This is a genomic window from Marinobacter fonticola (assembly GCF_008122265.1).
GTDB lineage: Bacteria > Pseudomonadota > Gammaproteobacteria > Pseudomonadales > Oleiphilaceae > Marinobacter_A > Marinobacter_A fonticola.
On sequence record NZ_CP043042.1, the window covers coordinates 2,759,538 to 2,817,208 of the forward strand.

Genomic DNA, 57,671 nt, shown 5'->3' on the forward strand with positions numbered 1-57,671 from the left:
GACGCCCTACTCCCGCTTTGGCGATGGGCGCGCGGTTCTACGCTCAACCCTGCGGGAATATCTGTGCAGCGAAGCCATGCATTACCTGGGCATCCCCACCACCCGCGCACTGTTCATGGTGAGCGCCAAGGATCCGGTGATGCGCGAATCGATCGAAACCGCCGCCGCCTTGATGCGTGTGGCCCAAACCCATATTCGTTTCGGGCATTTCGAGTACGCCGCCTATCACAAAGGACCCGAAGCGGTTCGAACGCTGCTCGATCACACAATTGAGATGCACTTTCCGGAATTACTGGAATTACCCCAGGCCGAACGCTACCTGCGCTGGCTAGAGGAGGTCGTCAGCCGAACGGCGCGCATGGTAGCCCAATGGCAGGCAGTGGGTTTCTGCCACGGTGTGATGAACTCGGACAACATGTCGATCGCCGGCGATACCTTCGATTACGGGCCTTACGCCTTTCTCGATGACTTCGACGCAGGCTACATCTGCAACCACACCGACCAGGGCGGGCGCTACGCCTACAACCAGCAACCGCAGATCGGGTTTATCAATTGCCAATTCCTGGCGCAGACGCTCACCAACGTTATGGATGAGGACGATTTACGGCGTGGTTTGCGGCGCTACGAAACTGTTTACAACAGCCGTTTCCAACAGCTGATGAAGCAAAAACTCGGGCTCGAGCAGGAAAGCGAACAAGATATGAGTCTGATCATGGACCTGTTCGGCATGCTCCATGAGCACCACATCGACTACACCCTGTTTTTCCGCGGCCTGTCGACACGTCACGCGCGGGGTAACGCGCCGGTGCGGGACCTGTTCGTCGACCGCAGCGTCGCCGATAGCTGGCTGGCGCGCTACGACGAGCGCCTGGCATCGGAAACCCGCTCCCCGGAAGAACGCGACACCGCCATGCGTGCCGTCAATCCGAAGTACATCCTGCGCAACTATCTCGCTCAGGAGGCTATTCAAGATGCTCAGCAAGGCATCTATACGACAGTTCACAAGTTACTGGACATACTCAAGCGGCCGTACGACGAACAACCGGAGAATGAGCGCTATGCAGCGCTGCCGCCCGATTGGGGTAAGCATATGGAGATAAGCTGCTCGTCATAGCGGTTCCGATATCCAGCGCCAATTCCATAACTCAACGACAGGAAGGTTCGCCATGGCGACGGAATACGTGGAGTACCCGGACGACAAAACCGTCGAAATCCAGGTCGAAGGTAAAGTGTCTGCCGAGGATTTCGAGAACATTGCCGGACGGATGGAAGCGTTCATCCGCCAGCATGGCAAGGTCAAGATTATCGAAGTGGTGCAGGATTTCGACGGCTTCGATATGTCAATCCTGAAGGATGCCTTCAAGTTCGACCGGGAGCATATGCAGGACTTCACCCACTGCGCCGTGGTGACCGATTCCGGTTGGATCGGCCCGTTTGCACGGTTTATGTCGAGGTTTCTGGATATGGAGCTGAGAGTATTCCGGCTAGGAGAGATTGAGCAAGCGCGTGAGTGGCTGACCGGAGCGAAATCGATGTAGCGGAAGCGGGGCGCTAAGCCCCGTTGCTCGGTACTGCGTTTTTGATTAAAGTCTGGCGCTGGGCGGTGATCCCCGCCCGATTAAGGAGAGCGCCCGCTTTTATCAGCACCTTTGCGGGCCTCATAGCTTTAGGCCGCAAAGGAACGCAGCCCGTGAAAGTAAAATCCTATACGGAGCTTGCCCTCCGTGACCTGCCCTATATTGAGAACCCCTTTTTTGCCGCCTCGTATGCAAGCAGGCTGCTTGACGACCGTTTTGCCAACGTTCCCCGGGACCCCCTGGGCCGCACCATAAGCTGCGAGGGACTTAAACGTGCACTCAAGAACGGCCACTTGTTTTTGGTCTTCAGTAGTGTGGAAGGCAAGCCCTTTTCGCCGGTTGTCGCCTGGAAAGCGGATAGCGCTCACCCCAAAGGTGGCCTCTGGCATCTCGAATGCGACGGCGTCGGGTCGGGGCTTGCCCACGACGTTGAGTCTCTTAATAAATGGGAAGTCACCCCGCAAACCGTCGTTCATTCGGGGCCAGGTGGTATCGGCCATCTGAGGGCCTCCGGGTTTGATGGCGCCATGATCGAGCGCCGCACCGATGAGCGCTACCGGGCACAACAGGAAACGGACCGGAAATTATCCCTACCCCTTGGCGCGTCGGCCTCGATTGCGCCTCTCGCCTCGGCGGCCACTCCGCCGCCTGCAACGTATGAGAAACCACCGGAAAAGAAAAACAAGCAAAGAAAGCCGGTGCATCTGGAAGTGGGCATCTTCACCGACGGCACCCTCAATAACGCAGGCAATATTGACGTTTTCCGGCAGCGGGTTGAGAACGAGTGCCTGGCGCCTCACCAGAACGGCGATATTGGCGCGGCAGAGTGTGAACGACGGCTGGCTTTGTTGTTGGGGAACAGTTATGCCAACGGGACCAGTAATGTGGCGAAATTGCGAGATCTGTACCCTGAGACTGACGAGGAAACAGAAGCGGCAATCACGTTCCGTCGTCGTGTGTATGCGCCTGGTCCTGGTTCAAAAACGGGGGCACCGGACTCCCTGGAGGGCTCCATGACAGGCCTTGGCAAGACAGGGGTTATTGCTCAAGTAAATAATGCATTTGCTGGCTTGGCGCTAGTTGCGAGTAACTTGCTTAAGGATGATGTCATTGACGTCCTGACCATCGACCTGTTCGGTTTCAGTCGGGGAGCCGCAGCCGCCCGCCATGCCGCGAATGAGATTGCCAGCGGTTCCGGGGGCGGATTGGGGCATGCATTCGCCGCCATGGACATGCAATGGCCAAAGACAGTTGCTATCCGCTTTCTCGGCTTGTTCGATACCGTCGCTGGCATTGTCAATATCCCGGATGGTGACTTTATTCCGAGCAACGACCTTAACGCACCCGTGAAGCTTGATTTGGACCCGGGCTCTGTCTCTACTGCCGTACAGTTCACGGCCATTGACGAATGTCGCGAGAATTTTGCTCTAAACAGCCTCTGCAATCCAGATGGCACGCTTCCCGACAACTTCCGGGAAATCGCATTGCCCGGCGCGCACTCCGATATTGGCGGCGGCTATCACGAAAGCCAGACCGAACAGCTTCTGCTTTCCCCCACGCTCTCCATTGAAGGCAGCGCCACGGCTTGGCCGGAACAAACCCCGCAATGGGACAACCTCGCTACCCTAGAGGCGTTGACGGAAGCCGAGGGCTGGATCGGATCCCATTGCCTGCCGTTGGCAACGGGCGAGCCAGCCGCCCTCCGGATTTACAAAACGGTGCGTGAGCATCCTGTGCCGGACGGCCAAGTGGACCTAGACCTGAAGCTGCACCGGCAGGTGCGCGGCGAGCTTTCGCAGGTCTATCTTCACTGCATGTATCATTTGGCCAAAAGGGCGGGCATCCCGCTCGACAAGATGGACCCGACTGATAGCGCCACTACGATTCCAAAAGAACTCGACTTGGCATACCGGATACTATGGGAGCATATCTCGCAGGGAAATGATCAGCCTAAACTACCACCGGCACAAAACGATCTTCTGAAGCAGCGGTATGTGCATCATTCGGATCATTACAACCTGCTTGAGTTTCTGATTGGAGATACCATCGCACGCTCCGAACTTCCGTTCTCGAACGCCAGATTCCTCTCGCCATTCCGTCCAACATCTGATCGTAAGCGCATCGTCTATGCAAATCAGCCGGAGACGTGACATGCACCTCAAAAAAATAATGATTGCCCTGCTTATTGGATTGATTCTTTCCGGATGTGCCTCTCAGCCTGATAACAGTCTTAAGGCATACGTGGGTGTTGCGGCGCCTCAACACTATAAAGTCTGGGTTGAACATCTTGAACTTGAAGCCTCGGGCGTCAGGCACTGGCGTATGCCGATGGGGAATGTTGGGTGTTGCTGGCGAGGTCCCCGTGGACCGTCGGGATCAGGTGGTTTCATGGAGCCTTTCCCGAACTATATCGCTATCCAATGGTTCTCGTTTGCCGAGCAGAAATTTTATCAGAGGCTGTTTTCTTTACCGGAAGGGCTGGAAGACAGAATGCGCGAGCACGCGACCTACACCACCAGCATGGGAACATTCAGCCGTCCACGGGACATTCTTACTATCGGGCTAGCCCCGGGCGGCCAGATTGTTCTCTGGATTCAGAACCAGATCGGCAACGAAATTGAAGTGGGGCGATTACAAGCCAATGAGATTGAAGGTGACGCATCGCGGTATCAGGTACGCACAGAAGAATATCTTCAGCGCAGCGGGGAGTACATCGAGGAACACGGCGTTCCGACTGAGGGATGGTAGACCAAGCTGACCATATGCAGCGCGAGACTTCGACTTCAGCTTTATCAAATCATTTAACGTCAAGAGTTCAGAGATACGAAGGGGCCGACAAAGGCCCCCTCTTCTGCTATGTAGCCAGAATCACACCGCCTTGGCCGCAATGATCTTCTCGTGCCATTCCACCGGGCCGGTCTGGTGCACCGACGTCCCCTTAGAGTCCACCGCCACGGTTACCGGCATGTCTTCTACTTCGAACTCGTAGATGGCTTCCATCCCCAGTTCTTCGAAGGCGACGACCTCGGCTTTCTTGATGGCCTTGGACACCAGGTAGGCCGAACCGCCGACAGCCATGAGATAGACTGCGCCGAATTCTCTAATGGCGTCGATCGCGACCTGGCCACGTTCCGCCTTACCGATCATGCCGGTGAGGCCGGTCTGCTCCAATAGGGTTTTCGTGAACTTGTCCATGCGCGTTGCGGTGGTCGGGCCCGCGGGACCTACCACCTCTTCGCGTACCGGGTCGACCGGACCCACGTAATAGATGAATCGGCCTTTCAGGTCCACCGGCAGTTCTTCTCCCCGAGACAGCATATCGACCATCTTCTTATGGGCGGCGTCGCGGCCTGTCAGCATCTTGCCGGAGAGCAGGACGGTTTCGCCCGGCTTCCAGTCCTTGACGTCTTCCGGTGTTACCGTATCCAGATTCACCCGGCGAACATCGTCACCCACTTCCCAGGTGATCTCCGGCCAGTCATCCAGGCTCGGCGGCGTCTGGAGGGACGGGCCCGAGCCATCCAAGACGAAATGAGCGTGGCGGGTGGCAGCGCAGTTGGGAATTATCGCCACGGGCTTGTTGGCCGCGTGGGTCGGATAATCCTTAACCTTCACATCCAGCACCGTGGTTAGGCCACCGAGACCCTGGGCGCCGATACCCAACTCGTTCACCTTGTCGAAAAGCTCAAGACGCAGCTCTTCGGCCCGGTTGGTCGCGCCGCGTTCTTTCAGGTCGTGGATGTCGATCGGGTCCAGCAGTGACTCCTTCGCCAGCTCCATCGCTTTTTCGGCCGTGCCACCAATGCCGATGCCGAGCATCCCCGGCGGGCACCAGCCCGCGCCCATCTGCGGAACCATTTTCAGCACCCAATCCACCACGGAATCGGACGGGTTAAGCATGGCAAACTTGGACTTGGCTTCGGAACCACCGCCCTTGGCGGCGACATGGACGTCAACGGTGTTGCCGGGTACCAGCTTGTAGTGGATAACGGCTGGCGTATTGTCCTTGGTGTTCTGGCGCTTACCATCCGGATCCGCCAGCACCGAGGCGCGCAAAACATTGTCCGGGTGGGTATAGGCGCGGCGAACGCCCTCGTTGATGATGTCATCCAGCGGCATATCCGCATCCCAGCTGACATCCATACCGACGGTGACGAAAACCGTCACGATACCGGTGTCCTGGCAGATCGGACGCTTGCCCTGGGCGCACATCCGCGAATTGATCAGGATTTGGGCCATGGCATCCTTGGCGGCCTGGGACTCTTCCTTTTGATAGGCCTCGTACACACCCTGAATAAAATCCTTCGGGTGATAGTAGGAAATGAACTGCAGTGCATCGGCAACGCTTTCGATCAGGTCGTCCTGGCGAATCACTGTGGTCATGTCGGCTCTCATCAGTTGGGAGACTGTCTAGTCTTGGAAATACGGCCAGTCATTACGAACGGCTGGCCCGGCAATGGCACCTTGAAATTGCGCGGTAGTTTACCCGATTCGCCGGATTGAATCAGCGTATGGTGACCGTAAGCGTCGCCTATGAATGATCCCGACAACTGAGAAGCGCTAGGATGGTGCGCAATCAAATGACTCTTTGCCCGATATCTTTTGCTTAATATCTTTGCAATTGACTGGCAAGTTTGGCTTTAATCCCACGACAGACCAACAATGAGCCCAGGAGCTGAGTGTGAGCGAGCTGATCCAGACCGAACGCCAGGACCGCGTACTGATCGTCCGAATTAATCGCCCCGAGCGCAAGAACGCCCTCAACCACGCGATGTACACGGCGCTGGCCGAGGCCGTGGAAACCGCCGAGCACGACATCAATATCCGTTGCACCTTGTTCACCGGCAGTAGTGACTGCTTTACTGCTGGCAACGACTTGGGCGATTTCGCCGAGGGCCTGCCGGGCGAATTCGAATCCAGCCCCGTTGGCCGCTTCCTGTTCGGCCTCGCGAACGCCACCAAGCCGGTGGTAGCCGCCGTCAATGGCCCCGCAGTAGGCATTGGCACCACCATGCTATTACATTGCGATCTGGTGTTTGCCGGTAACAACACCCGTTTTCAGATGCCCTTTGCCAACCTGGGCTTGTGCCCGGAGGGCGGCTCCAGTTTGTTGCTGCCCATGTGGTTAGGCCGCGCCCGTGCCAGCGAGCTACTCATGCTCGGAGGCGCCTTTACCGCCGAGCAGGCCGATCGTCTGGGCCTGATTAATCATATCTGCACTCCGGAAACCACCGAGCAAACGGCTTTGGACGCCTGTCAGGCCCTGGCTGCCCAACCTCCGGCCGCAATCCGCGCCACCAAGGCTCTCATCAGTCGACCTAACAAAGACACACTCCGTGCGACGCTGTTGGCCGAAGGCGAACTGTTCGGTGAACGCCTCAAATCGGCGGAAGCGACCGAGGCCTTTGCCGCCTTCAAAGAGAAACGTAAACCGGACTTCAGTCCGTTCGACTAAGGGCTCATTCCAACGAACCGAGGGCGTGCCCTATTAAGGGTTCGGGCTATCGCAAACACGGGTTGAGGATGCGACAGAAGCCGTCTCGTCACTCGACAAACCCGCAGGTGCGATCTATTTTTTCAAACAGGCCCGCTTCACTGCACAGAGCATGGAAACCTCTGATCGAGTCTATTGGCGAGCGAGAATCGCCGGCAGACTCCATCAGAGGTTCCAAAAATCACACTTTAGAGCGATCAACAGGTTTCTCTCTCTTTCGTTATAGTCAGAGTGATAGAAACCAGCGCTGGCCGGGGACACTGGACGAAAAGGTTACCCCACAGGTTTTCAGACAGTTTTTCAGACAACTTTTCAGACAATACAGGCGACTGACAAAAGGCTTACGGGCAAACCGAACCGGTCAGTGCCGACAATAACGACACAACAACAGGAAAAGGTTCCACTTCCATGTTCAAAAAAACGCTAATAAGCCTTGCCGTGGCGTCTTCCGTTGGACTTACCGGCTGTCTTGATGACGGCTCCTCGGGGAAAAATGCGAATCCGGATTATCAGATCAGTAACCCGAACTTTGATGGCAAGACCTGGCCTATTTTCAACCCGCTTCAAAGCAAGTTGCCTATCCCGAACGATCTGATTTTCGATTCCGAGCAAGGCGATGGAACCTTCGGTGTTAGCGATTCGTCCCCGCCTGTTACCACGGCTCTGAACGAGCTTAGTGGCGCGTCCACGGTGGCACCGGCGGTGATCCAGTTCAACGGGCAGATCGATGCATCGACCGTCGTTGCCGGCAAAACCGTTTTTCTACTTGAGTTAACTTACGCCAGTGGCGATCCCGTTCAGGGTCTCGGTAATCAAGAGCCACCTACCGTGGCCGGTCTTGCCAATGTCCGCGCTGATGTCGTCACGCTCGATGGCACTTCGGCTATCCGCGTACTGCCGCTTGAGCCTCTCGATCCTCGTAAGCGCTACGTCGCTGCAGTCACCACCGATATTAAAGATGTAAACGGCGACAATATTGTAGGTTCACCGTCGTATCAGAGCTTGTCGGATGCCGAACAGCCGGTTGGTAACGAGGCGCTTGCGCCCGTCAAAGCCTTGATCACAGGCTTGTGGGAACCTCTGGTGCAAGCGGCCACCCAGCTTCCGGCCAGCAAGATCGCTCTGAGCTACAGCTTTACAACCTCAAATGACGAAAAGGTTCTCCAGTACATTGCAGAACCTGGAGCCTGGTTCTCGGACCAGCTCTCCATCTTTGTTAAAGTTTCTGCGGCCAAGGCGGCTATGCAAGGTGGAGCGTCTGACTACGCTTCAGTCTCAGCCGTCGTCGAAGGTGCCGTATCGACGTTCCCAACGCCCGAGCTGAAGGTCGCTTTGTCACCGATTTTCGATGCGCCTCCACCGTCGGGCTGCAATGGTCTAACCGGCCAAAACGCATTCGATTGCGCTGGCACAGGCTTGGCGGGCAGCTTTGCCTCATTGCTGCCGCCGCTCAAGGCGCGTGGTGCGGACGATTTCAACTTTGATCTCGCCTCTCTCAAGCCGGTGCCTCTGGTATCTGCGGTGACCAGCCCCATTCTCACGAGTTTGGGCGCCGACTCGGATAGCGTCCTGGCTGCACAGGGTACCGTGTCTCTACCGTACTACCTTGGCACGTCGGCTCCCGGAGTGGTTACTGAAAGCTGGGAGGCCGATAGCACCCTGGCGTCTACCTTGAACAAGACGTTTGAAAGCTTGGGCTTAACGATCCCTCAGGCGGATCCGTCGGTGTCGACAGCGGTTAACTACGTCTTTCCGTTCCCGAAGAAGCAAGCGGACGTGGAGGTACCGGTACTGGCGCTGCTGCCGAATCCAGCGGATTTCCCCAGCCCGGTTGGGGTGATCATGTATCAGCATGGTATTACGACAGATCGTAGTTCGGCGCTGACCTTTGGTACTGCGCTTGCAGCGAAAGGTTATGCCGTTATTGCAATTGATCAGCCGTTGCATGGTGTGGCGCCGTTTACAGAAGCTGAACAACGTGAGCTGGGGAACACCTTGCTGCAGTCCGGTCAAAACAACGGCTTGCCTGCCAGTTTGGCGCCCTCGGAAACCAATGTCGATAGTTTGATTGCGGGCCAGCTCAACGTAGGATTCGTTGCCGCTGCTACCGGCCAAACGCCAGAGCAAGCTCAAACAACGATCAATACCGTTTTGGGAGGCGGCACGACCACAGACCCGGGCCTTGATGCAGCAATCAAGTTCCTTGCATCGGCCGAAAACACCGTAGCCAACGCTGGCAGCACCATCCCCGGACTCGCGCCAATGGCTGAGAACGAGCGCCATTTCGGGTTGTACGCGCCTCAGCCCAGCTCTCCAGCTCCGATCAGCTACGAGAACGGCGTGGGTGACTCCGGAAGCCTGTTTATCAACCTGACAAGCTTCCTGACGACTCGAGACAACCTGCGCCAGAGCGTCGTCGATCAGATCAACCTCCGTGCAAGCCTGCAAGAAGCGTTGACTATCGGCCCGGTAAGCATTCCAGCTAATAGCGATGTTTACTTTGCCGGTCATTCACTGGGCACCATCACGGGCACGCCGTTCGTTGCATCGGTGAATGCTAACCAGACCGTCGGCGTTAACCCGAAGGTCGCTGGCAATGACATCATTTCTGCAAGCATGTTGACGCCCGGCGGCGGCATTGTTCGCCTTCTCGAGAACTCGCCCACTTTCGCCCCACGCATCCTGCTCGGCCTGCAACAGTCGGCCGGTCTGGAGCAAGGCGACGCCAACCTGGAATCGTACTTCAATGTCTTCCAGGCGACGGTGGACACAGCGGATCCAATCAACTTCGTCGACAACCTGTCGACCTCAGGCACACCCGTGCTCTACTCCGAAGTTGAGAACGACGCGGTTATCCCGAATGCCGCTGACGAGCAGCGCTGGGGCATCGCCGCGCTCGACAACACGTTTACACCAGCTCAAACGGGCTTGCCTGTTAACGTCACGGTGGATAGCTTCAGTGCACCGCTCGCAGGCACTCGCCCATTGAGCCTGGGACTGGACGGTGGCCTGGAAGATCCGCTCTTCTCCCAGTATGAGCAGGCAACCTACCCGCCGGCCGAAGGTGAGGATCCGCTGAGCCACAGCACGCCGGTATCCGCATCGCCAGCCGCAGCTTTCGCAAATATGGTAGGCGAAACCTGTGTAACCTTTGGTGGTTGCGCAGCTTCCAACTAAAAACCTTCTGAGACCGTTCGTTAAGGCCCTCGCAAAGCGAGGGCCTTTTCTTTTGTCACTCACCCCAAGTCTTATCCTTTGATAATTGAACGTTCCACTACCTCCCGTTTTGACTACACTTCACGTAAGTTAACTCGCTATAAACCTAACAAGAACCCTATCAATGTCTTCCAACCCCGTCGCCGCAGCCGATAGCGCACAACATACGATGAGTACCGACGTCCAGGCCAACCAGCGCCTTCGAAAACGCCGACTGGGCATGTCGTTCATTTCCTACCAAGTTACATTGGCGATAGTCGTGCTCTGTTGGACCCTGGACATGGTGCCGATAAGGGTTGTGCTGGAATTTTGGGTCTTTTCGCTGATCATTAATGCTGGCTTCTTTCTGCTCATCCACTTCAATCTCAACCTGAAATTCAGGGATCCCAGCATGACCGGGCTGCAGATGGTGTTATCGATCCTGCCGCCAATTTGGGTAATGTACTTCCTCGACGCGGGCCAGGCCCGTGCCATATTCCTGATGATTGCTATCGTCCCTGCCCTGTATGGCATTCTCGCCTTGCGTACTCGAGAGTTCCTGCTGGTGGGGTTCTGGTATTTCCTGCTCTATGGGGTCCTGCTCCTAGCCATCGGATTAACCAAGCCCGATGTGCTTGCGCCGACGCTGTCTATCGAGATCATCCAGATGCTGGCCTTTACGCTAGTCATGGCCCAGATTGCCACTATTGGCGGGTTCATCAGTGGCCTCAGAGGGAAGCTGCGCAAGCGGAACCGAGAACTCAACGAAGCTATGGCGCGTATTCAGGAGCTCGTCAACATCGACGAACTTACCGGTGTGTTTAACCGCCGGCGTTTATTCGAGGTGCTCAGCGAAGAGTCGAATCGCCACAGCCGCGCGCAAGGGCCATTCAGCATCTGTATCCTGGATATCGATTATTTCAAGCAGGTCAATGATACCCATGGCCACCAGGCTGGGGATGACATGCTCAAGACGGTAGCTCAAACCGTGAATGAGAGCCTGCGCCAAATAGACTGTTTTGGCCGCTACGGTGGCGAGGAGTTTCTCATGGTTCTGCCGCAGACGCCGCTAACGGGTGCCCGTACCAAGGCGGACCGGGTGCGCCAAACCATTGAGAGCCTTTCATTCGACCAGATTAAAGACGGTCTTCGCATTTCGGTATCGATTGGTGTTGCGCAATACCGTGAGGGGGAGACGATAGAAGATACCATCGCCCGGGCCGATGAGGCCCTTTATAAAGCCAAGCAACAGGGCAGGAACCAAGTCGTTGGTGAAGATGGCTAAAGAAGGAGATTATGACAGCTTTCAACTCGAGTCTAGACCGATACGAAGCGCCTTCCCGCTAAAAATCTACCGGTCGTAGCAATACGCTGGTTCGGTAATTTTCTGTTTCGACCCGCTTGGGGTTCTGAACATAAAAAAGAAAGGCCGGCTTGCCACCGACCTTTCTCCTCGTTACTTTCTTCTCATCACTTTCTTCGTGTCACTTACTCGTCATCGCTTGAGATCGTGATCTCGCCCTGGGGCAGCAGATTCGCCATGATCTCAGCTTCCGTGAACAACAGTTTGCGAGCGTTCTTGTCAGAGTAACGCTGGCTCTGGTCGACGAAATACGGCGATGTGGAATCGGTGGACTGTGAGTAACTCACCAAACCATAAGCCTCGGGTCCATTATCGGTAAACTCGAGGCCAAAGAGCCAGCTTGAGCCTTGGGCCACTTTCCAGCCCTCTCCCGAATTAGCCGAGACGCCTCCCGCGAAACGGTTGCCAGCAGCATCGCGGAATGCAGGCGTATTCATTCGTGGGATCACGGTATCTTCCGCGAATACACTATCGGCTACGCCAATCGCATTGAAAGCACCATCCACATCGCTGTGTCCACCATGCCAGGGAATTTTCGGGCTCTGGGCGACAACGCCAGAAGGATCGCCACCCGGCGGAACACCACCTGTTGGCTGGTAGTACTGTACGTCACCCAGCGCGGCTGCCGGGTCGATGCCCGCAGCATCCAACACCGTTAAACCGGCTGCCAGGGATTGCAGCATCGGATCGTCGGGCGTGCCTGCCTGGGCCGCCGAAGGATCGGCCGGCGTATACACCGGGTTTGCAGGATCGAACGGCGTTTGCAGATCGTTCGGAAAACTGCGGGTGTAGATATCGTTAAACGCACGGAACGTATGAGCCCCGGTGCTATCGAGATCGTAGGTGCCGTTCCAGCCGGCCAGCGCGGCGCAGCCATCGGAAACCACTCTGGAGCCACCATTGAGGTCAGGATCGATAGGCAGGATCTCATCGGGTACGTTCACAGGGTTATCGGCAATGACTTCGCACCGATTCAGGAGTTCGCCGAGATACTGCTCCGAATACCAGGCCCGGTTATTCCAGATCGTACCGGCCAGCTCCTCTGCACTAAACCGTCCGTCCTGTCCCGCAGGCGCCGGAGTGTCCGAATCGAGGCCGTGTTCCATCGGATTCTGCAGCATCTTGATACCAAGACGCGTCCGCGGATTGATCGGGGCATTCTCCGCTCCAAAAAGCGGGGAGTAGCCAGTCAGAAACTCGTCCGGGTTAGTGGCCCAATGGCTGCTATTGGAGTTCTGGACCCAATCGGTTCGCACCAGCTTCGGCTTATCTTTGTACGGAACAAGACCGTCGCACTTGCCTTTTACCCAATCGTCACGAGAGGTACTGCCATCGAGGAGGGTCAACCCAGCCTCGAACAGGGCGTTGTACTCTGGGCTGGCACCACGCTTTGCAGCGATGGTGGCCAAGGCGGCCGGTGAAAGATTCGGCACAGAACTGCTATCGATATAAAACGCGTTGCCCTGGTCGTCCGCGTAGATGGTGTTGGTCCAGAGTGTAGAACCACATTGGCGGAAGACGCCCTGGAACTCTTTTAGCGTCGTGGCGCGGCTCATTTCCAGCCACGTACCCAGCAGGTCACTGGTATCGCCATTGGCGTCCCGATAGCTGTAGGCGACGGTTGCGCCTTGAGCATTAGTCTCGCCCCATTTGGGTAAACCGCCTCCCGTTACGGCATTGGCTGAAAGCATGGGGCCGTATTCGGAGTAGAAGAATTTCCGTTCCAGAACCGTTGGCGTCGATGTGCCGTTGGCCACCTCGATTTGTACAGTCTTGGCCGTGATCGGCTTCTCTTTGCCATCCTTCACGTAAGTCATGTTGTCGCCCGTCTTGAGCCTCAACTCATACAGCGTAAAGCGACGACTAATCGAGTTTGTGTGCGACCAGGCCAAGTTTTCATTGAAGTTGATTAATGGAACGGCTGTCCCCAATAGACCGGCGCCATTAACATTCAGGTAACCCGGAACGGTCATCTGCATCTGGTAAAGCCGACGATGACCCGTGTAGGGGAAATGTGGGTTGGCGAGCAATGCGCCCCGGCCCTGCTCAGTCATGCCTCGACCAACGGCCCAGGCGTTACTGGCCAGCCCGGTTTCATTAAAGTTGGTTCGGCTCGCAGCGAGCAATCTGGCGCTCTCGGCCATACGACTTGGAAGAGAGTCTGGCTCCGCTTCTGTTTGTGCAATCGCGGGCATGGGAGCCGGGGAGACTTCGGGCGGTACTGCGAGGAATACAGCCCCCGTGGAAAACAGTAACCCGCTCGCGTATTGACCGATAATACGGTAGTGAGCGATCAGGTCGGTGGGCTCTATCTGCTTGACCCACGGCTGATTACGACATTCGGGGGGAAAATCCGATGCCGGCGTTTGCTCAACGTATTTGTTGTAACCAGCGGTGAAGCCGTCGATCAGTGCGCGGTTCCTCCAGGACAACTCGGGATAGTCTTCCTGGGCGCCACTGAGGATGCCTTGCGCCTTGAACGAGAAGTCGCTGATGACATTCATATCACCAGCTCCGGGCCCAAAATACTTCGCCCGCTCGCCCCTCGCTTTGACAATAGCCTCAGCAAGCACGCAAATGTTGTCCTTGGCTTGGACGTAGCCCGCACCAAAAGCAGCGGAAGATAGATCATCCGCCTTGATGTGCGGCACACCGTTGGTCGTGTATCGGATGGTGGCCTGAAACCCAGCGTCATCATCCGGGTATAACGGTTCATCGAAACAGCCGCCCAGCAGAAGACTACCTACTAAAGCGACACCTATTTTCAGCTCACGCTTGCCGGGGCGTTGGAGCCCCAATTTGAAATTTTTCATTTTAAATGTCCATTCCTTGGATTGAACAATTGCGAAAGAGTCATTAAAACTGTTTCATCTTTCAGCCTAGCAGAGGTTTTTAAGCCCTACACAAAACATAAGGTACGTTTCTCAGATTTTCAGAATCTGTAGCATAAGCATAAAGGTTCCATGAAATTTTTATGAATATTTACAGTGTTTTACTACAAATTCAGCGCTAAAAAAGGGCCACTCCATGTAGAGCAGCCCTTTTAGCGATGAGTCCAAGGACACTTATAACAGTAAGTCCAAGGACTATTAGCTCAACTTCCGGCCTTTACTCGCAGCAATGCGCAAACGCAACGCATTCAGCTTGATAAAGCCGGCCGCGTCTTTCTGATCGTAGGCCCCCTGATCCTCCTCGAACGTGGCGATTTTTTCGTCGAACAGCGAATCGTCGGACTTGCGGCCAACCACTTCGACGTTGCCCTTATAAAGTTTCAGGCGAACGGTGCCGTTGACGTACGTTTGAGTCTGGTCGATCAGTGCCTGCAGGGCCTGGCGCTCCGGGGACCACCAGTAGCCATTGTAGATCACCTCGGCATAGCGCGGCATCAGGCTATCTTTCAGATGCCCCACTTCGCGGTCCAGCGTGATGGACTCGATGGCTCGGTGCGCGCGGAGCATGATGGTGCCGCCGGGGGTTTCGTAGCAGCCGCGAGACTTCATACCGACGTAACGATTTTCGACGATATCGATACGGCCGATCCCGTTATCCCCGCCGATTTTATTGAGATTGGTGAGAACTTCGTGTGGCCTCAGGGGTTCGCCATCGATGGCGACGATGTCGCCCTTTTCATAGGTCAGCTCGATGTAAGTCGGCTTGTCGGGCGCCGCTTCCGGAGCAACGCTCCAGCGCCACATATCGTCTTCCGCCTCGGCCCAAGGGTCTTCCAGCACCATCCCCTCGTAGGAGATGTGCAGCAGGTTGGCGTCCATGGAGTAAGGCGACTTGCCCTTCTTCTTCTCGACCGGGATGTTGCGTTCTTCGCAGTAAGCCAGAAGCTTCTCACGAGAGTTCAGATCCCACTCGCGCCAGGGGGCGATCACGTGGACACCGGGTTTAAGGGCGTAGGCGCCCAACTCGAAACGAACCTGATCGTTGCCCTTGCCGGTAGCACCGTGAGAAATAGCGTCCGCGCCGGTTTCGTTGGCGATTTCGATCAAGCGCTTGGAAATCAGTGGGCGGGCGATAGACGTACCCAGCAGATACTCGCCCTCGTAAACGGTATTGGCTCGGAACATCGGGTAGACGAAATCACGCACGAATTCCTCACGCAGGTCTTCGATGTAGATTTCCTTAACGCCTAGCGTTTCCGCCTTGGCGCGCGCCGGCTCTACTTCCTCGCCCTGCCCCAGGTCGGCTGTGAAGGTAACGACTTCACAGTTATAGGTATCCTGAAGCCAGCGCACGATGACCGAGGTGTCCAGGCCACCGGAATAGGCTAGCACTACCTTATTGATGTTCGACATGCCGATGCTCCGATCAAAATGAATGAACAGAGGATGACGACACAGGCCAACTGCTGCCGATATCCTCTGAAACTCAACGAGGGGCGACATTGTACGGCAGCGCAGGCCCGCATCCAATTGGATTGACGGAAAAGACACTACATCCACTACATCGCCGGGATTGGCAGGCTAAGATGCCTCGGCATTCAAACCTGATCGACTGCCGGGAGCCAAAACGGGACATTAGCCATTCTTACTGGGATCGAAATCGGCATCGGCACGCTGCAGGCCGCGGCGCTCTCCTTGGCGCTCCAGCCTGACCGTCGTGCGGCGGTTTTCCGCCGGATTGGATGACGCCGGATAACGCTCGCCGTGGTAGCGGGCCACGATCATATCCTGGGCGATGCCGTTGGCTATGAGGTACTCGGCCACTGCGTTGGCGCGCTCTTCGGACAGGGAACGGTTGTGGATGCGGCTACCGCTGTTGTCGGTGTGGCCATCGACATAGATTTGACTGATGGTGCTATCGGCCTGGACAAACTGAATAACCTTATCCAGCCGGTCCAGATCCGCATTATTCAGTTCGGCACTATCCAGTTTGAACTGGATGCGCGAACGCTGAACTTGGTCGTAGTTGACCGGTAGCAGGCTGGCGACACAGGTTCTGTAATCGCCGAATGTCGCGGGAAAGTTGATGTTGGAAACGCTGACCCGAATCGGCTCCGGCGAGTAGCGGGCATGGCTAGTAACCGTCGGCGCCATACCGGACATCAAGCCTTCGACCATCGCCATCGCACGCGCCGTCTCGACCGTCACCGCGCGGCGGTCGTCGCTCACACTTACCGCTCCCAACGGCCGGGGCGTGGCGCCGGGCCGCCAACTCGGGGCCTCGACATTCAGCGACGCACGCCCGGCTTTCATTAGACGGATATCGGATTCGAGAAAAAATATCAGGTTTTCCCCTGCCCGATGCTGGAACACCGCACGCCCATAACCGGGCACCTCGTGGGTCAACGTGCAACTAAAAACAGAAGACGCAAGATACCATTGGCTGTTCTCGATCCCGGCACCAAAGCTGGCGGCCTCACTGCCCAAGGCGGGTATACAGAGCAAGGGCAAAATCAGTAGAGATCGAAAGGGATATCGCATCGCGTGAGCCATCGGTTGAGCGTAAGTTGCCGTCACTCCAAGTATCGGCCACGGGCGAGAAATCTTTAGGGCCATTCAACCGGAAAAAAGACTTCAATCCGAAGCGAGCCTGGCTTCTGGTATACTGCGGCGCATTACAGATTCACCGTTCAGTACGTAGGAACATCCATGACCACAACTTTGACGCTAACCCGCCCCGACGACTGGCACCTGCATGTCCGGGACGGCGAGGTGCTGGCCGACACGGTACCGGCCTCGGCACGCTGCTTTCATCGCGCGATCATCATGCCCAACCTGGTACCGCCGGTGATCAATGCCGAGCAGGCGCTGGGCTACCGGCAGCGGATTCTGGATGCCCTACCCGCCAAGACCCAATTCGATCCGCTGGTTACGCTTTATCTGACCGAGCAAACCACGCCGGAACAAATCCTTGAAGCACGTGATGCCGGCATTGTCGCGGCCAAGCTCTATCCCGCTGGCGCCACGACCAACTCAGCCTCCGGCGTCACCGACATCCGTAACATCGATGCCGCACTCGCGGCCATGAGCGACTGCGGCATGCTCTTGTTGGTGCACGGGGAAGTCACGGATAACGACATCGATATCTTCGACCGCGAGAAAGCTTTTCTGGACCGAGTGCTGGCTCCCACCCGCGAACGCTTTCCGGAACTGAGGATTGTGCTGGAGCACATCACCACCGCCGACTCAGCGGAATTCGTACGTGCCAGCGATCGCAACCTGGGCGCAACGATTACACCGCAGCACTTGCTGTACAATCGTAATCACATGCTGGTCGGAGGCATTCGCCCGCACTTGTATTGCCTGCCCATTCTGAAGCGCCAGCGTCATCAGCAGGCACTGCAAGATGCCGTCGTCAGTGGCGACAACCGTTTCTTTTTGGGCACGGACTCGGCGCCGCACGACACCAGCCGCAAGGAAACCGCCTGCGGCTGCGCCGGCTGCTTCTCGGCGCCGGCGGCCATCGAACTCTACGCGGAGGCCTTTGACGATCTTGGCGTTTTGGAGAAACTAGAGGCCTTTGCCAGCTTTAATGGTGCGGATTTCTATGGACTGCCGCGCAATAGCGATACGATTACACTGGTGCGCGAGCCTTGGACCCAGGCAGCCTCACTGCCACTCGGCTCAGGCTCCATCACGCCTTTGCGGGCGGGCGAAGCGATTCGCTGGCGACTTCAGGAAACGGCATAATCCGGTTCGAAATGGAGCGCGACCAGAGCAACGCGCCGCCAGAGGTGCCGGTCACAAAGTGACTGAACAGTAGCCGCCAAATATCAACAGTCAGACATCAACAGTTCAGACATCAACAGTAAGGGTACGCAGTGATTGAGGAAGATAAGCCGACCTCTCCGATGGCCGCACGGTTCAGGGGTTTCCTCCCTGTAGTCGTCGACGTGGAATCCGGCGGGTTCAACTCCCGGACTGATGCCCTGCTGGAAATCGCCGCGGTGCTAATCGAAATGGACGACGATGGCTGGTTAAAGCGGGGCGAAACCCTGGCTCATCATGTTCATCCTTTCGATAATGCCAACCTGGAGCAGTCGGCGCTGGACTTTACAGGGATTGACCCCTGGGACCCGGACCGGGAAGCCGTCCACGAGAGCGATGCACTCGCCGATATTTTCAGCCCCATCCGCAAGGCCGTTAAGAATAACGGTTGTAAGCGAGCGGTTCTGGTGGGTCACAACGCCACCTTCGACCATAATTTCCTGTTCGCAGCAGCTGATCGCTGCGGCATCAAACGTAATCCGTTCCATCCTTTTTCGACCTTCGACACAGCGACCCTGGCAGGCCTTGCCTATGGCCATACGGTTCTGGCCCGGGCATGTAAATTAGCGGGTATTCCCTTCAGTAATCGCGAAGCGCATTCCGCCGCCTACGATGCCGAAAAAACCGCCGACCTGTTCTGCGGGATCGTCAACCGCTGGAAAGAACTCGGCGGATTCCCGCCACCGCTGAGCGACTTGGCGGACGAAGTCGAATAGATCCGATGACCTACGGCGAGTAAAACGAAAAAGGGGCGCCATCACCGGCGCCCCGTCGTATACCAGTACAGAACGTTACCAGTAAATACCCCGCATGATCGCCGCGAAGGCCACCTGCTCCGAGGATACCTTGGGTCGTCTTGCACCACGCGCGCCGGAGGCAATGGCGGAATCCGGGAACATCCGGTATCCGGTATTCATCACAATTTCCCCCATTTTTGGTGCCAGCGCATTCAGGACCTGGGCAAAGGTCCCCAATCGTGTAGCGATGCGCTTGGGCCGATGGATAATAGCTTCGGCGACCATGTCCGCCGCCTCGTCGGGCGACAGGGTGGGCACCTGATCATAGATCTTGGTCGGTGCAATCATCGGCGTTTTTACCAGCGGCATGTTGATCGTGGTAAACGTGACGTGGCGGTCCGACCACTCCGCTGCCGCACAACGGCTAAAGGCATCGAGGGCTGACTTCGAAGCCACGTACGCAGAGAAGCGCGGGGCATTGGTCAGCACCCCTATCGAGGAAATGTTGACGATGTGTCCACGCCGGTGCTCGAGCATGCTCGGCGCAAAGCCCATGATCAGACGCACAGAACCGAAGTAGTTCAGTTGCATCGTGCGCTCGAAATCGTGGAAGCGATCAAACGACAGGTCCAGCGACCGGCGGATTGAGCGTCCGGCATTGTTGACCAGCACATCCACATGACCGTGGTTGTCCAGCACGGTTTTCACGAACTCGTCGCATTGCGCCATATCGGAAAAGTCGCATTGGTAGGCGTGAACACTCGCCCCCCGCTCCTCAAGCGATTTGGCAACTTCCTTGAGTCGTTCCGGCTTGCGCGCCCCGATTACCAGAATGGCCCCAGCGTCCGCCAGCTTCTGCGCCGTCGCCAAGCCGATACCGGAGGTAGCGCCAGTAATCACGCAGACCCGGCCTTCGACGGTTCCCTTCAGCGTGCGGTCCTTGAACAGATCCGGGTCCAGGTGGCGCTCCCAGTAATCCCAAATCACAGCCGAATAGTCCGTCAGGCGCGGCACTTGGATGTTGGTTCCCTTCAACACCCGTTCGGTTTCCCGGGCGTCAAAACGGGTTGGATAATTGACGAAGGACATCACCGAGGGCGGAATGCCCATATCGTCCAGTATGGCACTGGTGAGCCGGCGAACCGGCGGCAGATTCTTGAGGCTTTGACGGATAAACGGCGGTATGAAACCGAACATGCGGCTGTCCACGCGCATGGCCATCCGCGGTGCATGGCCCGCTTCGCAGAAAATATTGAGGATCTCCCCCATCTTGTAGGGATCCGTATCCACCAAATGGAAACAGTTGCCGTCCTCGCCTTCCAGGTGAGCAATGTGGTCCAACGCATTCGCCACAAAATCCACGGGAACAATATTGAGACGCCCCCCCTCGATACCGACTGTCGGCACCCATTGGGGCAACGCGGAGCGGATCTTCTGGATCATCTTGAAGAAATAATAGGGGCCGTCGACCTTGTCCATTTCCCCGGTTTCGGAATGGCCAATCACCATCCCCGGGCGATAAATACGGAAGGGTATCTTGCACTCGTAACGGACAACCTTTTCCGCGTCATGCTTGGTTTGCAAATAGGGATGATCGAGCTGCTCGGCTTCCTCGAACATGTCCTCGCGGAACGTACCCTTGAACAGCCCAGCCGCGGCAATGGAGGACACATGATGGAAGCAGCCCGCGTTCATAGCCTGCGCTGCAGCGACAGCCTGATGAGTTCCATCGATGTTCGCCGCACGCTGAGAGGCCTCATCGGCCCCCATGTCGTACACGGCTGCCAGGTGGAAGAAGTGGCGGATGTTGCCCTTCAGGGATTCCAGCGTTGCGTCTTCAATACCGAGATTCGGCTGGGTCAGATCGCCGATGACGGCCTTGAGGCGAGACGCGTCAACGCCATAGCGCTCCCTCAAACGATCCACTTTCTCCAGCGATTGCTCGCGAACCAAAACGTGAACCGTACCACCGCGATTAAGCAGTTTTTCTACTAAAAACCGTCCGATAAACCCGGTTCCACCCGTCAGGAAATAATCCATAATCTGCCCCATCCACTTATTGCTATTGTCTGGAATGTCCGGCCCCGCCTCGAGCAACAGCCCATCGACGCCGTGTTCCCGAAAAATTCGGCCGAATTGTACTCAAGTGCAGTATGCACGTATTGTTGTTTTTTAGAGCATTTACTCTTTAACTCGCTGTTTTAAATTAGATTATTTACTCTATTTTTGACAGCTTTTTGATCTGCCTCGTCAGCGAAGCACGCACTACCACCAGACAGAGCGCTCGTAATGCTCCTCAAAGAGACTAGCACAAGCTTTTGGGCACGCACCTGTCACTTGTTCCATGTTGACGCCCACGGTGCTTGATCAACACTATGTTTTCCTAACGAACGCCCTGTTTTCGTATTTGTTTGCATCTGAGCAAATGCATCGGACCATGCGGAGTGCCATAATCCGCCGCCTTTGAACTTTTCGGGAGGACACCATGTCTGAGAGAAGCGCCAATTCCGAGCGTTATATCAAGATCGCACGAGCCTGCCTGCGGGCCATTAACGAGTCAGGAACCAGCGGCGAAAGCCGCGAAGAGAAAATCCAGAAAGTTTATGACGCTATTGATGACGCCTTCCAGGCCGAGTTCAATGACTATCAGCAGTCGTTGGCGGTTATGGGCTCTGTACTCGAGCGTATTGCCTCGGGTCAGTTAAGCGCGGAGGACGCGGCTACCTTGGCGCGTAAGACGCTAGCTAGCTCGGGCCACAACGTGACACAGAAGCCGGTTCACTGAATTGCGTCGTGGCAACTTTCTATATTTTGGTAGCTTTCTATCACGGGTAGCCTTCGATCCTTGGTGACTTTCAATCCTTGGTAACTTTCGATCATTGGTAACAACATTCTGCCCTTGGCAAACGAAAGGCGACCCCTGTTTTTATGTCAGTCTATTGGCCACCACCACAACTGGCGGCCACCATAATCTGCCACCCATGGCCAGCAACACCATGGCCGGCAACACCCTAAAGAGGAGTTACGTGTTGATTCGTCACGCGCGCCCTACCCGTTCCCTGGCTCAGCTCAGCCTGCTCATTCTGTTTGTTCTTACTCTCGGCTCCGCAACGGCCGCCGTCGATCTCGTTAAGAGCCCGAACGATGATGCCCGATACCGCTATTTGACGCTGGAGAACGGGCTGAAGGTATTGCTGATTTCCAATCCCAGCGCGGACAAGGGTGCCGCGTCGATGAACGTGTCGATCGGTAGCGGCGACGATCCCGCCAACCGGGAGGGCCTGGCTCATTTTCTGGAGCACATGCTCTTTCTGGGCACGGAAAAATATCCAGAGCCGGGTGAATACCAGCAGTTCATCGCCAGCCATGGTGGCGGTCACAACGCCTTCACTTCGTTCCAGGACACTAACTACTTTTTCGATGTGCAGGCCAAGCATCTGGAGCCGGCGCTGGATCGTTTTGCCCAGCAGTTTTCAGCGCCTTTGTTCACTGCCGATCTGGTCGAGCGGGAAATGAATGCCGTGCATTCGGAGTACTCTTCAAAACTCAAAGAAGATAGCCGCCGCTATTTTTCCGCGGAGAAGGCCATCTACAATCCAGAGCACGCCTACAGCCAGTTCGCCGTAGGTAATCTGGAGACGCTGGCCAACCGTCCGGATGACCCGATCCGCGAAGATCTGGTTGCGTTCTGGGAAAATCACTATTCTGCCAACGTGATGTCGTTGGCGGTCTACGGCAAGCAAACCCTGAATGAGCTGGAAAAGATGGTTCGCCCCCGCTTCTCCAAAATCGAGAACCGGGAACTTTCAGCCAAAGAACACACCGCACCCCTGTTCAAGCCCGACTTCCTGCCAGCGTTGATGCGCGTTCAATCGGTCAAGGATTTACGCCAGTTGGAGATGGTCTTTCCCTTGCCGTCGCTGCGGGAGGACTATGCCGTTAAACCCGCCGGCTATGTTGCTAATCTTTTGGGTCACGAGGGCCAGGGCAGCCTGCTCAACGTCCTCAAGTCCGCTGGACTGGCGGAAAGTCTGTCTGCCGGCCAAGGGCTGGATACCGGCCAGAGCAGCAGCCTGAACGTCAGCATGTCGCTTACCCCTAAAGGCCTCGAGCAATGGCGCCAGGTGGTCGACCTCACCTTCGATTACATTCGCATGATTCGAGAGGACGGCATCAAGCAGCGCTATTTCGAGGAAATCCAACAGGTTTCGGACATTGCATTCCGCTTCCAAGAAGCCTCCGAGCCCATCCATAAGGTCAGTCGGCTGGCCATGCAGATGCAGCACGTGGCACCCGAGGATATTCTTCAGGCGCCGTGGATGATGGAAACGTACACGCCGGAGAAGTACCGGCAGGTGCTCGACCGCCTGACGCCTGACAGCGTCCTAATCACCCTTCTATCGCCTGAGTCCCTGCCCGAAAGCGCGCCTCGCACTCAATGGTATGACACGCCCTACCAAGTCAAAGTCCTGGAGTCAGGAGACGTGGGCAAGGCCCCTGAATCGCTGGTAGCCCAGCTTGGACTACCGGACCCAAACCCGTTTATTCCTGAAAACTTTGCCATGGTCGAAGGCGAGACCATGCCGCATCCCGTCGCCCTGGACGCTCCGGGCGCGCCCAAGATCTGGTATGCCCGCGATACCCAGTTCAACACCCCAAAGGCCAACGTTTATCTGAGCCTGCGCTCACCTGAGACCCGCGACTCGGCCCGTGGCCAGGTGCTGACCAGCCTGCTGGTGGACAGTATTCGCGACAATCTCAATGCCTATGCCTACCCGGCCCAGCTCGCGGGCTTGGATTACGCGGTCTACAACCACCTGCGGGGCATTACCCTGCGCGTGGGCGGCTACGACGATAAGCTGCATGTATTGCTGCGCCGCATCATGAACCAGGTGGCCGGTCCGGAAATCGATTCGGAGCGGTTCGAGATCAACCGCAAGCAACTCATCGACGATCTACGCAATCAGAGCAAGGGCAAGCCGGTCCAGCAGGCATCTTCTCAGCTGCAAAGTACGCTGATCGAGGGCGCGTGGTCCGCCGAAGACAAGCTGGAACAGGCGGAAACCGTTACCCTCGACGAACTACAGGCCTTTGCCCGTACGTTCCTCGCCGAAGTGGATCCGGTCATGCTGGCCCACGGCAATCTGACCGAGGCCAGCGTCATCAACCTGCAGCGTCAGGCCAACGCGATCCTGTTCCAGAACAGCGAGATTGTGGACGTACCCCGTAGTGGCATACGGAATTTGCCGGAGGGGCAAACCGACATGGCCGTACAAGTGGACCACCCGGATACCGGGTATGTGCTCTACCTGCAGGGCGATTCCACCCGGTTTGAAGAACGGGCCCGTCATGCCGTGCTGGCACAGATTATTAGCGCGCCTTTCTATGAAAGCCTGCGTACCCGGCAGCAGTTGGGATACATCGTTTCAGCATCTTCCTACGAGATACTGGAAGTGCCCGCGCTGGGCTTCATGGTGCAGTCGCCCTCTGCAGACCTAGCCACCATCGACGAGGCAGTGAGCGGCTTTTTCAACACGTTCGGCAAAACCCTGGCGGAATTCAGCGACACGGATCTGGAACGTGAGAAGCAGGCGGTTTTGAGCCAGCTTCTAGCCCAGGACCGCCGCTTGGGTGAGATATCGGAGCGCTACTGGCGAGAAATCGATCGCGGAGAGTTCGCCTTTAACAGCCGTGAAAAACTGGCCGAAGCGATTCGCAACGTCACTCTTGAGGATATTAGAACGACTTACCAGGGCGCCGTTGATCCGCGCAGCCACGCCCTGCGTGTCTATACCGGCACCGACATTAACGAAGAGCAGGAACAGGTGGATGCGCTACGCAGCGTTCCGTTTGTTTACTGACTGACGTGAAGACCGGCAGGCTTTTTTGGGAGCCTGCCGGTCTCTCTGCCGAGCACTCGCTCAACGTGCTATCGGTTTGTTTATCTACAACTAAACCCGCGCAGGGAACATGGCCTTCATGGACTCACGATCAGGCCGTTCGATGACGCCGTTTTCAGTGACGATAGCGTCAATCAGCTCCGCCGGGGTCACATCGAATACCGGGTTATATACCTCCACGCCCTCGGGCGCGATCGCAACCCCTCGTACCGCACGCACTTCAGTGCCATCCCGCTCTTCGATAGGAATATCGCTGCCCGAAGCCAGCGCCATATCCACGGTACTTGACGGCGCGACCACCATAAAACGCACGCCATGATGACGGGCCAATATAGCCAGGCTGTAGGTACCGATCTTGTTGGCCACGTCGCCGTTGGCGGTAATCCGGTCGGCGCCCACAATGACCCAGCGAACGTCGCCCTGACGCAGGATCTGCGCGGCGGCGCTGTCGGCATTCAACGTCACGGGGATACCTTCCTGTTGTAACTCCCAGGCGGTCAGACGACTGCCTTGCAGCCAGGGCCGCGTCTCGTCTGCATAAACACGGGTGAGACGGTTGGCACGCCAAAGACTGCGCACCACGCCCAGCGCCGTGCCGTAACCGCCCGTGGCCAGAGCCCCCGTGTTGCAGTGGGTCAGCACGGCCATAGGCTCTTCGCCCATGATCGCCAACGCATGGCGGCCCATCAGCTGGTTGGCGGCGACATCTTCGGCATGGATAGCCTCGGCCTCGCCGGTCAGGTTGGCGATCGCCTCCGCTGCCGATTGGCATGCTTGCAGGCGCGTCTTCATGCGTTCAAGTGCCCAGAACAGGTTGACCGCAGTGGGGCGCGACTGAGCCAGCATATCGACAGCCGCCTCAATATCGAACTTCCAGTGGCCAGCGTCTTTCGATTGCCGTGCCGCCAGCACCACCCCATAAGCTGCACTGATGCCGATAGCCGGTGCGCCGCGCACCACCATATCCCGTATGGCGTTAGCAACCGTCCGGGCGTCGGTAAAGGTCAACCAGATCTCCTGGTCGGGCAACTGGCGCTGATCCAGCAAGGCCAGGTAGTCGCCGTGCCAGAGTATGGCCAGAGTACCCAGGTTGTCGGAATCTGAATGGTTCGAGCGATTTTCAGTCATGGATAAAAACAGTCCCGGAAAACGGAAGATCAAGGTCCGCAGTATAGCGGTTTAGGCCCGCATCGAAACACTGTTCCCCGCTGCTACGTATACCAGCGCACTCACTGACCCTGCTGGTTCCACAAGGTCTGCGTCGCTATACTGGCGGACATACTCGTTGTATTGGCAAGCACATCGATACTGGATAAAAATGTGTCCTCAAATCCTTTTGAGGTAAATCAGTACATCCCGGAACAATTTCGGTACAAGCCAGGATAAGCATGACCGCAGATACGATTACCGCAGTCGACACCCGCATCAACGCCCGCTGGATGATTCCGGTCGTTCCTGCCGGCACGATCCTTAACCAGCACGCCCTGCTGATCCAGGGCGACCGCATCGAGGCCATTGTGCCCCAGCAGGAGGCCGACCGGCGTTTCCGCGCCCGTGAAACGCTGGATCTCGACGAACACGTGCTACTGCCGGGGCTGGTCAATGCGCACGGTCATGCGGCAATGTCGTTGATGCGCGGTATGGCGGACGATCTGCCGTTAATGACCTGGCTCAACGATCACATCTGGCCGGCGGAAGCGAAATTCGTCAGTCCCGAATTCATCGCCGACGGCACCCGCCTGGCCATCGCGGAGATGCTGCGCACCGGCACCACCTGCTTCTCGGATATGTACTTCTTTCCCGAAGTCGCAGCACAGACCGCATCGGACGTCGGTATCCGCAGCCAGATCTGCTTTCCCGTACTGGACTTTCCTACAGCCTGGGGCGACGGTCCGGAGGACTATTTACGTCAGGGCGCCGACTTGATCGACCAGTGGCAGGGACACAGCCACGTGCGAGTGGGTATTGGCCCTCACGCACCCTACACAGTGTCGGACGGCCCCCTCCGGGACATCGTTAAGCTGGCGGAATCGAAAAGCGTCCCCATCCAGATTCATTTGCACGAAACCGCGTTCGAGGTAGCCGATGCACTGGAGAAGAGCGGTACACGTCCGTCACAGAGGCTTGCAGACCTCGGCCTGCTGACGCCGCATACCCAATGTGTGCATATGACCCAGGTCGATGGGTCTGATCTGACATTACTGGCTCAGACCGGCGCGCACGTGGTGCACTGCCCGGAGTCCAATCTTAAGCTGGCCAGTGGCTACTGCCCCGTCGACCAACTACAAAAAGCCGGCGTGAATGTCGCGATCGGTACCGATGGCGCCGCCAGCAATAACGATCTCGACCTGTTTGGCGAACTGGGCACGGCCGCATTGCTGGCCAAAGCGGTCGCCGAGGATGCGGCCGCCCTATCAGCCCACGAGGCCTTGGCCATGGCCACCATCAATGGTGCTCGGGCATTGGGCCGCGAGGATGAAATCGGCTCGCTGGAAACCGGCAAACTGGCCGACATTATTGCGATCGATTTGAGCGATCCGTTCAACCAGCCGATCTACGACCCGGCTTCGCACCTGATCTACAGCCAGCACGGTCGCCAGTTGAGTCACAGCTGGATCGGCGGCATACCGCAGGTCCAGGACGGTCGCCTGACGCGTATCGATGTGCCAGACCTGGTGCTCAGAGTCTCGCATTGGGCCAAGCGTATTCAGCAAGGCTAGTGCACTAGTGCACTAGATGCTCCATATTCAAGCCGTTAAGCGCCCCGCTTCAAAAGGACAGACACCATGAGTTCGAACAGTTTTGGCGGAAAGAACGTCGACCAGAACGAGATCGCCAAGTTTGAGGCGCTGGCCAGTCGCTGGTGGGATCCCCATAGCGAATTCAAGCCACTTCACGACATCAACCCGTTGCGCCTGAACTATATCGATGAACGTGCGCCCCTGCCTGGCCGCAAGGTTTTGGACGTGGGCTGTGGCGGTGGTCTGCTGAGTGAAGGCATGGCGCAGCGCGGCGCCCACGTGACCGGTATCGACATGGGAGAAGCGCCGTTATCCGTGGCCAAGCTCCACGGACTGGAATCGGGCATCAAGGTGGACTATCGCCAAGTGCCCGTGGAGGAGCTGGCCGAAGACCCGGAACACGCCGGCCAGTACGACGTGATTACCTGCCTGGAAATGCTGGAACACGTGCCCCAACCCGCTTCCATCATCCGCGCCTGCGCCAGGTTGTTGAAGCCGGGCGGCGACCTTTTCGTGTCCACCATTAACCGCAATCCCAAATCGTTCCTGTTTGCCATCGTCGGTGCGGAGTACGTGCTCAACATGCTTCCCAAGGGCACCCATGAATGGCGCAAGTTCATTCGGCCCTCAGAGATGGCCGACTTCCTGCGCCATGCCCAGTTCGACGTGACGGACCTTACCGGCATGACCTACAACCCCATCACCAAGGCGTACAAGTTAGGCCGGGACGTGGACGTTAACTATCTGATGCACGCCAAGCTGAGCGATACCGGGAGCCCTCAGCGGTGAGCAGCTCCGAACGGAAAAAAAGCGCCGAGGGTGTCGGCAGACCTCAGCCGATAAAACGGCCCGACGCCCTCCTCTTCGACCTGGACGGCACGCTGATCGATACCGCGCCGGATTTCGTACGCTGCCTGAACGCGATCCGCAAGCGCTACGAACTACCGCACCTGCCAGAGCCTGAAATCCGGGAAGCGGTTTCCGACGGCGCCCGGGCGATGATCAAGGTGGGTTTTGGGCTATCGCCGGAGGACGACGACTACTTCGACCGCCATAGCGAGTTCCTGGATCTCTACGAAAGCGAGGTCGCCGTGGACACCTGTCTTTTTCCGGGCATGAGCGACCTCCTGACCTGGCTTGAAGAGCACCATATCGCGTGGGGCATCGTCACCAACAAACCCCGGCGTTTCAGCGTTCCCCTTCTGCATGCGCTCGACCTGTACGACCGCTGCGATGCGCTGGTCTGCCCGGACGATGTCTCCGAGCGTAAGCCCCACCCGGAATCACTTTTCCTGGCCAGCCACCTCCTTCGTGTCGATCCCAAGGCGTGTATCTATGTCGGCGACCACATCCGTGACATCGAGGCCGGTCGCCGCGCCGGCATGACCACCATCGCCGCGCGCTACGGCTACATCAAACACCCGGGCACTATTCCAGAGTGGCAAGCGGATTGGGTCATCGATTCGGCGCGCCAGCTGCTCGCGATGTTGCGTGGCGGCTAAGACAGACCTGTCTCACGAACGTCGATGGGCCGGCTTATTTGGTAAAAAATCAAGACTGAATCGACGCCCTTAGCCCGTTACAATAGCTGGATCAAAATGCAGCCTTGGACACGCTACGCCGGTCCATCATGGAGATTGTCGTTATGAATAACGCCGTCGCAATGCATCACTACGAGGCACCGGAAGACCTGCTACGGGACCGGATCATCCTGGTGACGGGGGCCGGCGACGGCATTGGCCGCTGCGCCGCCAAAACCTATGCCGCCTACGGCGCGACAGTCATCCTGCTTGGCCGCACACTGAGCAAGCTGGAATCGGTCTACGACGAGATCGAGGCTGCCGGGCATCCTCAGCCCGCAATCGTCCCGATGAATCTGGAAGGCGCCGCGGTCAAGGATTACGAAGAGGTGGCCATGACCATCGAGGAATCTTTCGGCCGCATTGACGGCATTCTTCATAACGCCGCCCTACTCGGCCAACGTACGCCAGTCGAGTTCTACGATCCGGAAACCTGGGATCAATTGATGCGGGTCAACGTGACTGCCCCCTTTTTACTGACCCGGGCACTGATCCCGGCATTGCGGCAATCTTCGGATGCATCGGTTGTGTTCATGTCTTCGAGTGTCGGTCGCAAATCCAAGGCTTACTGGGGCGCCTACTCGGTATCGAAATTCGCGCTGGAAGGGCTGAGCCAGTTGCTCGCCGACGAGCTGGATGACGAACGCCATAATGTCCGTGTGAACAGCCTGAATCCCGGCGCCACCCGAACCAACATGCGTGCGCATGCCTATCCGGCGGAGAATCCGGCGAGCAATCCGACGCCTGAGGACATCATGCCCGCCTTCCTTTATCTCATGGGGCGCGACAGTCACGGCATTACGGGACAGCAGATCAACGCCCGGAGTTAAGCATGCAGCTGCTTTTCTACACCACCGAGCACTGCCACCTATGCGAATTGGCTGAAGCCCTGCTTGTACAGGCGCCGATCAACACGCCTATTCCTGTGGATGTGGTGGATATCGCCCACTCGGAAACGCTGGTTGCCCGTTATGGCACCCGCATCCCAGTGCTACGCCGTGAAGACAACGGTCAAGAGCTCGATTGGCCGTTCACTCAGGACGAACTACTGGCCTTTCTGGACCGTAAATAACATCGGGCGAGCTTTAACAAGCGGTATTACTCAAGTGGGCGCTACAGAACACACCAATAGCCAAAAACAATAGTTAATCTGTTAAATTATTGCGACTAGTTATCGAGATCGGTTTATGCCCGGCGGCGGCCGGGCCAGAATCCATGAATTGAGGGTACCCACCATGCTAATGGTCATTTCGCCGGCCAAGAATCTGGATTACGAAAGCCCGCTGGCCACCCAATCTTACACCCAGCCGCAATTCCTCGAGGATGCTTGCGAGCTGATTGACCAGCTCAAACCCCTTGAACCGCACCAGGTCAGCAACCTGATGGGCATCAGCGAGAAGTTGGGCACGCTGAACGCCGAGCGCTATCAGGCATGGCATACGCCCTTTTCTCCCGAGAACGCACGCCAGGCGGTGCTCGCTTTCAATGGGGATGTGTATACCGGGCTGGACGCGCCCAGGTTCAGCGAAAACGATTTCAACTTCGCACAAAAACACCTACGGATTCTATCCGGCCTTTACGGTATCCTGCGCCCTCTCGATCTGATGCAGCCCTACCGGTTGGAAATGGGCACCCGATTCGAGAACGCCCGCGGCAAGGATTTATATGCGTTTTGGGGTAACAAACTGACCAACGCCCTGAACGATGAATTGGCCGGTGAAGACGACGTGCTCATCAACCTGGCGTCCAACGAATATTTCAAGAGCGTCAACAAGCGTGCGCTGAACAGTCGAATCATTACGCCGCAATTCAAAGACTGGAAAAACGGCCAGTACAAGATGATCAGTTTCTACGCCAAAAAGGCCCGCGGCATGATGTGCGCCTATGCCATCAAGAACCGGATCGACTCGCCCGACGAGCTAAAGGATTTCGACACGGCGGGCTACCGATTCAGCGAAGAACAGTCCAAGGGCGACAACTGGGTCTTCCTGCGTGACGCGCCCGCCTGATCGCTATTTTCGGGGCGGTTCAGATGGACCGTTCTGATGGGCAGCTCTGATGGACAGTTCTAATAGACGGGCGATGGACAATTGAGATGAATAAACCTGCGCCATCCAACGGGAGTGACGAATGAGCGAAGCGCTCTTTTCCCAGATCGCCATGTATGTGCTGCTAACGGCACTGATTGCCTACATGGGGTTTATCGTCTGGGATCTCGCAAAAAAATCCAAAGCTGGTCGTTTCGGCACGATTACTTTGTTCATCGTGCTGGGTGCGGGCGTGCTCGGTTTTATCATCAAGACCGTTCTGGTTGAGGTGATGCAGCTTTGATATCGCGGGCTCTGGTGCCAACGAGAGCGCCCGTTCCCCCCTATCAACTTTTCGAGTCAACAATTTTCGATTCAACAACGATTTAAATCAGGGAATTAACTGAATGTGGTTTCGTAACGCCCGAATCTACCGATTCACCAAACCATTCGACGTCAGCGTAGAAGAGCTGGAGAGCAAACTTGAGGAGGCGGCTTTCAAACCCTGTGGGCCTCAGGAATCCTTCCGCCAGGGCTGGGTTGCCCCGCTGGGCCGCCATGGCACCCAGAAAGTCCACAGCGCCAATGGCTACCACCTGATTGCCCTACGCAAAGAAGAGCGTGTGCTGCCCGCAGCGGTAATCAAGGAAGCCGTAACGGAGCAGGTCGAGCAGATCGAAGCGGAGCAGATGCGCAAGGTGGCCCGCAAGGAAAAAGAGGAAATCAAGGAGCAGCTAACCCAGGAGATGCTGCCCCGGGCCTTTACCAAGTCTAAACGTACCTTTGCCTACCTGGCCCCGAAGGACGGCTTCATGATCGTCGACGCCGGATCCGACAAGCAGGCCGAAGAGCTGGCTACCACCCTACGTCAGGCCATCGGATCGCTACCCATTCGCCCGCCGGCGTTGGAACAGGCCCCCGCCTTCACCTTTTCCGGATGGCTCAGCGAAACCATCGACATGCCCACCACCTTCACACTGGGCGATGAATGCGAGCTGAAGGACACCGGCGAAGAAGGCGGCGTGGTCCGCTGCAAGGGCCTGGACCTGTTGGGCGACGAAATCCGCAATCACCTCAACGCCGGCATGCAGGTCACAAAGCTGTCGCTCGGCTGGGAGGACAGTTTAACCTTCGTACTGGATGAGGAGCTGGCCTTGCGCCGTCTGAAGTTCGGCGACACCTTCCAGGAAAAGCTCGACGATATCGACGCGGACGATGCCGCGGCCAAGTTCGACGCCAGTTTCACGCTGATGACGTTAGAGCTTGCCCGCTTGATTCCAGCGTTGCTGGAAGCGCTGGGGGGAGAAGATCGCTCTGCGATCGTTGAGGAAGACGCTGCTTAGCGCTTCCTTATTTACCCGGTACACAGGGGCAGGCCTTTGGCCTGCCAACCTTCTAGCCACGCAATCTTTCCAGCTTCCAATCCGTTTCTGGTTCGTTAAGCGTTAGCCGTAGGTCCATCACATCCTCTTCCATGTTGTACGTGATCTCGAATCCAAGGCGACGGGCCAGCGCCAGCATGGGCTGATTTTCCGATAGGACGTTGCCGATCATCTCTACCGTGCCCCTGGCGCGGCAATAGTCGATCATCTTTCGCATGAGCGTGTAGCCCAAGCCCTCGCCTTTCATGTGGTCGCGGACCATCACGGCGAACTCGCACTGAATGTTGTCCGCATCGGTCCAGACGCGCACGGTCCCGAGAGTTTCTTCACCGTTACCGTCCTCCCTTGCAGCGTTGGCGACGAAGACCATTTCACGGTCATAGTCGATCTGAACCATCTGGGCGATGTCTTCATGGGAGAAGTGCTTGCGATACTGGAAGAAACGGTAGCGGATGGACTCCGGTGATTGCAGGTGATGGAACTCCATGTGCGACGGTTCGTCTTCCGCCAGCACCGGACGCAGGATCACACGACGGCCCGATTTCGGCAGCACGATCCATTCTTCCAGCTCCCGCGGATAAGGCTGAATGATCGGCCGCCCTGACTCCTTCGCCAAATCAATGGCGGCATCCACCGCCACGGCACCGTCCCGGTCAAACAGCAGCGGCAGGATCTCCAGCCCCTTGATTTGAGGGATATCGATCACAATCTGCGACAGAGTCACCAAGGTTTCGCAGATGGCCCGGATATCGTCTTCCGGCTGTAGACTGTATTCCCGCAGCAAGCGATACATGTAGGTTCGCCGGAGGAGTTCTTTGGCCAGCACCATGTTGAGCGGCGGCAAAGCGATCTGCCGGTCAGTCATCACGTTTACGCTGGCGCCCGCCGCACCGCAGACGACCAGCGGACCGAAGATGGGGTCCCGGGTAATACCCACGCTGAAGGCGATCCCGCCCAAATGCTGATAGGTGCGCTGCACGGAAAAGCCGAGGAAGCCGCTGCGCGGAAAATGTGCCCGGTATTCTTCCATCAGGATTTCGCAGGATTCGATAATCGCGGACTCACTATTGAGACCCTGAATCGTCGCCTTGTAACGCCCGCGTCCCGTCTGTTCTTCCATGAAGGGATGGCACGCTCGCTCGTGGATCAGCGTGACATCAACGGGCCGGCGTTCGACTTGGAAGCTCTCGACGACGCCCTCGATATCATCGCAATAGATGGTATTAACCGTACGGATGCCGTAGTCGCCGATCACTGCCCGGGCTTCGCTGTTGGATAGATGGTTGCGTCCCGACCGGTGGGCTTTCATCACGATCTTGCGGGCCTGGGAGCGATCGGCGAAGTGATCGGTGAACGATTCCGGCGTCTCCCGCAGCAGGCGTTGCACCCGTTGATGGTGAACATGCTGCATGAACGCCTTAACCGCTTTTTCCGGCGAGAAAAACGAGGGGGTGCCGACCCGATAAAACTCATCCCGGGCGTCAAGCACCGTACTCTGCCCCAGCCAGCAGGTGAAAATATTGAGCCGGGTCCCCTTACTCGCCTGAATCACGGCATCGGCGATCTGCAAGCTGTCCTCGGTGAGACTTGGGGCATACATCACCAGCACATTGGAGACATTGGGGTCCTTGGCCAGGATACGGATAGCCTCGGCGTAAAGTTCCGGAGAAGCATCGTAGTTGAGGTCAATCGGGTTCTTTCGCGTCCAATAAGGAGGCAGGTGCTTGGCCAGGGCTTCGATGGTCTCGCTGGACAACGTTGCAAGCTCGCCATTCAGCGCCGCCAGACGGTCTACAGCCAGCACGCCGGGGCCTACACCATTCGCCATAACCACCAACTCTTCGCGCCGCACCGGGCGCATGCGGGTCAAGGTTTCCAGTGCATCGAACATCTCGCTAAGCCCGTCAACCCGCAGCACCCCGGCCCGGCGTAAGACCGCATCGTAGATCGGGTCGGTACGCGTCACCCCCACCGGCAATTGCACCGGCAACCATTCGGACTCCGGCACACGGCCGCTTTTGACCGCGATCACCGGTTTCGTGCGAGAAGCCACACGCACCGCAGACATGAACCGCCGAGGGTCGGGAATGCTCTCGATATGCAGCAATATGGCCCGGCACTGGGAATCCTGAGCGAGATAATCGATCAGGTCGTCATGACCGATATCCATCCCGTCACCCAGCGTGAGGAAATGCGAAAAACCCACACCCCGGGCAAAGGCCCAATCGATGATTGAACTGGCAATGGTGCCCGACTGCCCCACGAAAGCCACCTTGCCGGGGATCGCACCCATATGGGCATAGGTCGCGTTGAGACTGCGCGCCGGTACCATCAAACCGATAGTGTTCGGCCCCAGGACTCGGATACCACTTTCACGGGCAGCATCGCGCACGGAGTACATCAGCGGCTGACCGGTCTTGCTGTGGGCGCGCGACATTCCGCCAGTCATGACGATCGCCGTTTTTACGCCAGCCTCGCCCAACTGGCGGATCATCTTGGGAACGGTATCCGGCGGCGTACAGATAATCGCCAGTTCCGGTTTGAAAGGCATTTTGGCGACTTTGCGCACGCACGGCACGCCGTGGACATTCTGGTACTCGTTGCGGTTGATCACCAGAAGCTTACCGGGAAAGCCGCCAGCCATGAGGTTTCTCAGCACCATCCCACCCAGATTGTCGCCACGTTCCGACGCCCCGGTAATGACAATGGATTCCGGATTGAACAGGCTTTCCAGATACCGCGTGCTCACGTTCTATCTCCCTGAAAGTTTCTCCTAATGGTAGGCGCTAAACGGGCGATTTAAAACGAAACATTTCAACACCCGAATCTTATCGGACGTCATTGGAAGCCTGGCCGGAATCGAACATCGCGAACCTGAGAACCCATGAACAACGCCACCAAAGAAGAACGGCGAGCGACCGTCATCCCTGCTAACATAAGCGCCATGAGGACAATGACCAACACGTGAAGAGCCGCTTCACCATAGGCCCTTATTATTATGACGACCGCCTTTTTCTTCCATGACGACTTCCTGAAACACGACATGGGAGCGGAACATCCCGAATCTCCGGATCGCTTAAATGCCATTATCAGCTACCTGGCCGACACGGAACTCGAGCAGCAATTGGACTGGGTGAGGCCGGACGAAATCACCCGTGACCAGCTTCTCCTGGTGCATCCCGAACGTTACCTGCAGCAACTGGACATGATGCAGCCGACCCGTGGCCGTGTCTTCACCGATCCCGACACCGCGATGACGCCTTATACCCTGCGAGCGGCCAGGCTGGCGGCTGGCGCCAATATCCAGGCAGTGGACATGGTGCTATGCGGCCAGGCCACCAATGCGTTCGTCGCCGCGCGGCCACCCGGCCATCATGCCGAGCGTGGCAAATCCATGGGGTTCTGTTTCTACAACAACGTGGCGTTGGCAGCGAAGCATGCGTTGACCTTCCACGGTCTGGAGCGCGTGGCAATCATCGATTTCGATGTCCATCAAGGGAACGGCACCGTGGATATCGTGCAGGGAGACGAGCGAGTGCTAATGTGCTCGAGCTTCCAGCACCCGTTCTACCCTCATTCCCACGTCTTCCGGATGCCGGAGAACATCGTCAACACGCCTATCCTGGCAGGCACCTCGTCGACGGATTACCGCAAGAAAGTCGAAGCCGAATGGCTTCATCGCCTGCAGGATTTCAAGCCGCAGTTAGTGCTGGTTTCTGCCGGATTCGACGCCCACAAGGCCGACCCGTTGGCGGAGTTGCAGCTTGAGGCCGAAGACTATCGCTGGCTAACGGATATGATCACTAGTGTGGCGCACGATTCAGCCGATGATCGCGTGGTTTCAACCCTGGAAGGGGGCTACCATCTGAGTGCCCTGGCGGAAGGCGTGACAGCCCATCTTGAAGGCCTGGCAGCCATTAAGTAAAGGTTATTCGGGCAGGTGGAATATAGACTCGAGTTCGCCGGTTTGCCGCAATTGCTCCAGTGCGTCAGCGAGGGGCTCACGCAGCTCGGGATGCATCGCCTTTCGGGACATGTAGAGGTGACCTTCCTGGCCTTTGCGAAACACGTTCATGCGAAAGTTTTGGTACGGCAGGTCGAGAGATTTCAAAGTGTGGTAAAGGGCCTGATCACTACAGAGCACCGCGGAGACACGCCCGCGCTTAAGCATTTCGAGCGCTTGAAACACATCCCTGACAGGCACCTTCTCTATTTTGTCCGCTTGGCGGAATACTTCGCCATAATAGGTGCCGCTCACGAAGGCCACGGTCTGTCCTGCCAGCCCCTCCATCGAAAGCTCCGTCTCTGAATCGGCCCGGGCCGTCAAAAGCACTTCGGTTTGCACGACCACGCCCAAGTCAAAGGCGGCGCTATCGATGGCCGGATTTTCGAACAGTACGACGAAATCCGACCGGCCCTGAACAATCTCCGCGACTGCCCGGCGGTGCGGCCGTAGCTCGTAGTCGATGGGAACATCGGCGATTGCGACTAAGCGGTGAGCCAATTGCACAAGGCTCCCGGCAGGTTCACCGTGACGGTCTCGATAACCCCAAGGCCAGACGGCGGGAATGGCGAATATGGCGGATTGCGGCGTCGCACCTGTCTCAGTTTCGGCGGCGGTCGATAGGGGGAGCAGCGCTGAGAGGATTAACGCCGAGGCGACGAAAAGGGATTTTAGGATATTGAGCCGCATGATCCAAAACCGCTTACAGAAAACCTTATTATAGTAAACGGTCCAACGTCGTAACCGATAACCTCGGGGAAGCCGGACATCTCACTCAGCTTCCCAAACAGTCCCGATTAACCGAAAACATCGGGAGTAGACGGCGCCGTTAAACCGCAGCTTGCTGGCCACCTAGGACTTCTTCGCGAATACTGTCCCAGCCGTCTTTTACCTGACGTAGCAGACTGGATACTTCATCGAGCTTAGCGACGTCGTTAAGACGGTTCGCATCGAACAGCGCGCGCTCCATATAGTCATACAGCGCTTCAAGACGCTGCACCAATTCACCGCCTTTCTCAAAATCAAGAAAGCTACGCAAGCCACCAATGATTTCGATAGTCTTGCTGATCAGGCGCCCCTTGCCCTCGAAATCCTTGGCCTGCATGCGGGCTTTGGCCATATTGATACGCTCCAGCGCACCGTTATACAGAAGCTGAATCAGCTTGTGAGGGTCCGCATCGGTGATGCTGGTTTGGGTGTTAACTCGTTGGTATGCCTGTAAACCGTTCATGTTTTCCTCTCTTAGGCCTGTACAAGGTCAGGCTTAGTTATCGCGTTTGTTCGGGGCCAGCGCCGCGAGCTGCTGCGTGACGTAATCTCTTGTGCTATTAAGTTGCGAGATCAATGCATCCGCTGCGGAGAATTGAGAGACCAAGCGTTCACGGTAGGAGGTAATCCGATCTTCCAGCTGCACGCGCTGTTCTGCTATTTCCTTTAATTCGTCTTGCAAGCTGTCTGTGCGAGCTTCCAGCACGCCCCCGGCGCCGACCATGTCGGTCACCATGTTTACCGCACGCTCGCCGATACCCTCAATAAAGCTAATCGAACCCCGGGCACCTGTGCTTCCACCCGTCACACGAACTTGCATACCGGCAGCGGCTGTCGCGCCCTCGACAAACAGAACCTGACCTTCACCGGTTGCTCGTTGACCATTAATCGTGCCCGCAACATCCTGGCCAGCCGTACCTGAGGTTACGGACAGACCAAGGTCAGCAGCAGAATTCGTATCCACGGAAGTGATGCTTACGTTGGATTCACTACCGAACGCACCTGAAGTAAACGTCAGCGCGCCAGCGCCGGGATCAAAAGCAACCTTCACGGATTGGCCGCTGGAGCTGAGCACAGCGTTCTCATCAAGCCTGGCCTGGATTTCCTGAGCAAGCGCGTCGCGGGTATAGGTGCCGGCGGTCAACTGGATACTGACTGAACTACTACCATCAACTTTAAAAGTCAGCGCATCGTTGTTGGCGTCGATAGTCACAGAAGCGGTACCGACGTTCGTACCGGAAACCCCACCCTGAGTGGCAATCTGTGTGATATTGACTTTATACTCGCCGGGCTCGGTATTCAGGTTGCTTCCCACAAACTCAATTTGCGAGTCGCTCGAGCGCCCCTGCTCTGCAAACAGAGCTACAACGTCATCGGGATATGTCTTCAGTTGTTCTTCGAACACCGAGCGGTCGAAAGCGAGCTGACCGGTCTTGTAATCCGTTGTGATCCCCACATCCGCCAGCGAGCGGACGCCCGCGTCTTCAAGGCCGGGGACGATGCCGGTCAACATGCCCCTCAACTGGTTCTGGACATTACGAACCGTCGAATCTCCGGAAAGCAAACCGCCCCGGCCGCTCTCGGCGTTGTAACCTGAAAGACCTTGGATGGTCTGCTGCAACGTATTGAACTTATCTAGAAAGGTTTGAACCCGGTCCGCGACAGCTCCGGTATCTTGAGAAACCTTAACGGTCGAGGTTATACCTTCTGCTTTTAAGTCAAAGGTCAATCCATCGATGACATTTTCGATGGTGTTTGACTGTCGGGTGATGGATATCCCGTTAACCTGCACCACGGCATCTTTAGCCGCTACAGTTTCAGTTAAATTTTGAACGGTACCGTTGAAGGCAAAAGCCGATAGTCCGGCCGTGTCGGTATTGTTGCCGTCAGTGTCGTTCACCGAAATACTGATGGCATTGTCAGTGCCCGTTTCTTCCGAGGACAAAACCAGACGAAAGCCCGCCCCTGTATCGACAATACCGGCGGTTGCCCCGATATCGGCTTCGTTAATAGCGTCGGCTAAACCCTGAAGCGTGTTATTCGTACCGTCTATGGCGATATTTTTACTTTCACTACCGACAAAAACCGTCAGCGAGCCGGTACCGATCGTCGTGCTGTCTTTGCTGTCCCATGTTCCGGAAGCCAACGACTGCGACTGCGCAAGGCTGTCCACCTGAACGGTATAGCTTCCACGGCTGGCTTTGCTGCTATCGAGAGTGACCGCAACGTCTTCATTGGACGACGTGGCCGAGAACGATTTAAGGCCTTCCGGCGAACTGAGTTGACGCATCGGCAGGCGTAGTTCGGTAATTGCACTGCGCAGCGTGCCATAGGCAGAAATTAATGCCTCGGTACGCTGCTGGTTAAAGTCCAGCCGCTGGGTCGCCGGTTTACGTTCAGCTGTCACCAACTGGTCGACAAGATCCGAATTCAGAACCCCTGAACCAATGCCTAGTGAAGATATACCTGCCATAATTATTGCCTCCTCAGGAAGGCTGCATATCCATTTGTATGCTTATCGGCCAAAAGCGGCAAAACTTTGCCCTTATCGCCGTCGGAATTGTAACTAAATGTAGAGCGCCCACCCTCGCTTCTAGCGCCCTGAACGACAAACACCGCCGGCTCCTCACGGAGGCGGCGGTGCTGAAATACCGCTGTTTAAGGCCTAGGCGAAACCGGCAAAGGTTTACACTTCGATGTAAAACAACGTCAGCGGTTCATCCTGCTGCAATTTTTCGGCCAACCTTAAAGCCACATCATCAGGAATCTGCCGAACCACTTTATCCGTCTGCTGATCAACGACACGGACAATGGTCTTTCCGGAGTCATTGTCCACTTCAAATTGAAGATCACGCTGGACGGTTTGCACGAAGTCATTCAGCCGGGAAACCGCCTGATCGAGCGATTCCCTTTGGGCTTCACGCCGATCTTCCAGCCGCTCAATTCGTGTCGGTTGAGACTGTCTGGAAAGACCAACGGTAACACCCGCTTCCTGGACCCGAGCGGAAGGCTCATTTCCTTCTGCCTGAGGTGGCGCAGACGCCCGAGCCGGAGCTTGTTCACTGGAGCGAACCAGCTTCAAATCCGAGCTGTTCAGGTTTATGTCATTCATAGCTCACCTCGCTATCCTCTCACGGCGGAAAACCGGTCCCCGAAAGGACCGGCTGTTACCGCTCTACCCCTATTACTGCAGGAGGGAAAGAACCTGCTGCGGGCGGGCGTTGGCCTGCGCCAGGACTGAGATACCAGCCTGCTGCAGCACCTGAGACTTGGACAGCTTCGCCGTTTCAGAAGCGAAGTCAGCGTCCAGGATCCGGCTTTGTGCAGCCGAAAGGTTCTCAGAAGTGGTCGCAATCGCATCGATAGTCGATGTGAAGCGGTTCTGGATCGCACCCAGGTCAGCTCGCTGGCTGTTGATCGAGGTCAGAGCCGCATCGATAGTCGCAATCGCTTGGTTTGCACCGTCAGCGGTTGTTATATCTATTTCAGCGACACTCTGTAGCGCGCCGCTCTCAGATGTTGCGCTCACAACTTCGGCAGAGTTGCCAACGATGCTGAAGGCTGAGCTTGAGCTGAAGTCAACCTCACCGGTCACACGGGTACTGTCGTTACCACCAGCCACTAGACTCGCGGTCGAACCATCAGCCGAAGTCACGGTGACGTTCGCGGAGGAATCGGCGATAACGATATCTTCGCCAGCCTCACTCTCCAGCAATACGTTGCCAGAATCATCCAGACTTGCAGTGATGCCGGTTGTCGCAGAGGCGTCGTTAATAGCTGTTACCAAGGCGCTATTGTCGCCACTCTCAACGGTAGCCGAGATCGTGACCGCTGAACTGTTCTCGCCGGTCAGATCAAAAGAGACCGTGCCCGCGGAAAGTCCGGAAATGGTCGCTTCGGTGTAGGCATCGGCGCTAACCCCTGTCTTCGAACTCAGGTCGTTAACTGCACTGGCGACATCGCTGGCCGTCGCATTCGCACCGAACTCGGCCAGTTCGGTGACACCATTACCCGACACCGTGATGTTGCCTGCAGCAACACCGTTACCAGCCGGCGCATCTGTGGCAGCCGCAGTTAGGTTGCCGGAGAGAGTGCCATTACTGGTATCCGCGGTGTAGTTGCCGATATCAGTGGCACGCGCGCTACCGAGGGATACGTTAATGGTCTGGTTAGCGTTGGCGCCCACCTGGAACTGGGAGTTGGTGAAGTCACCGTTCAGCAGAGTGCGGCCGTTAAAGTTGGTGGTGTCCGCTACGCGGTTCAGCTCTGCCTGCAGCTGTGTAACCTCAGCCTGCAATGATTTGCGGTCGGTAGCCGAGTTGGTGTCGTTGGCAGACTGGACAGACAGCTCACGAATACGCTGGAGCAGATCTCCCGCCTGACCCAGAGCGCCTTCAGCGGTCTGCGCCAGGGAGATACCGTCGTTGGCGTTGCGCTGGGCAACGTTCAAACCACGGATCTGCGCATCGAAACGCGAGGCAATTGCCAGACCGGCGGCGTCGTCTTTGGCCGAGTTGATACGCAGACCGGAGGACAGACGCTCAAGAGCCTGATCGGACAGAGACTGTGACTTGCTCAGATTGTTCTGTGCGCTGAGTGACGCAACGTTGGTGTTAATACCGAGAGCCATGATGCTTCTCCTAAAACCTATAAAGTTTCTCTTGGAAGAGGTCTGACGCCCGATCGTTTTATATTGGTGCGCCGCCCTGCTGTAATGCTTAACGGCGCCTATTAAAGTTCCTTTAGAAAAACTTCGGCTTTTATTGTTAAGTAATGTAAAAGCGGCAAAAGACTGCCATTCCCGTGCTTTCCAGACGTTTCCTTGACGCCGCTCAATGGCATCCAAAAATCCATTTATCTTATTTTTCAAATAGTTAAACGAATAAATTGAAAACTGGCACGGCCTTCGCTTATTGCCGCTTAGGAATAATTTTTCTGATAACGGCCGGCAGGGCGTCCACATACAAACGGGCCTGAGCTACCGGCTTCTCTTACTAAGAGGGAGATCGATATGCCTCAGATCATCAACACCAATATTGCCTCGCTGAACGCCCAGCGGAACCTGAACACGTCACAACGTGATGCGGACACTGCCCTCCAGCGCCTGTCTTCCGGTCTGCGTATCAATTCAGCCAAAGACGATGCCGCCGGCTTGGCCATTTCGGAACGCTTCACTTCACAAATTCGCGGCCTCGACCAGGCTGTCCGCAACGCGAACGACGGCATTTCCCTGGCCCAGGTCGCAGAGGGCGCACTGGACGAATCCGGCGAAATTCTTCAGCGTATCCGTGAGCTGGCTATCCAGTCGGCCAACTCCACTAACTCATCTTCCGACCGTGCTGCCTTGCAAAGCGAAGTCAACCAGCTCAAGCAGGAACTACAGCGCGTAGCCGAAACCACTGAGTTCAACGGTCTTAAGCTTCTGGACGGTTCGTTCCAGGCCCAGACCTTCCAGGTTGGCGCCAACGAAAACCAGAGTATTGCGGTCTCCGTCTCCGGCGCGACTAACGACGACCTGGGTAACTATGAAGTCCGGCGCGCTAACGATCAGGCTAATCTTGGCTCGGGCTCGCCCTCAACGGCTGAAGCCAATCTGACCAACGCGGAAGCAAACCATCCGGTAGCAGCACAGAACCTAACGATCTCCAGCGCACTTGACCAGGTGACCATCCCTGTTAATGCCGGCGCGACGGCTGCGGAGATCGCCGCCGAAGTAAATAAGGAAGTCGAGCGCACCGGTGTGAGTGCAACCGCAAGCACAGAGACCACATTGACCACCGATGCTGCCGGCACAGTCACGTTCGATCTGGACTCCGGCGGAGAGGTATCCACCATCTCGGCCTCAATCACCGATCCCAACGACCTCAACGAACTCGCTTCGGTCATCAACAAGGCATCCGGTCAGACGGGGATAAATGCACGGGTCGAAGACAGTACGTTGGTACTCACACAGGATGCCGGTAAGGATATCCGGATCGAGAACTTCTCGCATAGCGGCCCGGGTAACCTCACTGTGGCTGGCGAAACCGGCAGCGGCGCGTCAACTCAACTGGTGGGCAACGATCCGAACCTGGACTCTGTACTTATCACCGGTACCGTCGACTTCTCGTCCTCGGGTTCGTATGCCGTAACGTCTGACATCGACAACACGGCGGGCTCGCTGTTCGATACTGCTGCGCGCACCCCCGTCGGAGCTGAGAGGCAGACCGTGTCCAGCATCGATATCAGTACGGTTGAGGGGGCCAACCGCGCAATTTCAATCGTGGACGGTGCCCTAGCCGTCGTAAATGGTATCCGTGCAGACCTGGGCGCAGTTCAATCACGCTTCGAGTCCACCATTGCCAACCTGAGTACAACTTCGGAGAACTTGAACGCCGCCCGTTCGCGGATCCAAGATGCCGACTTTGCATCGGAAACCGCGGAATTGGCACGGACTCAGGTCCTCCAGCAGGCGGGCCTGTCGATCCTGGCCCAGGCCAATGCCCGTCCGCAGCAGGTGTTGCAGCTTCTACAGGGCTAAACTAGCCTTTTCGGGGTGGTGTTTTGGCGCCACCCCGATAAACCCTCTCATAGGATAAACCGTGAATATACCCTTACTTGAAAAGAAGTTATTCACAGGCGATACAGCCGGCTTCAAGTCAGACCTTTTCACCATTTTGTCCAAGATTGAGGGCGGTTATCCCATATTGGGCGGCGACCAGAAGATAGCGGATGGTTCGACGCGCTCGTTTGCGGGTTTACAACCTCTTCACGAAACCGCCTCCCTATTTAGCAATCAGAACGCAGTCCAGCAGCTGGCAACGAGCATTACTGCCTTCCTGAGCTCCGGCAATCTTGAGCTGACATCCCAGGAAATTCATAAGCTGATTGTCTGCAAGCATATCCTCACGGATATTTTCTATACTTCCGACTACGGCAATCTCGACCACATTCTGTACTATCGCGGAATCTGGAGCGCCGAAAGTGGATTTAGCCTGAACAAGGATTCGGACGTCCTGTTGCTACTCATCTGCTGGACGATGAACAGTCGTATCGCTCTCCCGGCAGATGTACTGAGGGAAAGGGTTCCCCAGGAACTCTTGCTTACGCTGGCGAGTGCCCTATACCAGTTTGAACAGGTCCAGACCCGGCAGGGCTTCGATAACTTCGACTTTGTATTCAATCAATTTCTTGCACTCCCCAACGGGCTCAATCTGTCTCGCTGCCAAGTGATGCTCATCAATATATGGATGGGCTGTTCCTACTGGGACGTATCCAACCGGCATGCGATTAAGGCCAAGATCAATCAGCTGATCCGCACTGCCTACCCCAAGATCGAAACGCGAGAGCCCGAGACAATCAAACAGCGGCCAAAAATTGCCATCATGCTGGAGCGCTATCGCTCGGACCACGCGGTGTATCGGTGTTTTCATGCCTATATCGCTGAGCTGAAGAATCATTTCGAGGTGTGCTTCTTCGTCGACGAGAAAGACGTAGACGAAGTTAGCAAACAGGACGCAGACCACTGCGTTTTTGTCGAAGGCAACCCGCAAGATATCCGCAAAGTTGCAAAGCAGGTGAACCACTACCGTCCCGACGTCGTTTTTTATCTTTCCCTGGGCATGAATATCTGGACGGTGCTGCTCGCCAATTTTCGTCTGGCGCCGGTACAAGTCATGGGCTACGGGCATCCGGCGTCCGCCTTTACAGATACAATTGATTACGGTTTTCTAGTCGGGTGGCTGCCAGGTCCTGATTATCAGTCACTGTGTACTGAGAAGGTTATCAACTTCAATATTGATAGCGGCAGCGATATCGAACTGCACCCCCGAACCGATCTCTCCCTGCGGTCGCCGATCAATGACAGTTCAACGCAAGTTGTCCACGTCGCGGTCAATAGCTCGCTTATGAAGGTCAGCGATCGGGTACTACAAGTGTGCAAGATGCTCAGGGAGCACTCGGAAAAACAAATCGAGTTTCACTTTTTCCCTGCTCATCAGAGGGGATTCAAGCTGCTCGCTTTCCAACGCAAACTGGCAGGCATTTTCAACAGCGGATTTCACGTGCATCCGCCATGCGGCTACGATGTTTATATGCAGAAACTCGCTCAGTGCCATTTCGCGATCGGGACATTCCCCTTTGGCGGTACCAACACTAATACGGACTCCGTACTGCTGAGCCAGCCAAAGCTGTATCTCAAAAGCGAGGGTGATCTCGCCGAACTTACAGACTACTGTAACTTTGCTCGCTTTGATCCTGACGCCGGCTTTGCGTTCTCCACAGAGCTGGAGCTCATCGCCACCGCTATCGTCTGGATACATAACCCGGCCGATCATGAAAACGCAGTAAAAAGAACCAACGGAATGCGGGATGTACTACTCAATACGCTGGCCACGTCGAGCGACTTCAGACGCGAAGAAAATCTCAGCTTTCTGCGCGGCTTTAATCACCTGATCGCTGGTCAGTCGACAAGCGGTCTGGTGTAATTTGAAACTCTCGGGGCAAAAAATGACGGTATCGGGACACGCCAGAGCGGAATACGCTCGCAGTTTCTGCCAAGCCTTTGAACACTCTGCGCGACCCAAGTATATTCTCGGGACCAACGAGTATGCTCTGAGTGTTGCCGAACACATCAATATCGATGGGTACATCAACGACTTTGCAAAGACAGCAGAATTCGGCGGCAAGCCTATTGTTCCGATTGAAGCGGTTCCCTCCGACGCCCTGGTGTTAACCGCAGTCGTCTATCGTCCGAACTCCGCGCGAGCAAGGGTCGAAGCCTATCCTTTCGACAGTCTGGACTACTACGCCTTCATCAGGCATACAACTCTCGACGTCAAGGACATCGACTATTGGCAAGGTTTCCGGGAAGATCTGGAAACGCATGCGGAAACCTATCGTTGGCTGCATGAGCGCTTCGAAGATGAAGAGTCACGGCAGTGCTTTAATCGGCTTGTCGACTTTAGAAAGACCTACGACATCGAACACATGCGAGAGTTTACTTGCCGAGAGAAAGAGCAGTATTTCGAACCCTTCCTGGGTTTGCAGACCAAAGGCGAGGTTTTTGTCGATATCGGCGGGTACGATGGTCAGACTACCTTACAGTTCATTCGCCACTGCCCGGACTATAAGCGGATCCATTATTTCGAACCTTCCGCCGATAACATGCGGGTATCGCAGCAAGCCCTGTCAGATGTTCGAGATATCAAGTTTCACCCGGAGGCCCTCTCCAATCAGACGGGAACGGTGGGCTTTTCCTCTGACGGTAGCAGTTCCCGCGTTGCAGCTGACGACGATAATCTGGAATCAATTAGAGCCGTTCGTTTCGATGAGTTGATCAATGAGCCCACGACTTTTATCAAGATGGACATCGAGGGCTTCGAGCACGCCGCGCTCGAAGGCGCTCAAATACATATCCGAGACAACAAGCCTCGGCTGGCCGTTTGTGTGTACCACCGACCAGATGACTTCCGAACTGTTCCCGAGCGGGTGCTCTCATACTATCCCGATTACAAGGTGTACCTGCGGCACTACATGGAAGGCTTCACCGAAACCGTAATGTTTTTTGTTCCCCCCAGTATCGAGTGAAAGCAGCAAGCCAGAATCCAAACCTTCCCTAGCCAAGCCGCTTCTCAAGGATGAGGTTGGCCAGCCCACCCACCGTCTGAAACCTCTCGCTTTCAAAGTCATCGTCGTCAAATTCAACATCGAAGCGCTCCTCGAGTTCTGTAATAAAACCCAGCAGGGATAGCGAATCGACGTGCCCCGCCGGGAGATACTCGTAGTCTTCGAGATCGCCTTTCTGCGGAAGTGGCCCGCGCTTCTCAAGTGCGCCGGCGATAGCACCGACAACCTCGGCGCGGAACTCCGGATCTTTGACTGAATATTGGATCATTGCTGTGTGTTACCTTTTTCTTCAATGAGATAGATCCACTTTTCCTGTTGCACTGACGTCACTACGGCGTCCAACAGGCGGATACCCTCGGCTGCATGCTGCACACCGAAAACGTGGGGTGTACTGACGGCCCTGCCTTCCTTGAAATCGATAACCGCATCGGCCAGATCCACATACAGGTTGGCGAAGGCCTCGATGAATCCAGCCGGGTGACCGGCCTTGAAGCGTTCGTAGCGACGCTGGTTGGCATGGCTCACGTCTCCGGCCCGGTCGACAATCTCCCGTCGGCCATCGGCATGGTTCAGAAGGAGTTCTTCCGGACTGGTTTGCAGCCACTCGGCGCTGGCCTTGCGGCCGAAGATGCGAACCCTCAAGCCGTTGCGATAACCAAGTGCCGACTTGCTGTACCACATCTGGCACTGCATACCGTCCTGGTAGCGCAGCATGCAGGAAACATTATCAACGATACCGTCGAACCAGCCGTGACTGTCCTGGTCGGCGACAACCTTGAGTGGCTTCTTATCCGTCAAATACTGGTTTAGGTGATGGAGATGTACGGCCAGGTCCAGATAGATGGTTGGAATCTCACCATCTTTCAGTCGCCAGGATTGCGGGCAAGGTCGCTCGCCCGAAGGCGTCAGGCGGATAAAACCTTCCTGGGGCATCTCGATCTGAATCTGCAGGATGTCCCCCAACTCACCGGACACTACCTTTTGACGCAGTTCCCGCAGCATGGGGTAGCCGCTGTAGTTATAAGTTACGGCCAGAAACCCGCCTGTTTCCTCCAATACACGCTCAATGCGCTCTATTTCCCGCCGGTTGCAGACCAAAGCTTTCTCGCAAATCACGGGAAAGCCAGCTTCGAGGGCCGCCTCAACCATCTCCGCATGGGAAGGCGTCGGCGTAAGAACCACGACGGCGTCGGCCCTGCCTTGCTCTTTTTCCAGAAGCGTTTTCCAATCCGGATAAAGCCGGTCGGACGATACGCCCCATCGCTCCGCCGTCTCGGCATTGACGTCCGGACGCGTGCTGAAACAGCCGGCCGCGAGAGTCCAGCGGTGATCCATCTGGCTTGCGACATTATGTGTATAGCCAACGGCCGACGCGATAGAGCCGCCAATAAAGGCCAATTCCAGGGGTTTCGGTTGCTTCTGGTTCAAGCTCATACCTCGAATACCGGGGTCATTGTCTTTGCCTGCTCCGCAATTGCCTGCCGATCTATCTTGGACAGCCCACTGCGGGGTATAGCGTCGAAAGCGTAGATACGGCGAGGCTGCTGATAGTCACTCAGCTCCTGTAAACATAGCAGGCGCAGGCGGCGTATCAGTTTTTTGTCGAGTTCCGCAGCCACAAGGGCAACAGCGACGGTCTCACCCAGCGTCGGATCCTCTACGGCGAACACCGCGCACTCTGTCACCGCAGTATCGCTATTGAGCACATCCTCCACATCCCGGGGATAGACATTAATGCCTCCGGTGATGATCGTGTGCTTCTGCCGTCCCAGGAAATACAGGAAGCCGTCCTCGTCGAGAGCGCCGATATCGCCGGTACGAAAATAGCCGTCGTGAAGCGCGGCATCGGTCTTTTCGGGCAGCTCGTAGTACCCTGAAAATGACAGTGGACTACTGACTTCGATCTCACCCGGCTCCCCCGCGGGCTGGATATGGCCGTGAGCGTCGACGATACGGATGTCGACACCGGGCACAGCGCGCCCGACGGAGGCCCATTTTTCCGGGAAGGCCGTCGCATTCAGGTCGGAGACCGTAGCCACTTCGGAGGCGCCATAACATTCGTGGAATTCGCCACTGAAGATCGCCATAAAGGCCTTCTTGCTGTCGAACGACAATCGCTCGGAGGACGAGACCAGTACCCGCAAGCACCGTGGAAGACGCTCACTTTTGGCATGACAATGATCGACAATGCGCCGGACCTGGGTAGAGACAATCATGGTGAACGTAACGCCGTGACGCTCGACCTGCTCCAACCAGCTCTCCGCGGAGAAATGGGGCTGCAGTACGCTGGTAGCGCCCACCATCAACGGCAGCAGTACCAGTCGTTCGGCCAACGAGTGGTATAACGGCGTGCATGCGATAACCACATCCTCTTCGGAAAGGCCATAGACGGCGCAAGCGCTTTGCGCGCGGGCCACTTTCGTCTGCTGGCTAAGAACGATGGGCTTGGGGTCGCCTGTCGAGCCGGACGTCAGCGTGAGAATAAAAGGCACATCCTCTTTGCAATCAAGGGCCGGCTGCGCTGTGATGCCTCCCGATCCTTCATGCTGAGTTTTGAGCTTTTCATAGCCGTCCACCTCTCCACCTGCAACGATCCAACGGACTCGCTCACTCCCAAAATGCCGATCCAGCTCTGCAACGCGGGCATGCCAGACGACACAGGTCTTCACGCGTGTCCTATCGAAGACAGCTTCGATGGCCCGGGGGCCAAGGCTCATGGAATGAGGCACAAGCACCAGTTCACACTTGGCCGCGGCCATCAGCAAAATCACGAACTCGCGACAGTTCGGCAATAGCACGCCCAGGTGATCGCCCCTGCGCAACCCTATCTCCGTTAGGTGAGTCGCTGCCGCTTCAACGGCTCCGCCGAGTTCGCTGTACGTTTCCCGATGGTCTTCGATGACCAGCGCCGTCTTGCGCGGAAACCGGGCGACCTGCCTGGCAAAGCGGGAGTAGATCAACTCGTTCATACGACTTTCATCAGTTTCAGAAAGGTCTCGCTTTTCAGACGATGCCGGATGGCCTGCTCGGAAAGGTAGACATCGCCCTCACTCGAGGTCTTTGCCAAAAAGGTATTAGCCGCCACGAAGGTTTTCGGCGCCACCTCGATACCATGGGCTGCTGAAGCATTCATGCCGAACACTGACCGATCGCCAATGCGGGTTTCGCCGCCAATAGCAACGCCACCGTTCAACCAGCAACCATCGCCGAGCATCGTCCCATGGCCAAGGTTGACGTGGCTGCTCAGGAAATTGGCGCTGCCCAACCTGGAGCCGGGGTGAATAACGGCATATTCGAGAATGATATTGTTGTCGCCCAGCTGTGTGGAAGGATACAGGCGAACGGTCGAGTCAACGAAGTTCGCCAGTTCATAGCCTTTGGCCCGGGCCATGGCGCAGCGCTCGACGCGAATCCGGTTCATACCCGTGTAACCCACGGCCACCAGCATCCGATAGCAACTTGGGGCATAGTGCTCCTCCACGTTCTCGAACGGGAGCAGCGGCAAGCCACAAAAGGTTGAAGACTCGATCAGCCGCTGCTCCATGGTAAACGCCACCGTCTCGTACTGGGGGCTCACGATCTCAGCCATCATGCGGGCCATATGGCCATTTCCGTAGATAACGAGCTGCTGGCGTTTCATAGTTTAACAACGGGTTCAGATGGGACCGACTTGACGATATTGCAGATGTCGTGAATCTGCTCGGGAGTCAGGCCGACAAAAATGGGCAGGCATAGCACGCGGCCAGCCTGTTCCTTACCTACATTCGTTTTTTGTTTCGAGTAGAGGCCGAGCGTCCCAAGCGCCGGATAGAAATAGGCACGGCTGTCGTACCCATGCTCCTCCAGCCGTTGTCTGACACGGTTTCGATGGGCCACATCATGGCAGAGGATCGGCATGTAAGCCCCGTTTCGAGAGGCGTCAGCGAAAGACAATGGCATTTCGGCCCAGTTCGAGAGTTCGCGGCAATACAGATCCTGGACAATACAACGCTGCTCAATGATGTCATCCACACTTTCGAGAACAGCCAGCCCCATGGCTGCGTGAAGCTCGCTCATCTTTGCATTGATGCCGACATCGACTGGAAACCCGTCTCTGAAACCAAAGTTGATGATTCGACGAGCCAGCTCCAGATCAGCCGGATCCTTGAACACGATGGCGCCACCTTCGCCGGTATGGAACAACTTGGTAGCATGGAAGCTAATCGTTGCCGCATCCCCCCAACCCAGAAGGCTCTTACCCTGATAGTCGACGCCAAATGCATGGGAGGCGTCATAGACCAGTTTGAGATTTCGCTCACGGGCGAGATTCTCAAAAGCCTCTACGGCGCAGGGGTTTCCATAGGTATGCACAGGCACCAGGGCCTTGGTAGACACATCGATGACCTGCGCTGCCGAAACCGGATCCAGGTTCAGGGTTGACGGGTCGAGGTCAGCGTAGCGAGGCTCCAGACCTTGCCACACCAGGGCTGAACTGGTCGCAGGAAACGTAAATGGCGTGGTGACCGCCGAGCCGTCCTTGATACCCAAAGCAGCTACCGCTATCTGGATCGCCAGCGTTCCATTGCCAACCAGCAGCATGTTCTCAACGCCGAGATACGCTTCCAGCCGGGACGTAAGCTCCTGGACCAGCGGCCCATTGTTGGTCAGTTGGCGCGACGCGTAGACCCGGTCCAGGTAGTGCTCGAGCCTCTCGCGAGGTGGGAGAAACGGCCTAGTGACTGGAATCATATTCGTCCACCAAAGTGCGCACATAGTCTCCGTAACCATTGCTGGCACGGTAGGCCGGTAAGGACTTGAGATCGCTCATTGTCAGCCAGCCTTCGTTGAGGGCAATTTCCTCCAGACAAGCGATCTTGAACCCCTGGCGCTTCTCTATGGTTTCAACAAATTGCGCAGCTTCCAGCAGACTTTCATGGGTACCGGTATCGAGCCACGCGAAACCCCGGTTTAACTGCTCAACGGTCAGCTTCTGCTCTTCAAGGTAAACCTGGTTGATGGATGTGATTTCGAGCTCCCCTCGAGTAGAGGGTCGTACGGACCTGGCGATATCGACAACACGATTGTCATAGAAGTACAACCCAGTCACGGCGTAACTGGATCTGGGTTTAAGCGGTTTTTCCTCAACGGAAATAGCGCGCCGGTCCCGATCGAATTCAACAACACCGAAACGCTCCGGATCCCGGACCTGGTATCCGAAGATGGTTGCACCCTCTTCCCGCCGGGCTGCTTCGCGCAATTTGGGTGAGAAGCCCTGGCCGTAAAAGATATTGTCGCCAAGCACCAGGCAAACCCGATCACCATCAATAAACTCTTCCCCAATCAGGAATGCCTGCGCCAAACCTTCCGGCGCCGCCTGTGTCGCGTAGGAAAGCCGCAAGCCAAAATTACCGCCGTCCCCGAGTATCCTCCGAAAGCCCTCGTTGTCCTCGGGCGTGGTGATAATCAGAATGTCGCGGATACCCGCCAGCATCAACACAGATAGTGGGTAGTAAATCATTGGCTTGTCGTATACCGGCAATAGCTGCTTGGACACACCCATGGTTATAGGATACAAGCGCGTGCCTGAGCCGCCGGCCAGGATGATCCCCTTCATAGAACGCTTACTCCCAGGGTTCCCAGTCGTCGGCCCTCAGCCCCGCTGCGCTCCAACCAATCGCGGTTGCCCAGGTACCATTCGACCGTAGCCTCTACACCAGACTCAAAGGTGTGTCGCGGCTTCCACCCAAGATCGAGCAACCCCTGGCTGGGCGCAATGGCGTATCGCCGGTCATGGCCGGGACGATCTTCGACAAACCTGATCAGTGACTCATAGCCTCCAATTAGAGGATGTTGTCGCTGCAGACTCTGGCAAAGTGCCTTTACTACCGTCAGGTTCGTGCATTCGGATTGCCCGCCCACTAAGTAGGTGTCACCAATACGGCCCGATTCGACAATACAATAAAGCGCACGGGCGTGATCCTCAACGTGCAACCAATCACGGATTTGGTCGCCTTGACCGTAAAGCGGCAAAGTTCTGCCTCGGAGCGCATTTAGAATAATCAGCGGAATGAGCTTCTCCGGATACTGATAGGGGCCATAGTTGTTGGAACAGTTACTCAGCAAGACTGGAAGCCCATAGGTACGACCCCAGGCCCTGACTAAATGGTCCGAAGCCGCCTTGCTCGCCGCGTAGGGCGAACTTGGGGTATAGGGAGAATCCTCGTTGAAGGGGTCCGCATTCGGCGCAAGATCGCCAAAGACCTCATCGGTACTGACGTGATGAAATCGGAAGCGCTGTTTTCGTCCTGTTTCCAACCTGCCGTAATAAGCTCGCGAGACCTCAAGTAAGACGAGCGTTCCCATAACGTTGGTCTGTATGCAGATTTCGGGGCCATCAATCGAACGATCGACATGGGACTCGGCTGCAAGATGCATCACGGCATCCGGTTGATGATGGTCGAAGATGCGTGCCATCGCCTCGCGATCACAGATATCGGCGCATTCAAAGGCGTAGCGTGCCGACGCGACCACCGAGTCGAGCGCTTCGGAGCTAGCGGCGTAGGTTAACTTGTCGACATTGACGACGGATACCGGGGTCTCATCTATTAGGTAGCGGGTCAATGCTGACCCGATGAAACCGGCCCCACCGGTCACCAGAATCTTCATAATTGTCGTTTTTCTCGCTGCGGCAATCTTGAGCATAGTTCAGCAACTTTCGTACCGAAACTCGTCAAATGTCTTTTATTCAATAAAAATGCCTTAAGTAATAACGCGTTAAACATTCCGTACAAAACCTGGCACAACTTTCGCTCTAATCACCTCAAACACTGCAAACCTATTCCAGAACTGCAGATTCTTGCCGCCCATGTCGAAAAGCGGCATGAGCGATACGAGGTGATCCATGTACGCACAGCATCATTCACAGGCAGCCCAGCATAGCCAGACGGCAATCGCGCACTTGCTGCTCGAGGCCAACGCAGCCTACGGCGAGTCTAACCATCCCAACAGTAGCTACGTCCGTCGGCTCGACGCCCGCGAAGAATGCCGCCAGCTACTGGTTCAGATCACCGGTATAACCGAAGACAACGCTGCAGCCTGGGGGCTCCTCGGCCGCGTCGAGATGGACGAAGGTAACCTGGACGAAGCCCAGGCCTTGTTCCAACGCAGCCTGGCAATCGATCCGGAGCAGGCCCAGCAATATAGCAATCTCGGCTACTGGGCCCTGGCCAGCGAGCGGCCAGCGCTTGCCGAGCAGTATTTCCTCGAGGCTCTGGAGCGTGATCGCCAGTCCGCTTCGGCGTTTTGTGGTATCGCCCACGCCAAACGCCGGCTCGGACAGTTCGACGTGGCCTACCTACACTATCGCAAGCTGCTCCAGTTGAACCTGAACTGGCCGTCGGTCTACAGCGGCATGGTTGCCTGCGCCGCGAACTTGCACGTGGATCAGGCCGATCAAGAGCTGGCTAACGACGCCATCACGTTACTCAGTCGCGATGACATCCCCCATCAGGAGTTAGGCCGGTTTGTCGCGGGCATACTGCGTCAACAGTACGATTTGAACAATCCTAGTGCCGAGGTGTTGCTCGAAGCCGCCGGTCAGGATGAGCTTCTGCTGCTCGCGCTGGAAAAGACACTCATGCCCGATGCTGCCATCGAAGAGCTCGTGACACAGCTGCGCTACGCTGTCCTTGCCGAGGTGGCGAACACCGCTGAGCTGCGAGACGAACTCCACCGCCTTGCTGCAGCCATTGCTCTCTACGTCGACCGCACCGGCTACGCGCTAATGATTGGCGAGGACGAATCTCGCCTGGTGGCAGCCATCGACGACAGCATCAACGCTCAGTTCGCCATGGGCGAAGACATGCCATCGATTGCCGGTTCTTTGATGATCAGCGCCATGTACGGCGCGTTGTTCCATCAGACATTCGCTGTTCGCATGGGCCAGTGGAGCCTCATCGAATGGCCCGTGGGCCTGCAGCCGTTAATGGCCACAAGCTATTACAACCGTGCCACCGAGGAAGCCATCAAGCAGAACTTCGAGGAGAAGGTGGAGGAATTGGCGCTCGCCCCCGCGGACGTGCCCCAAGCTTGGCCGGCCTGGAATCGTCTGGCGCCACGACCGAAAAGCAGCCTGAAAGCGCTGATGAAATCCCGTCTGCGCCTGGAGACGGAAGGTCTGCCAGATACTTTGCGCATCATGGTGTGCGGTGCGGAGTCGGGTCAGCGTGCGTTGGAGCTGGCTGCCAGCCTAAGCGATGTTGAGGTTATTGCGGTCGACGAGTCCCTATCCAACATTGCCCGGGCCGCACGCACCGCCGAGGAGATGGGTCTGGAGCATATCGTGTTCTGGCCTTGGTCACTGGCTAAACGGTTTATTGCCGATGGCCACAAGGTGCATTGGATCGAGATGGGCCGCCTGCCCTCGGGAAACACAAGCCAGGTCGCTTTGGCCGCATTGATCAACGATGCCTGCGAGCAAGGTGCCGTGGTGCACTTGCATACCGAAGCTGCGGGGCAAACAACCGCCGATATCCAGATCCAGCAACTGATTGCACAGCATCAACTACCGCAAACCAGCGCAACACTTCGCCGTTTGCGCCGGATGGTGATTAACAATGCCCAGGATCCCACTTGGCAAGCGTTGCTCGCCAGCACTGATTTTTACGGCTTGGGCGGCTGCCACAACCGCTGGTTCCGCCCTCAGGATGCCGAACAGTTGAGCCGACTAATGGGACTGATGAGTAATGAAGTAGACTGGAAACTGGTACGCGCCCAGGACAGCGACGGCCATGCCCTAGCGTTACCCCCCGTCCAGCGACAGCTTCAGGCTGAAGCAACCGGCAGTCATGTGCAGAGTGTGTTGGGGCAACCGCTTACGCTCTACTTTATGAAGCGGCGTTAAACAGTAGTCTGCAGAACGACAGCCAAGCCATCAGCGACGCCGGGCAATGTAGCCGGCGCTTCGGCATCGGAGGGCCCGCCAGGGCCCCCTGAGTATGAACGGCAGGCCTGTGGTCTGCCCGGAAGCTGAAGCTCCCGCTACATTTGCAGGTACTGCATGACAACCTAACCAGTAACGCCCCACTCGGTGCAAAACAGCTCCCAGTCGGCCAGCTCATCCACATCCCAACGGGGCTCCAATTGACAGACCTGAAACCCGGCGGCAGAGAGTGCGGCCTGCGTTTGAGCCAAGGCTTGGTCCGTTCCCCAGTCAATACCGGCAAGCGCGCCGCCTAAATCCGTTCGACTGCCGATCAACACAAAACCCCCGTCATTGGAAGGACCCAAGACAACGTCGCTGTGCTCAAGCGCGGACAGCGCCTGGCGAACATAGTTCGGGTCAACGGACGGGCAATCACTGCCGACGATCACAGCCCGATCCGCCGATTGAAGGGTCGTGCTCAGGGCGTGGCTCATACGCTCACCGAGATCCTGCCCCACCTGGCTTTGCGGAGGGATCCTGTTTGCTTCGAGTTGGGCCAGTATCCGGGCGGCGTACTTCCTGCTGCCGGGTTCGGGCTTATCCCACCAAAAGTCGACGGGGCAGCCCACCTCGAGAAGATTGCCCAGCACCGTACACGTGAGTTCGATGTGAGCGTTCATCGCGCCATAAGCGCCCAAGGCCGCAGCCAGCCGGGTCTTGACCCGCCCTGGCTCGGGCCACTTGGCGAATTGCAGGATGCTACCGCTCTGATCAGCGGTCTGGTGTGGGAGCGACATCGGGATAATAGATCCTTGCTAGGGTTGCTGGATCCTCACCTCGCCAATAGCGCCAACGCAAGCGCCACATCAGCAGTATCGTTTTCCAAGGACCGTGTTTTTCCCAGCGACGACTGTCGGTCAGCGCCTGGGACGAAATACAATAGGGGCGGGACAATCCAAGCAGCCGGCGACTGAGCGCAACATCTTCCATTAAAGGCAAAGGTTCGAAGCCGCCCACCTCCTGAAACATGGCGCGGCGAACGAATATGGCCTGATCGCCCGTACAAATTCCGGTCAACCGCGACCGAGCATTCATCAGCTCGCCGATCAGGCGGTAAAGCCAGCGGTCACCGCTAAGCCGCACATCGAACCGCCCCCATGCCGCCGGGCTATCAACGAACCGCTGCAGGTTCTCGATGCCATCAGAGGGGAGATGGGTATCTGCATGAAGAAAGACCAAAACCTCGCCACCGGCGAAAGCGGCACCGGCATTCATTTGGCTGGCCCGCCCCTTGGGTGCCTGAACAACCCGGTCGCACAGCGGCTCCGCTAAAGAAATCGTATTGTCTTGGCTCCCGCCATCCACCACGATGACCTCGTGTCCGGCCTCCCGCCATGCCTGAAGCCCCTCAAGCGCCGCAGCGATCGAAACGGATTCATTGAGCACAGGCACGACAAAGGAAACGTGCAGAGGGACCGTGACCACGGGCAGCTCCAACTCCATCGAAAAAGGGGCTTAAACTAACAGCTGATACGCCTTCCGCCAACCTGTCCGGTTGAGCCAGACGCTTACCCTGGGTATCATACCCGACCTCTCGCCCCCGTAGCTCATCTGGATAGAGCGGTCCCCTCCTAAGGGACAGGTAGCAGGTTCGAGTCCTGCCGGGGGCACCAATAA

45 protein-coding genes and 1 tRNA gene (1 of these 46 only partly in view) are annotated in these 57,671 nt (G+C 56.7%); 25 read left to right on the forward strand and 21 right to left on the reverse strand.

The genetic code is table 11. The annotated features are described in order from the left end of the window. The 4 genes from FXO11_RS12220 to FXO11_RS12235 form a co-directional block, all read left to right on the forward strand. Nucleotides 1–1,114: the 3' portion of a protein adenylyltransferase SelO gene (locus FXO11_RS12220; RefSeq protein ID WP_148863229.1), read on the forward strand. The gene continues 347 nt to the left of window position 1, outside the view; the window shows 1,114 of its 1,461 coding nt (coding positions 348–1,461); its start codon lies off the left edge, out of view; the stop codon is at nt 1,112–1,114. A gap of 52 nt (nt 1,115–1,166) precedes the next feature. Beyond that, a complete protein-coding gene (locus tag FXO11_RS12225; RefSeq protein WP_148863230.1) occupies nt 1,167–1,538 on the forward strand; it encodes a SpoIIAA family protein in 372 nt (123 codons plus the stop codon). Between the two features lie 152 nt (nt 1,539–1,690). Continuing rightward, nucleotides 1,691–3,727 carry a phospholipase effector Tle1 domain-containing protein gene (locus FXO11_RS12230; protein WP_148863231.1) on the forward strand — a complete coding sequence of 679 codons (2,037 nt, stop codon included), beginning with the start codon at nt 1,691–1,693 and terminating at the stop codon, nt 3,725–3,727. A 1-nt stretch (nt 3,728) separates the two neighbouring features. Next, nucleotides 3,729–4,325, forward strand: a complete 597-nt coding sequence (locus tag FXO11_RS12235; RefSeq protein ID WP_148863232.1) for a DUF2931 family protein — start codon at nt 3,729–3,731, stop codon at nt 4,323–4,325. Nucleotides 4,326–4,445: 120 nt separating this feature from the next. Here FXO11_RS12235 and FXO11_RS12240 read toward each other — a convergent pair whose 3' ends face one another. Further along, nucleotides 4,446–5,960, reverse strand: coding sequence for a fumarate hydratase (locus FXO11_RS12240; protein WP_148863233.1), 1,515 nt, complete (start codon nt 5,958–5,960; stop codon nt 4,446–4,448). 298 nt (nt 5,961–6,258) lie between these two features. Here FXO11_RS12240 and FXO11_RS12245 point away from each other — a divergent pair, with 298 nt between their 5' ends. The 3 genes from FXO11_RS12245 to FXO11_RS12255 all read left to right on the forward strand — a co-directional run bounded on the left by FXO11_RS12245 (nt 6,259) and on the right by FXO11_RS12255 (nt 11,551). Further along, a complete protein-coding gene (locus tag FXO11_RS12245) occupies nt 6,259–7,032 on the forward strand; it encodes an enoyl-CoA hydratase (protein WP_148863234.1) in 774 nt (257 codons plus the stop codon). 447 nt (nt 7,033–7,479) lie between these two features. After that, nucleotides 7,480–10,248, forward strand: a complete 2,769-nt coding sequence (locus tag FXO11_RS12250; protein WP_148863235.1) for a hypothetical protein — start codon at nt 7,480–7,482, stop codon at nt 10,246–10,248. 163 nt (nt 10,249–10,411) lie between these two features. Next, on the forward strand, nt 10,412–11,551 hold the full coding sequence (locus FXO11_RS12255; protein ID WP_148863236.1) for a GGDEF domain-containing protein: 1,140 nt from the start codon (nt 10,412–10,414) through the stop codon (nt 11,549–11,551). Between the two features lie 203 nt (nt 11,552–11,754). Here the strand turns inward: FXO11_RS12255 and FXO11_RS12260 are convergent, their stop codons facing one another. From FXO11_RS12260 to FXO11_RS12270, 3 genes are all read right to left on the reverse strand, one after another. Continuing rightward, on the reverse strand, nt 11,755–14,442 hold the full coding sequence (locus FXO11_RS12260; RefSeq protein WP_148863237.1) for a penicillin acylase family protein: 2,688 nt from the start codon (nt 14,440–14,442) through the stop codon (nt 11,755–11,757). A gap of 276 nt (nt 14,443–14,718) precedes the next feature. After that, on the reverse strand, nt 14,719–15,933 hold the full coding sequence (locus tag FXO11_RS12265; protein WP_148863238.1) for an argininosuccinate synthase: 1,215 nt from the start codon (nt 15,931–15,933) through the stop codon (nt 14,719–14,721). 222 nt (nt 15,934–16,155) lie between these two features. After that, complete coding sequence (locus FXO11_RS12270) at nt 16,156–17,025, reverse strand: flagellar protein MotY (protein ID WP_227545890.1); 870 nt, start codon at nt 17,023–17,025, stop codon at nt 16,156–16,158. Nucleotides 17,026–17,229: 204 nt separating this feature from the next. On the opposite strand from FXO11_RS12270, the gene pyrC reads away from it, so the two are divergent. Next, nucleotides 17,230–18,270, forward strand: coding sequence for a dihydroorotase (pyrC, locus tag FXO11_RS12275; RefSeq protein ID WP_148863239.1), 1,041 nt, complete (start codon nt 17,230–17,232; stop codon nt 18,268–18,270). 161 nt (nt 18,271–18,431) lie between these two features. Continuing rightward, nucleotides 18,432–19,064, forward strand: coding sequence for a ribonuclease T (gene rnt / locus FXO11_RS12280; RefSeq protein ID WP_148864904.1), 633 nt, complete (start codon nt 18,432–18,434; stop codon nt 19,062–19,064). Nucleotides 19,065–19,139: 75 nt separating this feature from the next. Here the strand turns inward: rnt and FXO11_RS12285 are convergent, their stop codons facing one another. Further along, nucleotides 19,140–21,125 carry an SDR family oxidoreductase gene (locus FXO11_RS12285; RefSeq protein WP_148863240.1) on the reverse strand — a complete coding sequence of 662 codons (1,986 nt, stop codon included), beginning with the start codon at nt 21,123–21,125 and terminating at the stop codon, nt 19,140–19,142. A 445-nt stretch (nt 21,126–21,570) separates the two neighbouring features. Here FXO11_RS12285 and FXO11_RS12290 point away from each other — a divergent pair, with 445 nt between their 5' ends. Both FXO11_RS12290 and FXO11_RS12295 read left to right on the forward strand, forming a co-directional pair. Further along, complete coding sequence (locus tag FXO11_RS12290) at nt 21,571–21,870, forward strand: hypothetical protein (RefSeq protein ID WP_148863241.1); 300 nt, start codon at nt 21,571–21,573, stop codon at nt 21,868–21,870. A gap of 241 nt (nt 21,871–22,111) precedes the next feature. Continuing rightward, nucleotides 22,112–24,946 carry an insulinase family protein gene (locus FXO11_RS12295; protein ID WP_227545891.1) on the forward strand — a complete coding sequence of 945 codons (2,835 nt, stop codon included), beginning with the start codon at nt 22,112–22,114 and terminating at the stop codon, nt 24,944–24,946. Between the two features lie 90 nt (nt 24,947–25,036). Here the strand turns inward: FXO11_RS12295 and mtnA are convergent, their stop codons facing one another. Continuing rightward, nucleotides 25,037–26,113, reverse strand: coding sequence for an S-methyl-5-thioribose-1-phosphate isomerase (gene mtnA, locus FXO11_RS12300; protein ID WP_148863242.1), 1,077 nt, complete (start codon nt 26,111–26,113; stop codon nt 25,037–25,039). A gap of 260 nt (nt 26,114–26,373) precedes the next feature. On the opposite strand from mtnA, the gene FXO11_RS12305 reads away from it, so the two are divergent. From FXO11_RS12305 to rdgC, 8 genes are all read left to right on the forward strand, one after another. Continuing rightward, nucleotides 26,374–27,705 carry a TRZ/ATZ family hydrolase gene (locus tag FXO11_RS12305; protein ID WP_148863243.1) on the forward strand — a complete coding sequence of 444 codons (1,332 nt, stop codon included), beginning with the start codon at nt 26,374–26,376 and terminating at the stop codon, nt 27,703–27,705. A 66-nt stretch (nt 27,706–27,771) separates the two neighbouring features. Continuing rightward, nucleotides 27,772–28,515 carry a bifunctional 2-polyprenyl-6-hydroxyphenol methylase/3-demethylubiquinol 3-O-methyltransferase UbiG gene (gene ubiG / locus FXO11_RS12310; RefSeq protein WP_148863244.1) on the forward strand — a complete coding sequence of 248 codons (744 nt, stop codon included), beginning with the start codon at nt 27,772–27,774 and terminating at the stop codon, nt 28,513–28,515. After that, a complete protein-coding gene (locus FXO11_RS12315) occupies nt 28,512–29,228 on the forward strand; it encodes an HAD family hydrolase (RefSeq protein WP_227545892.1) in 717 nt (238 codons plus the stop codon). The genes ubiG and FXO11_RS12315 overlap by 4 nt, the downstream gene beginning before the upstream one ends. 161 nt (nt 29,229–29,389) lie before the next feature. Beyond that, nucleotides 29,390–30,136: a YciK family oxidoreductase gene (locus tag FXO11_RS12320; RefSeq protein ID WP_148864907.1), complete on the forward strand. Its 747-nt coding sequence runs from the start codon at nt 29,390–29,392 to the stop codon at nt 30,134–30,136. Nucleotides 30,137–30,138: 2 nt separating this feature from the next. Next, a complete protein-coding gene (locus FXO11_RS12325) occupies nt 30,139–30,378 on the forward strand; it encodes a glutaredoxin family protein (RefSeq protein ID WP_148863245.1) in 240 nt (79 codons plus the stop codon). Between the two features lie 163 nt (nt 30,379–30,541). Next, nucleotides 30,542–31,315: a peroxide stress protein YaaA gene (gene yaaA / locus FXO11_RS12330; protein ID WP_148863246.1), complete on the forward strand. Its 774-nt coding sequence runs from the start codon at nt 30,542–30,544 to the stop codon at nt 31,313–31,315. 121 nt (nt 31,316–31,436) lie between these two features. Continuing rightward, nucleotides 31,437–31,637, forward strand: a complete 201-nt coding sequence (locus FXO11_RS12335) for a DUF2788 domain-containing protein (protein WP_148863247.1) — start codon at nt 31,437–31,439, stop codon at nt 31,635–31,637. 103 nt (nt 31,638–31,740) lie between these two features. Further along, entirely contained in the window at nt 31,741–32,676 is a 936-nt protein-coding gene (gene rdgC, locus FXO11_RS12340) for a recombination-associated protein RdgC (RefSeq protein ID WP_148863248.1), read from the forward strand. A gap of 52 nt (nt 32,677–32,728) precedes the next feature. Here rdgC and FXO11_RS12345 read toward each other — a convergent pair whose 3' ends face one another. After that, nucleotides 32,729–35,464: a bifunctional acetate--CoA ligase family protein/GNAT family N-acetyltransferase gene (locus FXO11_RS12345; RefSeq protein WP_148863249.1), complete on the reverse strand. Its 2,736-nt coding sequence runs from the start codon at nt 35,462–35,464 to the stop codon at nt 32,729–32,731. Nucleotides 35,465–35,713: 249 nt separating this feature from the next. Between FXO11_RS12345 and FXO11_RS12350 the strand changes: the two genes are divergently transcribed. Beyond that, nucleotides 35,714–36,640: a histone deacetylase family protein gene (locus FXO11_RS12350; RefSeq protein ID WP_148863250.1), complete on the forward strand. Its 927-nt coding sequence runs from the start codon at nt 35,714–35,716 to the stop codon at nt 36,638–36,640. Between the two features lie 3 nt (nt 36,641–36,643). On the opposite strand, the gene FXO11_RS12355 is transcribed toward FXO11_RS12350, so the two are convergent. From FXO11_RS12355 to FXO11_RS20575, 5 genes are all read right to left on the reverse strand, one after another. Then, nucleotides 36,644–37,408, reverse strand: coding sequence for a substrate-binding periplasmic protein (locus tag FXO11_RS12355; RefSeq protein ID WP_148863251.1), 765 nt, complete (start codon nt 37,406–37,408; stop codon nt 36,644–36,646). A 139-nt stretch (nt 37,409–37,547) separates the two neighbouring features. Further along, entirely contained in the window at nt 37,548–37,949 is a 402-nt protein-coding gene (gene fliS / locus FXO11_RS12360) for a flagellar export chaperone FliS (RefSeq protein ID WP_148863252.1), read from the reverse strand. 33 nt (nt 37,950–37,982) lie between these two features. Then, nucleotides 37,983–39,959 (reverse strand): flagellar filament capping protein FliD, encoded by a 1,977-nt coding sequence (fliD, locus tag FXO11_RS12365; protein ID WP_148863253.1) that lies wholly within the window; start codon nt 39,957–39,959, stop codon nt 37,983–37,985. 213 nt (nt 39,960–40,172) lie between these two features. Then, nucleotides 40,173–40,598, reverse strand: coding sequence for a flagellar protein FlaG (locus tag FXO11_RS12370; RefSeq protein ID WP_148863254.1), 426 nt, complete (start codon nt 40,596–40,598; stop codon nt 40,173–40,175). A 72-nt stretch (nt 40,599–40,670) separates the two neighbouring features. Next, nucleotides 40,671–42,116 carry a flagellin N-terminal helical domain-containing protein gene (locus FXO11_RS20575; RefSeq protein ID WP_148863255.1) on the reverse strand — a complete coding sequence of 482 codons (1,446 nt, stop codon included), beginning with the start codon at nt 42,114–42,116 and terminating at the stop codon, nt 40,671–40,673. Nucleotides 42,117–42,497: 381 nt separating this feature from the next. Between FXO11_RS20575 and FXO11_RS20580 the strand changes: the two genes are divergently transcribed. The 3 genes from FXO11_RS20580 (at nt 42,498) to FXO11_RS12390 (ending at nt 47,053) form a co-directional block, all read left to right on the forward strand. Then, the gene (locus FXO11_RS20580; RefSeq protein ID WP_148863256.1) at nt 42,498–44,006 is read left to right on the forward strand and encodes a flagellin; all 1,509 of its coding nucleotides are present in this window, start codon (nt 42,498–42,500) and stop codon (nt 44,004–44,006) included. Nucleotides 44,007–44,067: 61 nt separating this feature from the next. Continuing rightward, nucleotides 44,068–45,951 (forward strand): tetratricopeptide repeat protein, encoded by a 1,884-nt coding sequence (locus FXO11_RS12385; protein ID WP_148863257.1) that lies wholly within the window; start codon nt 44,068–44,070, stop codon nt 45,949–45,951. Between the two features lie 22 nt (nt 45,952–45,973). After that, complete coding sequence (locus tag FXO11_RS12390; protein ID WP_148863258.1) at nt 45,974–47,053, forward strand: FkbM family methyltransferase; 1,080 nt, start codon at nt 45,974–45,976, stop codon at nt 47,051–47,053. Nucleotides 47,054–47,081: 28 nt separating this feature from the next. On the opposite strand, the gene FXO11_RS12395 is transcribed toward FXO11_RS12390, so the two are convergent. Genes FXO11_RS12395 through rfbB form a run of 7 tightly spaced genes read right to left on the reverse strand, consistent with a single transcriptional unit; the run spans nt 47,082 to nt 53,737 of the window. After that, the gene (locus FXO11_RS12395; RefSeq protein WP_148863259.1) at nt 47,082–47,360 is read right to left on the reverse strand and encodes a phosphopantetheine-binding protein; all 279 of its coding nucleotides are present in this window, start codon (nt 47,358–47,360) and stop codon (nt 47,082–47,084) included. Next, nucleotides 47,357–48,526, reverse strand: a complete 1,170-nt coding sequence (locus tag FXO11_RS12400; protein ID WP_148863260.1) for a Gfo/Idh/MocA family protein — start codon at nt 48,524–48,526, stop codon at nt 47,357–47,359. The genes FXO11_RS12395 and FXO11_RS12400 overlap by 4 nt, the downstream gene beginning before the upstream one ends. Next, complete coding sequence (locus FXO11_RS12405) at nt 48,523–50,061, reverse strand: class I adenylate-forming enzyme family protein (RefSeq protein ID WP_148863261.1); 1,539 nt, start codon at nt 50,059–50,061, stop codon at nt 48,523–48,525. Before FXO11_RS12405 ends, FXO11_RS12400 begins: the two co-directional genes overlap by 4 nt. Further along, nucleotides 50,058–50,693, reverse strand: a complete 636-nt coding sequence (locus FXO11_RS12410) for an LbetaH domain-containing protein (RefSeq protein ID WP_168203164.1) — start codon at nt 50,691–50,693, stop codon at nt 50,058–50,060. Before FXO11_RS12410 ends, FXO11_RS12405 begins: the two co-directional genes overlap by 4 nt. Before the next feature lie 35 nt (nt 50,694–50,728). After that, nucleotides 50,729–51,820, reverse strand: a complete 1,092-nt coding sequence (locus tag FXO11_RS12415) for a DegT/DnrJ/EryC1/StrS family aminotransferase (protein ID WP_148863263.1) — start codon at nt 51,818–51,820, stop codon at nt 50,729–50,731. Beyond that, complete coding sequence (rfbA, locus tag FXO11_RS12420) at nt 51,804–52,685, reverse strand: glucose-1-phosphate thymidylyltransferase RfbA (protein ID WP_148863264.1); 882 nt, start codon at nt 52,683–52,685, stop codon at nt 51,804–51,806. Before rfbA ends, FXO11_RS12415 begins: the two co-directional genes overlap by 17 nt. Continuing rightward, nucleotides 52,682–53,737, reverse strand: a complete 1,056-nt coding sequence (gene rfbB, locus FXO11_RS12425; protein ID WP_148863265.1) for a dTDP-glucose 4,6-dehydratase — start codon at nt 53,735–53,737, stop codon at nt 52,682–52,684. Before rfbB ends, rfbA begins: the two co-directional genes overlap by 4 nt. A 235-nt stretch (nt 53,738–53,972) precedes the next feature. Here rfbB and FXO11_RS12430 point away from each other — a divergent pair, with 235 nt between their 5' ends. Next, a complete protein-coding gene (locus FXO11_RS12430; protein ID WP_148863266.1) occupies nt 53,973–55,973 on the forward strand; it encodes a tetratricopeptide repeat protein in 2,001 nt (666 codons plus the stop codon). Between the two features lie 164 nt (nt 55,974–56,137). On the opposite strand, the gene FXO11_RS12435 is transcribed toward FXO11_RS12430, so the two are convergent. Next, entirely contained in the window at nt 56,138–56,791 is a 654-nt protein-coding gene (locus tag FXO11_RS12435; RefSeq protein ID WP_148863267.1) for a TIGR04282 family arsenosugar biosynthesis glycosyltransferase, read from the reverse strand. Beyond that, nucleotides 56,766–57,479 carry a TIGR04283 family arsenosugar biosynthesis glycosyltransferase gene (locus FXO11_RS12440; RefSeq protein ID WP_227545893.1) on the reverse strand — a complete coding sequence of 238 codons (714 nt, stop codon included), beginning with the start codon at nt 57,477–57,479 and terminating at the stop codon, nt 56,766–56,768. The genes FXO11_RS12435 and FXO11_RS12440 overlap by 26 nt, the downstream gene beginning before the upstream one ends. A 111-nt stretch (nt 57,480–57,590) precedes the next feature. Here FXO11_RS12440 and FXO11_RS12445 point away from each other — a divergent pair. After that, a tRNA-Arg gene (locus FXO11_RS12445) sits at nt 57,591–57,667 on the forward strand. The last annotated feature ends 4 nt before the right edge of the window (nt 57,668–57,671 follow it).

Coding starts and splice junctions, on each gene's coding strand:
- fliD (WP_148863253.1), bottom strand. CDS start 39,959: ATGGCAGGTATATCTTCACTAGGCATTGGTTCAGGGGTTCTGAATTCG.
- rfbA (WP_148863264.1), bottom strand. CDS start 52,685: ATGAAGGGGATCATCCTGGCCGGCGGCTCAGGCACGCGCTTGTATCCT.
- FXO11_RS12410 (WP_168203164.1), bottom strand. CDS start 50,693: ATGGCCCGCATGATGGCTGAGATCGTGAGCCCCCAGTACGAGACGGTG.
- fliS (WP_148863252.1), bottom strand. CDS start 37,949: ATGAACGGTTTACAGGCATACCAACGAGTTAACACCCAAACCAGCATC.
- FXO11_RS12265 (WP_148863238.1), bottom strand. CDS start 15,933: ATGTCGAACATCAATAAGGTAGTGCTAGCCTATTCCGGTGGCCTGGAC.
- FXO11_RS12250 (WP_148863235.1), top strand. CDS start 7,480: ATGTTCAAAAAAACGCTAATAAGCCTTGCCGTGGCGTCTTCCGTTGGA.
- rdgC (WP_148863248.1), top strand. CDS start 31,741: ATGTGGTTTCGTAACGCCCGAATCTACCGATTCACCAAACCATTCGAC.
- FXO11_RS12255 (WP_148863236.1), top strand. CDS start 10,412: ATGTCTTCCAACCCCGTCGCCGCAGCCGATAGCGCACAACATACGATG.
- FXO11_RS12285 (WP_148863240.1), bottom strand. CDS start 21,125: ATGGATTATTTCCTGACGGGTGGAACCGGGTTTATCGGACGGTTTTTA.
- FXO11_RS12305 (WP_148863243.1), top strand. CDS start 26,374: ATGACCGCAGATACGATTACCGCAGTCGACACCCGCATCAACGCCCGC.
- rfbB (WP_148863265.1), bottom strand. CDS start 53,737: ATGAAGATTCTGGTGACCGGTGGGGCCGGTTTCATCGGGTCAGCATTG.
- FXO11_RS12240 (WP_148863233.1), bottom strand. CDS start 5,960: ATGACCACAGTGATTCGCCAGGACGACCTGATCGAAAGCGTTGCCGAT.
- FXO11_RS12435 (WP_148863267.1), bottom strand. CDS start 56,791: ATGTCGCTCCCACACCAGACCGCTGATCAGAGCGGTAGCATCCTGCAA.
- FXO11_RS12395 (WP_148863259.1), bottom strand. CDS start 47,360: ATGATCCAATATTCAGTCAAAGATCCGGAGTTCCGCGCCGAGGTTGTC.
- FXO11_RS12225 (WP_148863230.1), top strand. CDS start 1,167: ATGGCGACGGAATACGTGGAGTACCCGGACGACAAAACCGTCGAAATC.
- FXO11_RS12430 (WP_148863266.1), top strand. CDS start 53,973: ATGTACGCACAGCATCATTCACAGGCAGCCCAGCATAGCCAGACGGCA.
- FXO11_RS12235 (WP_148863232.1), top strand. CDS start 3,729: ATGCACCTCAAAAAAATAATGATTGCCCTGCTTATTGGATTGATTCTT.
- FXO11_RS12390 (WP_148863258.1), top strand. CDS start 45,974: ATGACGGTATCGGGACACGCCAGAGCGGAATACGCTCGCAGTTTCTGC.
- FXO11_RS12350 (WP_148863250.1), top strand. CDS start 35,714: ATGACGACCGCCTTTTTCTTCCATGACGACTTCCTGAAACACGACATG.
- ubiG (WP_148863244.1), top strand. CDS start 27,772: ATGAGTTCGAACAGTTTTGGCGGAAAGAACGTCGACCAGAACGAGATC.
- yaaA (WP_148863246.1), top strand. CDS start 30,542: ATGCTAATGGTCATTTCGCCGGCCAAGAATCTGGATTACGAAAGCCCG.
- FXO11_RS12290 (WP_148863241.1), top strand. CDS start 21,571: ATGTCTGAGAGAAGCGCCAATTCCGAGCGTTATATCAAGATCGCACGA.
- FXO11_RS12415 (WP_148863263.1), bottom strand. CDS start 51,820: ATGATTCCAGTCACTAGGCCGTTTCTCCCACCTCGCGAGAGGCTCGAG.
- FXO11_RS12405 (WP_148863261.1), bottom strand. CDS start 50,061: ATGAACGAGTTGATCTACTCCCGCTTTGCCAGGCAGGTCGCCCGGTTT.
- rnt (WP_148864904.1), top strand. CDS start 18,432: ATGGCCGCACGGTTCAGGGGTTTCCTCCCTGTAGTCGTCGACGTGGAA.
- FXO11_RS12335 (WP_148863247.1), top strand. CDS start 31,437: ATGAGCGAAGCGCTCTTTTCCCAGATCGCCATGTATGTGCTGCTAACG.
- mtnA (WP_148863242.1), bottom strand. CDS start 26,113: ATGACTGAAAATCGCTCGAACCATTCAGATTCCGACAACCTGGGTACT.
- FXO11_RS12370 (WP_148863254.1), bottom strand. CDS start 40,598: ATGAATGACATAAACCTGAACAGCTCGGATTTGAAGCTGGTTCGCTCC.
- FXO11_RS12355 (WP_148863251.1), bottom strand. CDS start 37,408: ATGCGGCTCAATATCCTAAAATCCCTTTTCGTCGCCTCGGCGTTAATC.
- FXO11_RS20575 (WP_148863255.1), bottom strand. CDS start 42,116: ATGGCTCTCGGTATTAACACCAACGTTGCGTCACTCAGCGCACAGAAC.
- pyrC (WP_148863239.1), top strand. CDS start 17,230: ATGACCACAACTTTGACGCTAACCCGCCCCGACGACTGGCACCTGCAT.
- FXO11_RS12400 (WP_148863260.1), bottom strand. CDS start 48,526: ATGAGCTTGAACCAGAAGCAACCGAAACCCCTGGAATTGGCCTTTATT.
- FXO11_RS20580 (WP_148863256.1), top strand. CDS start 42,498: ATGCCTCAGATCATCAACACCAATATTGCCTCGCTGAACGCCCAGCGG.
- FXO11_RS12260 (WP_148863237.1), bottom strand. CDS start 14,442: ATGAAAAATTTCAAATTGGGGCTCCAACGCCCCGGCAAGCGTGAGCTG.
- FXO11_RS12320 (WP_148864907.1), top strand. CDS start 29,390: ATGCATCACTACGAGGCACCGGAAGACCTGCTACGGGACCGGATCATC.
- FXO11_RS12325 (WP_148863245.1), top strand. CDS start 30,139: ATGCAGCTGCTTTTCTACACCACCGAGCACTGCCACCTATGCGAATTG.